Genomic DNA, 54,787 nt, shown 5'->3' with positions numbered 1-54,787 from the left:
CCCAGCAGATCACACAGTTCGGCCGTGGTGCTCAGCTGCGCACGCATCACCAGGACTCCTCTCCGGCAAGCAAACTGTGGGGACCTGAACTGCGCGCCGGGAGGCCGGCGGTGGACGAGGTATAGGTGGCCTCACCGCCTGCTGGGTGGAGGTAGGCGGTGGGCGAAACGAGGTGGTGAGGCGAGGTCCCGAGAGGTGGGCGGCGGGCGGCGGTGGGTGCGCGCATCAGACGATTTCTCGGCCTTCGGGTTGGATGGGGCAGAGGGCGCGGGCTTCGCAGCGGGTGCAGCCGTCGTTGCGTTGGGCGGTGAATTCTTCGGTGCGGACCATGGACTCGGCGTTGTCGACCGCTTCGTCCAGCCAGGTCTTGCCGTCCTCGTCGGTCTCGAGTGGGCCCTGGTGCTGGACCTTGGGGAAGCCGCCGTTGTCGTCGTGACGGAGCTGGACGAGCTCGGCGCCGCCGGCGACCGGCTCGTCGCCGAGGACCTTCAGCTGACGGGACGCGATCGCGCGCTGGTAGATCGCGAGCTGTACGTGCCGCGCGACCGCCGGCTTGGTCGGCAGCGACCGGCCTGTCTTCAGGTCGACCACGCGGATCGTCCCCTCGGTGTCCTGCTCGACGCGGTCCATCCGGCCCTTGACCCGGACCGCCGGCTTGTCGGTGTCCGGGAGCAGTACGTCGAACTCGACCTCCGTCCCGACCAACGTCCGATCCGGCCGGCCCTGGTGCCACGCGACGAACCGCCGCAACGCAGCCTCCGCCTCGACGCGCTCCCGGTCCGAGATCCACGCGGACTCGAACTCCAGCTGCGTCCACACCTTGTCGAGCCAGCCGTTCAGCTCGTCCACCGACGGCGGCAACGTCCCGGTCGCGACCGCGTCCGCCAACGTGTGCAACACCATGCCGAACCCGATCGCCGACGTACTAGGCGTTTCCCCGCCGGCCCGCCGGGTCAGGAACCACCGCAGCGGACAGTCCACGATCGTCGTCAGCGCGCTCCCCGACAACTGCACCGGTAGATCGGGATCCGCGATCGGCCGCTCCGAGCGGGTGCGCTCCCGCACACCCCACCACCGCGACGGATCGGCCGTAGGCACCAGAGGATGCTCCCGGTCGTCCACGGCGTCGGCCAACTGGGCCAGCCGATCAGCGGCAACCCGCTTCAGCGCGGGCGACGACGCAGGATCCGCGAGCACGCACCGCAGATCAGCAACCAGACCGTGCAACGACAACGGCCGCCGCGGCCGACCCGCAACCAGCTTCAAAGGAATGTCGAGCTCGGCAAGGAATCTGGACGGTTGATCCCCGTCCGCCTCCGGCGCCTGCACCGCCGTCACGATCAACCGCTCCCGAGCCCGCGTGATCGCGACGTAGAACAACCGTCTCTCCTCGGCCAGCAAGGCACCGGCCGACAACGGATCGACAAGCCCGTCAGGCCCCAGCCGGTCGGGCTCGAGCAGCGAACCCCGCCGCCGCAGATCCGGCCATTGCCCTTCCTGCACACCGGCAACGACGACCAGTCGCCACTGCAACCCCTTCGACCGGTGCGCCGTCATCAGCTGGACGCCGGCCTCGCGATACGTCCCGTCGAACCGGTTGTCCGCCGCGATGTCGAGCGATTCGAGCTCCGAAAGGAACGCCGAGACCCCCTTGAACCCGACCTGCTCCTCGGCCCGGCTCGCCGCGTCGAACAACGCGCACAAGGAATCCAGATCCCGGTTCGCCGCCCGCGCCGTCTCCCCACCGGAGTGCGCCTGACCGCGCAACCGCCGCAACCATGGCGAGTCCGACCACAGCGACCACATCACCTCGTCCGGCGCGGCCCCCGCGGGCACGATGTTCCTTGCCTTGAGCAACCTCTCGCCCAGGGCCGCGAACCGCGCCTCGGCCGGCGACGCCTCCTCGTCGAGCAGCAGCGGATTCACCAATGCCTCACGCAGCAGCTCGTCCGACGACCGCGGCAACCGCTGCCCACCGGCCGCCTCGCGATCACGCCGCCGTAACACCCGCGCCAGCCGCCGCAACTGTCCCGCGTCCATCGCCCCCAACGGCGACAACGCCAGCGACCGTACGACGTCAACCGTCAGCGTCGACGGATCCGCGACAGCCCGCAAAGCCAACAGCATCGGACGTACGGCGGGCTCCCGGGACAACGGCAGTTCGTCACCGGCGACATCGACCGGGATCCCGGCGGCCGCGAGCGCACGACGTAATGGCGGGATCGAACGACTGCCGGACCGGACCAGCACCGCCATCTCGTTCCAGCCGACCCCGTCCTGCACATGCGCGCGACGCAGCAGATCCGCGATGTGTTCGAGCTCGGCACCGCTGGTCGAGTACAGGTTCGCTTCGACCTTGCCGGCGCCGTAGACGCATCCGCTGGCGTCTGGATTCCGGAAGCGCTCGAACGTGTCCCGGTCCAGCGTCCCCGGCACGCCCAACCTACTGACGACATTGCGAGACACCCGCTGCAGCGTCGTACCGAAGCGTCGGGTCGTGCCCAAAGCGATCTGCGCCGCCTCCGCACCACTAGACGTACGGAACTCGTCGGTGAAGCGCAGCAGACCACGGACGTCGGCGCCGCGGAACGTGTAGATCGACTGGTCCGGATCGCCCACGACGACCAGGTCGCGGCCGTCGCCGGCGATCGCCTGCAGCAGCTTGATCTGACCGGGATCGGTGTCCTGATACTCGTCGACGAAGACGGCCTTGAACTCGGTCCGCAGCTTGGCCTGCACGAGCGGCTGCTGGGCCAGGATCACGGCGCGGTGGATCAGCTCGGAGTAGTCCAGCACCCGCTCGTGGTCGAGGATCTGCAGGTACTCCTCGAAGAAGTCGCCGACCGCGACCCACTCGGCCCGGTCCGCCGAGCGCCCGATCGCGGACAGGTCCTCCGGGTCGAGCCCGAGCTGCCGTGCCTTGCCGATCACCGCCTGCACCTCGTCGGTGAACCCGCGCGTCTTCAACGCCGGATGCAGACTCCCCGGCCAGGACACCGCACCGACCTCACGACTGCCGGACAGCGCCTCACTCAACCGCAGGGACTGCTCCGGTCCGGACGGCAGCCGCAGCGGCACGTCGAACGCGTCGGCCGGTGTGAAACGTCGCAGCAACGCATAACAGAAGGAATGGAAAGTCATCGACGGCATCACCCGGGTCGTCCGCCCGAGCCGTCCGGTGATCCGGTCGCGCAGCTCGGTCGCCGCCTTGCGCCCGAACGTCAGCACCAGCACCTGGTCGGGATTCAGCCCGCGATTCCGCACCCGGTCGACGACCGCCTCGACCAACGTGGTCGTCTTCCCCGTCCCCGGCCCAGCCAGCACCAGCAGAGGTCCGCCGGCATGATCAACGACCGCTTGCTGATCCGCATCCAGGACCGGCGCCTCCGCGCTGCGCCCCTCGGCTCGGACCAGCCGATACCGGGACCCCTGTCTGCTGACCATCGCCCCATCCCAGCAGACCCCGCCGACAATCCCGATCGCCCACTCCGAGCACGGACTTCACTAGCCGGAAAGCGGACAGATCAGTGGTCGTCGACGTCCGGATCCCAGCGGACTTCGCGGAGGTTGACCCGGCCGTTGGTGACGCGGACGCCGTCGGAGCGGAGGTTGTGCAGTTGCTCGTCGCCGACCTCGTCCGCGGGTACGCCGGAAGCCCGGATCACCCGCCACCACGGCACGCCACCGCCGTACTCGCGCATGATCGCGCCGACCTGACGCGGCCCACCCTGACCGACGTACTCCGCGATGTCGCCGTACGTCGCGACGCTGCCCGGCGGGATCGACTCGACGGCACGCAACACCGCCTCGACGTACTCCTCCCTGTCCACGAACCCAAACCTAGCGGGGACCGCGGACAGTTCAGGCGAGCGGGGCGAGCGCCTTCGCGAGCGGCTCGAGCACGGACGGCGGGGCGTCGAGCGGGAGGTTCATCACGGCCAGATCGACGCCCGCTTCGGCGTACGCCGCTGCCATCGCGACCGCGGTGTCGAGCGGCGCGTCCGGGTCGATGCGGACGTTGACCGAGCAGGTGATCTCGTTGACGTCGCGACCGGCCTCCTCGCAGCGCTGGATCAGCACGTCCTTGAGCGACTTCCACTCCTCCGGGCTCTGGACGATGACGTTCCACTGCTGGGCCCACCGGGCGACCGCTCGCAACGTGCGCTTCGGCCCCTTGCCGCCGATGGTGATCGGCGGGTGCGGGGTCTGCACGGCCTTCGGCTCGCAGTACGCGTCGGTGAGCTTGATGTACTTGCCGTCGAAGTTCGCGACCTTCTCGGTGAGCAGCGCGATGATCGCCTGCGTGCCCTCGTCGAACCGGTCGAAGCGTTCCTTCAGCGGATAGAGGTCGATGCCGTAGGCGGTGGTCTCCATCTCGTTCCAGCCGGCGCCGATGCCGAGCTCGAGCCGGCCGTTCGAGATGATGTCGGTGGTCGCGGCCATGTTCGCCAGTACGGCGGGATGCCGGTAGATCATCCCGGTCACCTGGCAGCCGAGCCGGATCCGCTCGGTCGCCTGCGCCAGCGCAGCCAGCGTGGTCCACGCCTCGAGGTTCGGACCGGCCATGTCACCGCTGAGCGGGTAGAAGTGATCCCAGTGCCAGGCGGACTCGAAGATCTCGAACTGATCCGCCGCGACCCACACGTCCCGCAGTTGCTGCCAGGTGGTGTGCTCCGGCCTGGTCTTGATCGCGAACCGCATACCCGCGCCTCCCTAGGCACTCGGTAACCGTTTCCTCGAGTGACCTTACCCCCGGGCGCTAACCGAAGCAGAGGGACTGGATCGGGCTGCCGTCCTGGAAGGCGGTGACCACGGCGAAGACCTCGAAGACGACGGCGGCGGCCGCGGTGGCGAAGAGGATCAGGGCGAGCGGCTGGCGGCTGCGGTGGAACCACAGCACCAAGAGGACGAGCGCGATCACACCGACGACCAGCCCGGCAAACCCGAGCACGTACGCGGCCGCCGGCAATGTCAACGTGCCGTCGCAGGTGTCCTGACGCCGGCGCACCAACTCGGTCTGCGCGTTGGAGTTCGTCAGCGCGAGCAGCACACCGACGACCATCAGCGCGAACACCACCCCCTGGCGCCGCCGGCCGGTGCGAGCCTCCTCCCCCATGGGAAGGCTTTAGTCGAGACCGAGCCGGGCGCGCACCTCGGGACGCCGCAGCGGCGGCACCGTCTGCGGCGGGACCCGGCGCTCCGGCATCTCCGCCAGCAACTGCTCGGTGATCTTCGCGACCTCGGTCGCGGCCCGCTCGATCGGGCCGCGGGTGGTCGCACTCAGCGAGCCGACGCCACTCACCTTGCGCACGTACTGCAGCGCGGCCGCGTAGATCTCCTCAGAGGTCGCGGCCGGCTCGAGTCCCCTCAGAACCGTGATGTTTCTGCACATGCCAAGACACTACGTGGCCGCGGGGACAAACCCACCCGAATCCTACGGGGTGTTGACTTCCCTAATGGTCTTAGGTTTTCCTTAGTGCATGAGCACTGCCGGGCTGGACCGTCGTACCCGCCGTCGCCAGGAGACCATCGCGGAGATCCTGGACGTCGCCATCGAACTGATGGAGACCGAGGGTGTCGCCGCGCTCAGCCTGTCCGCGGTCGCCCGCCGGCTCGGCATGCAACCGCCGTCGCTGTACCAGTACTTCCCGTCGAAGATGGCGATCTACGACGCGCTCTTCCAGCGCGGCGCCGAGAAGCTGCGGGACGCCTACCGTGCACCCCGGGACGCGGCGCGCACCACCGATCCTCTGGAGCGCAACCTGATCGCGGCCACCGCGTTCAGCCGTTGGTGTCTGGGCCACCAGGTCTACTGCCAGTTGCTGTTCTGGAGGACGATCCCCGGCTTCGAGCCGAGCCCGGCGGCGTACGCACCGGCGCAGGAGGCCCTGACTGATCTCCGGGACCATCTCCAGGCGACGGTGGACGCGGGTTACCTGCGCCCGGATGCGACAAGCGACGAGGCCCTCGCCCTCTACACCTCGATGACCGCCGGTCTGCTGTCCCAGCAGATGGCCAACGAGCCCGATGTGTCACACGAGGAAGGACGGTTCAGCCGGCTGCTGCCCGTCGTCCTCGAGATGTTCTACCAGCGCTACGCACCGACCAGGGGGAAATGATGACCGCTGTACTCGCTCAACAGATCGGCCGGGCCGACCGGCAACGCTGCAAGGTCCACCGCGAGGCAGAGCTTGACGCGTGGCACGACCTGCTCGCGTCACTCGAGGGAGCCGAGTGGCACCGCCGTACTGTCTGCGACGCGTGGGACGTCGCGGACGTCGCCGGGCACCTGATCGGCCAGGCAGAGGACGTGCTCCGGCCGTGGTTGTTCCCACTGCGCGACCTCAAGGCGAAGCGGAAGTACCCGCAGGCGGTACTGCTCGACGCCCACATGATGATCCAGGCCGACGAGCACCGGGGTACGCCGCCCGCCGAAGTGCGGGCCTTGTTCGACAAGGGGTGGGCGAAGGCCTCGCGCAGGATTGCCCGGAACCCGGCGCTCGTCCGGCGGATCCGGGTGAAGCTCGAAGGCGTGCCGGGCTTCGAATCGATCGATCTCGGCTACATCCAGGACATCCTGCTCGCCCGTGATCTGTGGATGCATCGCGACGACGTCTGCCAAGGACTCGGGCGGGAGTTCGACGCCGGTCCGTACGCCGAGGAACTGATCGCGCAGGTCATGTACGACGTCGACGCCGGTCCGTTCTGGGGTGACCGTCCGGCCGTTCTGCTGGAACTCACCGGACAGGGAGGTGGGACCTACCGGCTGGGGAGGGGCGAGCCGGTCGGCCGCGCCGCTCTGGATGCCGTCGGCTACATGCGGACGCTGTCCGGCCGGGACGACCATCCCGTCGTCACCGGCGATCCGGTGGCCGTCGAAGCGGTCAGCAGCTGCCGGATGGCCTTCTAGACGTCAGGGGCTGCTGGACATCAGGGGGCTGGAGTGATCCAGCCCCCTGAGCAGGTCTAGTACGACGGCTGACTCGGGTCGATCTGGTCGACCCAGGCGACCACGCCGCCGCCGACGTGGACCGCGTCGGAGAAGCCCGCGCCCTTCGCGATCGCCAGGACCTCGGCGGAGCGGACGCCGGACTTGCAGTGGAAGACCAGCTGCTTGTCCTGCGGCAGCTTCTCCAGCGCCACACCGGTCTGGAAGTCGGCCTTCGGGATCAGCACCGAGCCCGGGATCCGGTTGATCTCGTACTCGTTCGGCTCGCGGACGTCGATCAGTACGAAGTCCTTCTCGCCGTTGTCCTTCAGCTTGATCCACTCGCTCAGCTGCTTCACCGAGATGGTCGAGCCGACGGCCGCGTCGGCCGCCTCCTCGGTGATCGCGCCGCAGAAGTCCTCGTAGTCGATCAGCTCGGTGACGGTCGGGTTCTCACCGCAGATGGCGCAGTTCGGGTCCTTGCGGACCTTCAGCGAGCGCCAGTTCAGGTCGAGCGCCTCGTAGATGTTCAGCCGGCCGAGCGACGGGTCGCCGATGCCGGTGAGCAGCTTGATCGCCTCGGTCACCTGCGCCGCACCGACGGACGCGCAGAGCACGCCCAGTACGCCGCCTTCCGCGCAGGACGGGACCATGCCGGGTGGCGGCGGCTCCGGGTAAAGGCAGCGGTAGCACGGGCCGTGCTCGGCCCAGAACACGCTGATCTGGCCGTCGAAGCGGAAGATCGAGCCCCAGACGTACGGCTTGCCGAGCAGCACCGCGGCGTCGTTCACCAGGTACCGGGTGGCGAAGTTGTCGGTGCCGTCGACGATCAGGTCGTACTGCTCGAAGATCTCGAACACGTTGTCGTTGTCCAGCCGGGTCTCGTGCAGGACGACGTTGGTGTTCGGGTTGGTCTCGAGAATCGACTCCTTGGCCGACTGGGCCTTGGACTTGCCCACGTCGGACTGGCCGTGGATGATCTGGCGCTGCAGGTTGGACTCGTCGACGGTGTCGAACTCGACGATGCCGAGCGTGCCGACACCGGCCGCGGCCAGGTACAGCAGCGCCGGGCTGCCGAGACCACCGGCGCCGATCACCAGCACCTTGGAGTTCTTCAGCCGCTTCTGCCCGGCCATCCCGACCTCGGGGATGATCAGGTGCCGCGAGTACCGGCGCACCTCGTCGATGGTCAGCTCGTCGGCCGGTTCGACCAGCGGTGGCAGTGACACGTGTCGGCTCCTCAGGAAGACGTGGGACGGGATCTCCGGTTTTCAACCATCTGTCCCTCCCCCATGTTCCCGCACATCCCAAACCACCCCGCGCCCTGTCCACATCCCGGTCCCCTCATCTCACTCCCCCACCGCCTCTTTGAGCACCCACCAACCAGAATCCGCGGCGGAAAACGGTCGGTGGGTGCTCAAGGTCGGGTCAGTCGTTGTCGGTGATGGTGGCGGAGAGGGTGGGGTGGGGGTGGGGGCGTTGGAGTGGTGGAGGGTGGCGGTGAAGGTCTCGGTGGGTTCCTTGAGGTTGTCGTCGAGGATTCTGACCGAGAGGTCGCCGGAGCAGATCAGCCGTACGTCGCCCGCCCTCAAGACGGCTGGGTCGGTACTGATCAGGGTGAGCGTGCGCTGGTCGGGCGACTGCTTGGCGACACCCAGCGCGACCCCGTCGACCGCGAGCAGCGGCAGCGACGCGCGCATCGGCGCCGGCGCGTCGAGGCGGAGGGTCAGGCGGTAGCTACCGTCTACCGGTTCGACGTTCCAGTTGTTGCCTTTAGCAACGGATAGCGGCACGCGCGGGGCGGCCACAGCGGTCATTACACCCAGCAGTGCGACCGTCCCCAGTGACAGCGTCCTCGCGGCGTGGGCCATCACTCGCGCAGCGGTCCTCTCGTTGTCGACGAACAGGTTGTTCGTCGGACCTGTCAGGCGAGAGGAAAGTTGACCGGATCCGCCGCTCGGTCGTGTCTTAGTCCAGCGGCGGATTCGACTCGATCAGGAGATCAGCTGGCGGACGGCGCGCTCGACCAGCTCGGGGTGTTCCATCTGTGCGACGTGACCGGACTGCGGCAGGTAGAGCAGCCGCGCGTTCGGGAAGGTGCGCTGGGCCTTGGTGCGGATCCGGGCGTCGACGAGTCGGTCCTTGCCGCCGTACACCAGCAGCACCGGGCACTCCACCTTTGCCGCATCCGCCCACAACGACCGCCGCGGCGGAGCCAGCGACGACCTCAGAATGCTCCGGGCGCCGTCCAGTGTCGCCCGCGTCACCCACGGGTCGGTGTCGCGCCGCCGCAACTCTTCCTCGTACACCGCCAGCACCTCGGGCGCCAGCGACCGCGGATCGCCAAACACCATCGCCAGCGACGCCCGGAACCGCCGGTCGAACGGCAACCGCCGGCTCCGCTCGAGTACGACGGGACCCAGCCGGGGCGTCGCGAGCGCGGTGAACCACACCGCACTGGCGGACACCCGCGGATGCGGCAGGGCGGGAGAGATCAGGGTCAACGAGGCGATCAGGTCCGGGCGCTGCGCTGCGAGCCTCACCGCGACGGCGCCACCCATCGAGTTCCCGAACAGGTGCACCGGCTGATCGACCTCACGCTCCAGCAGCTCGATCAGTACGGCGGCCTGCTCGGTGATCCCCGCGGCTCCGGCGAGCGGCGTACGTCCGAAGCCGGGCAGATCGGGGGCCATACCGCGGATCGTGTCGTTGAGCAGCAGCCCGAGGGCCGTCCAGTTCAGCGAGGACCCGCCGAGGCCGTGCACGAACAGTGCGGGTGGTAGGTCCGCCGCCGCGCCCGGCACGTCTCTGACCAGCAGATCCACCCCAGCGACCGGCACCCGCCGTGCCGGCCATTCCTGTGCTCCCAACGGCACGCCAGTGCCGGTTACTGCCCCGTAACTCTCCACGAAACCCATGTTAAGACGCTCTCAAGCTGGACACTGGGACACATGGCAAGCGCGCCGCAGCAGCTGACGACCGAGGTCGACGGGCAGACGATGAAGCTCACCAACCTCGGCAAGGTGCTGTATCCACAGACCGGCTTCACCAAGGCCGAGGTGATCGACTACTACCACCAGGTCGCGCACCTGCTGCTGCCACATCTGTCTGACCGCCCACTGACCCGCAAGCGGTGGCCCGACGGCACAGAAGCGCCGTACTTCTTCGAGAAGAACGCCCCGCGCGGTACGCCGGCCTGGGTGCGGACCGTGACACTCCCGACGCCGGGCAGCTCCACCGGCCGGGACGAGGCGGACTTCGTGGTCGCCGACGACATCCAGACCGTGGTCTGGCTGGCCAACCTGGCCGCGCTCGAACTGCACGTGCCGCAGTGGCGGATCGGCCTGTCGGACCACGGCAAGAAGCCAGAGGCCGACCTGATCGTTTTCGACCTCGACCCGGGGCCGGGGGCGACCATCGTGGAGTGCTGCGATGTCGCACTGGCCCTGCGCGAGCTGTTGAGTCACTACGGGCTGGAGGGTTGGCCGAAGACATCCGGCAACAAAGGTATGCACTTGTACGTGCCGATCGAGCCGGCGTCGTCCAGGAAGACCAGTGCGTTCGCCAAACAACTGGCCGAGCAGTTGGCCGAGGCCCTGCCCGAGAACGTCACCGCGAACATGACCAAAGCACTGCGTCCAGGCAAGGTCTTCATCGACTGGAGCCAGAACGCCAGCGCCAAGACCACACTGGCGCCGTACTCCCTCCGCGGGTCCGACGAGCCGCGGGTGTCCACCCCGATCGACTGGGACGAGGTGGCGTCGGCGACCACGCCCGAGGAGCTCAGATTCCTCCCCCACGACGTCCTCGCCCGGATCGAGGAGTACGGCGATGTCCTGGAGGGGCTCTATGACGACCCGAAGCCGCTACCGTCGTAAGGGTCAGAACCGTCGAACACCGAGAGGAGAGGCAGTCGCATGACCAGTGAACCCGACTATGAGGGTCCTGCCGTCGGCAGTGTCCCGGATGACGCTCCCGAGGCCGACGTACTGGAGCAACGCCAGAGCTCCACCGTGGTGGACGACCGACCCGAGGACTCCGGCGTACTGCTGGAGGCCGACCCGGTCGATGTGGCGGAGCAGCGCCGCGCGGTGGGCGACACGGACGAGGACGACTACCGCTGAGCGGTACCACGATGGAACCCGGTTCGGCGGGGAAGCTACTGGCCGGGACAACCGCTGGGTAGGATTCGGGCAACGACCCGGCGGTCGAGCCCGAGCCGCCGGCGCCGCACCACCGAAGGAGCCGACGTGTCGACGACACCCGAGACCGCGCCCAAGCGCGGCAGCCGCCTGCCGCGGCTGGCCCGCCGCGCGCAACTGCTCGAGGCGGCCCAGGAGGTTTTTGTCGCGAACGGCTACCACGCCGCCGCGATGGACGACATCGCCGACCGGGCCGGCGTCTCCAAGCCGGTCCTGTACCAGCACTTCCCCGGCAAGCTGGAGCTGTACCTGGCGCTGCTGGACACCTCCTGCGACGCGATCATCGCCTCGGTCCGGGACGCGCTGAAGTCCACCGATGACAACAAGCTCCGGGTCGCGGCCACCATGCACGCGTTCTTCGAGTACGTGGCGAACGCGCAGGGCGCCTTCCGGCTGGTCTTCGAGTCGGACCTGACCAACGAGACGGCTGTCCGGGAGCGGGTGGACCGCGTCACCCACGCCTGCGCCGAGGCGGTCTCCGAGGTGATCAGCGCCGACGCCGGCCTGAGCCGCGAGCAGTCCATGGTGCTGGCCGTCAGCCTGGTCGGCATGGCGCAGGTCAGTGCCCGCTACTGGCTGGCCTCCGACGACCCGACGCTGGCCCAGCAGCAGGCCGCCGACCTGGTCGCCTCGCTGGCGTGGCGCGGCATCCGCGGCTTCCCTCGCACCGACGGCTGAGGGTTCTGCTCTCGGCGGACGGGTGAGGGCCGACGGCTCGCAGCGGATAGGCTCGAAGCGTCACCGGCGAGAGCCGCCGGTCGGAATGTGCCCGGAGGGTTTCGTGGAGGTCAAGATCGGCGTGCAGCACGCCAATCGTGAATTGGTGCTGGAGAGCGAGCAGACCCCGGAAGAGGTCCAGGAGGCGGTCGCCGCGGCGCTCAGCGGCAAGGCGAACCTGTTGCAGCTGACCGACGACAAGGGCCGCCGGGTGATCATCCCGGCCGACCGGCTCGCGTACGTGGAGATCGGCGAGGTCTCGATCCGCAAGGTGGGCTTCGGCGCGATCTGATCGCGGTCCGGACACGTTCGCGCGTGTCCCGGTTGCGGAGTGCCACGGAAGGGGCACGATGGCGTTGAGACCTGCGTTGCAGTGGTCTGGTAGCTACGGGGGCGCCGGCCCAGGCGCAGGTCAGCCATCCCTCAAAGGAGGAACCGTGTACTGGGTCTGGATGCTCATCGTCAGCCTCATCGCGGGCATCATCTTCGGGCCGCTGGCCCGGCTGGTGCTCCCCGGCAAGCAGAACATCAGCCTCGGCTGGACCATCCTCGGCGGCGGCATCGGCGCCTTCATCGGTGGTCTGATCGCCTACTTCCTCGGCGTCAAGGACACCAGCGGCCCGGACTGGATCCAGTACCTGATCCAGATCATCTGCGCCGCGATCGTCATCGCGTTCATCTCGTCGCGCAAAGCCAGAACCGCCTGACCACACCCGCCCGCGGGGCGAGTTCCCCGCGCATCCCGACGGCCGCCGCCCCTTCCGGGCAGGCGGCCGTTGTGTGTCTCAGGCCTGCAGGCCGAGGGCGGTCATCCGGGCGGTGTGGGCCTCGGTGAGCCGGGTGAACATGCGGCCGATCGCGGCCAGGTCGAGGCCAGGGCGGTCGACCGATCCGGCCAGCAGCGCCGCCAGTGAGTCCCGGTCCGCGGCGATCCGCTGCGCCTGGCTGAGCGCCTCGCCGACCAGGCGGCGTCCCCACAGCGCCAGCCGGCCACCCAGCTTCGGGTCCTCCTCGATCGCGGCCCGGACCCGGTCGACCACGAACTCGGCCTGCCCGGAGTCCGCGAACACCTCGAGCACGAGGCCCCGGGTCTCCGCGTCCACGAACGACGCGATCTCGCGGTAGAAGTCGTTGGCCAGGCCGTCTCCGACGTACGCCTTGACCAGGCCCTCCAGCCAGTCCGACGGCGCGGTGTGATCGTGGAACGCGTCCAGCGGGGTGACGAACGGCGTCATCGCCGCCATCGGGTCCACGCCGAGCGCGACCAGCCGGTCCCGCAGTTGCTGGAAGTGGCCGAACTCGGTCGTCGCCAGCGCCGCCAGCTCCGCCTTGTCGTTCAGCGTCGGCGCCAGTTTGGCGTCCTCCGCCATTCGCTCGAACGCCGTCAGCTCGCCGTACGCGAGCACTCCCAGCAGATCCACCGCCGCGGCCCGGTAGGCGGGATCATCAAAGGCCGTCTGCTCCATGCCCGGCACCCTATCTGGACCGAAGCGCGAGTGGCGCAAACCACACGAGGCGGGCTTGACGGCGGTTGCGGCTACACTGGTGGGCGATTCGCCGGTGACGCGCCCAGATGGGCAAGCTGGTGCGAGGTGCTTGCACAGTGTCCCCGCGCCTCACGATCGGGGCTGAGAAGCCCCAGGCGCCCGGCCACTGAGCACACCTGTCCGTACAAGCATGTGAGAGGCGATCAGCCTGACCACCTTCCGAGAGCTCGGCGTGCTGCCCGAGATCTGCGACGCGCTCGACCGCGTCAACATCGTGGAGCCGTTTCCGATCCAGGAAATGACACTCCCCGTCGCCCTGATGGGCACCGACCTGATCGGCCAGGCCCGCACGGGCACCGGCAAGACGCTCGGCTTCGGCATCCCGTTGCTGCAGCGCACCATCTCCCCCGGCGAGGCCGACTACGAGGAGCTCGCCGCTCCCGGCAAGCCGCAGGCGCTGGTCGTCACCCCGACCCGCGAGCTCACCATCCAGGTCGCCAAGGACCTGGAGACCGCGTCCACCGTCCGCACCGTGCGCGTCCTGACCATCTACGGCGGCGTCGCGTACGAGCCGCAGCTGGACGCACTGAAGAAGGGCGTCGACGTCGTCGTCGGTACGCCGGGACGCCTGCTGGACCTGGCGAACCGGGGTGTCCTCGACCTCGGCCACATCAAGGTGCTGGTGCTGGACGAGGCCGACGAGATGCTCGACCTCGGCTTCCTGCCCGACGTGGAACGCATTCTGCGCAAGACCCCCGAGCTGCGGCAGACAATGTTGTTCTCGGCAACGATGCCGTCCGCGGTGATCGCACTGGCCCGCACCCACATGCGGCACCCGCTGAACATCCGCGCGGAATCGCACGAGGACACCGAGATGGTGCCGACCACGGCACAGTTCGTCTACCGGGCGCACGATCTGGACAAGCCCGAGGTGGTCGCGCGGATCCTGCAGGCCGAGGACCGCGGCCGGGTGATGATCTTCTGCCGGACCAAGCGGGAGGCCTCGCGGCTGACCGACGACCTGCAGGACCGGGGCTTCAAGGCCGCCGCGATCCACGGCGACCTGAACCAGCAGGCCCGTGAACGCGCGCTGACCCGGTTCCGCGGCGACAAGATCGACGTACTGATCTGCACCGATGTCGCGGCGCGCGGCATCGACGTCGAGGGCGTGACGCACGTCATCAACAACACCTGCCCCGAGGACGAGAAGGCCTACATCCACCGGATCGGCCGGACCGGACGGGCCGGCGCGAGCGGGATCGCCGTCACCTTCGTCGACTGGCCGGACTTGACCCGGTGGAAGACGATCAACAAGGCGCTCGACCTGCCGTACGACGAGCCGCAGGAGATCTACTCGACGTCGCCGGAGCTGTACCACGACCTGGGTATCCCGACCGACGCGAAGGGCCGGATCAAGCCGGCCCGCGAGCCGCGCGAGACCGCCGAGGCTCGCGAGGAGCGGCCGGCGCGGAGCCGTCGCGGTGGCGAGCCACGCACCGAGGGTGACGGCGAGCGGACCGCGCGCAAGCGCAGCCGGACCCGCAAGCGCACTCGCTCCGGCCAGCTGGTCGACGAGAAGTCCGACGCCGACGTCACCAGCAAGACCCAGGTGCCGCCGACCGAGGAGTCCTCGACCGAGGCCGCCGAGGCCCCGCAGCAGGAGCGGAAGCCGCGCAAGCGCACCCGCAAGACTGCGGAGACCAAGCCTGAGGTCCAGGCCGAGGTCACGACTGTGGACGCGGCCGTCGAGGCACCTGCTGAGGCGCCGGTCAAGCGGACCCGTGCGCGCACCCGGAAGACCGCCGAGGCGAAGCCGGCCGAGACCGCTGAGTCGAAGCCGGCCGAGACCGCTGAGTCGGGGACGCCTCCGACGATGCCGCTGTTCACCGCCCCGGAGTGACCCGCACCGTTTCCGAATGGTGATCTGAGCCTGCAACACCCTGCCCCTCGGCGACCGTCCTAGGACGGAAACCACCAGAGAGGGGCATGGGTGATGAGGCCGATCAGCGGTGTGGTGATGGCGGCGTTGGGATTGGCGCTGCTGGCGGGGTGTGGGGCCAATGGCAACGACAGCGCCGGCACGAGCGAAGCGGCGCCGGTCCAGAAGCAGGCCTCCGGTACGGCGGCCGACAGCAAGTCATCGAACGCGGAGCCCCAGGTTCCCGGGCAGCCATCGGCCCGGACCCAGCCGACCATCACGCGCGCGATCATCAAGACCGGTTCGCTCACCGTCGAGTCGGACGACGTCGCCGCCACGCGGCAGAAGGCGATCACCGCGATCGCCGGCCTCGACGGGCAGGTCGCGTCCGAGGACACCGGCAGCGACGCCGACGGCAAGATCACCCAGGCCAACCTCGTGCTCAAGGTGCCAACGAAGTCGTACGACGCCGCGATCCAGCGACTGTCCGACCTGGGTAAGCGGCTGCAGATCCACCAGGAGTCGAGCGACGTCACCGAGCAGGTGGTCGACGTGGCCAGCCGGATCGAGTCGCAGCGCGCCAGCCTCGATCGGATGCGCGCCCTGATGGCGAAGGCGAACACCGTCGGCGAGATCGTCTCGGTCGAGAGCGAACTCACCCGGCGCGAGTCGGACCTCGAATCCCTGCTGGCGAAACAGAAGAACCTCGCCCTGCAGACCGATCTCGCCACCCTCACGTTGACCGTGACCGCGAAGGGTCAGCCGCCGGCACCGACAGAGGACTCGGACCGCGGCTTCCTGGCCGGTCTGAAGGGCGGCTGGAACGCGTTCACCGCTACGTTCTCCGCGCTGGCGACCGCGCTCGGGGCGGTCCTCCCGTTCCTGGTGCTGCTCGCGCTGATCGGCGTACCGCTGTGGCGGTTCCGGCACCGGATCCGCCGTCAGCCTGTCGCGCTCCCGCCGACTCCGGACAGTGCGCAGTAGTTCAGAGCAGCGCGCCGGCCAGAGCCCGGTAGGCCTTCGCACCGGGCGAGGCCGGCGCCGTCGTGAGGATCGTCTCCCCGACCGCTGGCGCCTCGGCGAACCGGATCGACTTCGGGATCGCCGGCTCCAGCACGGTCAGCGAGTACGTGTCCGCGATCGTGTCCAGCACCGCGCGGGCATGGATCGTGCGCCCGTCGTACAGCGTCGGTAGCACTCCGAGCACGTGCAGCGCCGGGTTGGTCACCACCTGGACGTCGTGAATCGTGTCAAGTAGTTGCCCTACGCCACGATGTGCCAACGTCTCGCACTGCAAGGGAATCAGGACGTCGGACGCCGCCGACAACCCGTTCACGGTCAGCAGCCCCAGGGTCGGCGGGCAGTCCACGATGATCCAGTCGTACGACGCTTGCAGCGGGCGCAACGCGGTCCGCAGTACCTGCTCCGGGCCACCCTCCTGAGCCAGCCGCACCTCCATGGTGGCCAGCTCGATCGTCGCCGGCAGCAGGTCGGGCGCGTCCTCGAACTCGATCAGCACCTCCTGCGCCGTCACACCGCCGAGCATGACGTGATGGATCGACTTCTCCAGGTCCTCGGGGTCGATGCCGACCGAGAACGTCAGGCAGGCCTGCGGGTCGAGATCGACCAGCAGCACCCGTTGACCGAGCTCGGCCAGGGCAGCGCCGAGCGTCGCGACGGTGGTCGTCTTGGCCACGCCGCCTTTCTGATTGGCAACCGCAAGGGTGCGAGGCACGCCGCCATTGTGCCGCACCGAGGCCCGCGCGCCCCGTACCCCGTGCGCAACGCCGGGCGGGCAGAGTGGATACTCTCTTTACTTGTGAGTACGCCGCGCACGTTGACGCTGCCCGACGGGGTGCACCCCGGGACCCTCGAGACCGACCGTGGCTCGTTCGCCACGCTGATGGCGGTGCCGCGGATCGGTACGCCGCTCGGCACGGTGCTGCTCGTGCCGGGGTGGACCGGCAGCAAGGAGGACTTCACTCCGCTGGTGGACCACCTGTGCCGCTACGGGTGGCGCACTGTGGCGGTGGACCTGCGCGGTCAGTACGAAACAGCCGGGCCGGCCGACCCCTCGGCGTACACGCTGACCGCGCTCGGTGCCGACGTGGTGGCGATGAGCAAGGCGCTGGGCGGCTACAGCCAGCTGGTCGGGCACTCGTTCGGCGGACTGGTCGCTCGGGAGGCGGTGCTGACCGATCCGTCGGTGTTCTCGACGATCACGTTGCTGTGCTCGGGGCCGGCCGCGTTCACGGACGAGGAGACGCTGCAGGGTCTGCAGATGCTCGCCTTCGGGCTGGATAACCTGCCGATCGAGCAGGTCTACGACCTGAAGCTCCAGCACGACGCCAAGAACCCTGGGTACTTCTCTCCGCCGGAAGACATCGCGGCGTTCCTCCGGAAGCGCTTCACCAGCAACGTCGCGGTCAGCCTCGCGGAGATCACCCGGCGCCTGACCGACGCCGAGGACAAGACCGACCGGCTGGCCAAGGCCGGCGTCCGCACCCAGGTCCTGTACGGCGCCTCCGACGACGGCTGGCCGATCACGACGCAACGCGCGATGGCGGAGGCTCTCGGCGTGGAGCCCCAGAGCGTGCCCGACGCCGGTCACTCCCCCGCCATCGACCAGCCCGCAGCCACCGCCCGCCTGCTGGTCGACTTCATCCACGCGCGGGACAACATCTCCACAGTCTGACTGCCGTGGCAGCGTCGTTCAGTGCACTGGCTTCACGGCGACCTCGAGCTGGAGGTCGCCCAGGCCGATCGGCGTCAGGGCGGTCTTCAGCGCCTCGTCGTACACCAGGGCCGAGACGCGCACCTTGTCTTCCTCGGATGAGCCGCCGGACAGGTACACCCCGAGTCCCTTCGGGATCAGGTTGCCGACCGCCGTCCCGCGCTGCATGAGCTCGGCCTCGCTGAACTTGACCTGATGCACGCACAGGTTGCCGGCGTACACCTTCTCGAAGGCGCTGCGGAACGCGGCGAGATCACCGTGCGCGACGCCGATGGTGTAGACCTCGGGCGCGCCGGGTCCGCGGCCGTTCGGGTATTGCAGGCGCGGATCGGTGGCCTGGTCCCGCCGAGTGTCGAGGAACCTGCTGACCGCGACCTTGTCGATTTCGTTCGGCGCGGTCTTCCAGCCGCCGGCGGGCGGCGGGCACGGCACGTTGTCCGGCGGGAACTCCAGCACCGCCGCGGTCGAGCGCGTCTGCGGCACCGTCTGATCCCGGACGTCGATCGTCCGCGCGGTCCAGGTGCCGGTCAGTACGGCGTACCCGGTCCGGACACCCTCGATCGTCTTGGCATCGGCGAGCCCGGCCGGGTCGAGGTTCTTCAGCGTCACCGCGTACTGCGCCTCGCAGGTCGGTGCGGGCTCCTTCCCGTTCGTGAAGCCGATGTCGGTCATCGGCAGCGCCGCACAGAAGACCGGCTCCTGGCCCGGCGTGACGATCACCCGGCCGGTCGCGGTCACCTGGTCGCCGTCGCGGACGAGCAGATCGTCGTACGCCGCTTTGTTGTCTTGAGCGAACGACTGGGACGTGCCGTTGGGGGGCGCCGGCTGCTTGCCACCGTCCGGGAGGACGGTCAGTCCGGCGGCGGCGATCGCCGCGACGGACGCGGCGGCGACGGCGGGAACCCAGCGGCGGGGGCGGCGGCCAGCGCCGAGGATGCGGTCCAGGTCGGGCTCGGGAGGTGACGGCTCGTCCGCGCGCCAGCGCGCACCGGCTCGCGTCAGCAGGTCGTCGACCTCGTCGGTCGGGTTCATTCGCTGACCTCCAGCAGGGTGCGCAGGCGGGCCCGCGCGTCGGACAGGGTGGACTTGACGGTGCCCTCGGAGCAGCCCATCACCGCGGCCGTGTCGGCGATCGACAGGTCGGCGAAGTAGTAGCAGTCCACGGCAAGGCGCTGTCGCGCCGACAAGGAGGTGAGCGCGTGGTCGACATCCATCCGGGCGTCCAGATCCGGCCGCGACACCGGGCCCTCGTGCTCGTCGAACTCGCCGGCCGGCCGCAGCCGCCGAGCCGCCTTCCGGGCCTGGTCCGCGGTGATCGCGAGCAACCAGGCCGACGCGGTCCCGCGGGTGGCGTCGTACTGCCCCCGCTTCGACCACGCCCGCGCGAGCGACTCCTGCACGATGTCGTCCCGGTCCGCCCCGACCGCGAGCCGCCCGGCCAACCGGGCCATCGCCGTCAGATGCGGCCGCACCCACTCGACGAACCCAGCCCCGTCCGCCGGCGGACCCACCGCCACCATCGCAGGCTCATCCGTCATCGTCGGCATACCCTGTCTACCCCCGAATCCCGGTTCCGGTTGGGTCCCTACCCGCATTTCAACGACCCCACCACCCCCAAGTCACACCCAGCCCCCATTCGTAACCCACCCGAGTTATCCACAGATCCCAGAATCCGCCCCACAGCCTCCCTCCACTTGTCTACGGTCAAAAAGACCGAACGACCTGGGGAGAGCAATGCCACCCGCTCCATACCGCCCACCCGAGCCGTCCACCCTCCATCAGGCCTTCGCGGCGAGCCGGCCTCTCGATTGGGGCGGGACCTCGCTCTCAGCGGCGGACCTAGCCCGTCGCCACGGCGCGAAGGCAAGCCGGAAGAGCCTCCGGCTGCTCAAGGACGCAGTGGCCGTCGAGCCACGGATAACCGCCGAGTTCCTCGCGTCGCTTCCCCCGGCTGCTTCGCCCTACCAGCTCGTCCGCAGGGTCAAGTCGCCGGAGTCGCTGGCTCGCAAGATCCGAGACTGGCAAGGTTCGAATGCGCGGCGCCCGATCGACGACCTGCTCCGATACACGGTGCTGACCGAGTCACCCGATGACCTCGTTGCGGCTGCTGTCCAGACCGCGGACGCACTCACCGAACGCGGATGGCAGGTGGCTTATGCGATGCATTCCTACACGGACGGCTCGCGCTACAAAGGCATTCACGCCTATCTCCGTACGCCGGACATCTCGCGGATCGAGGTTCAATGGCATTCCATCGCATCCGTGCGGATCAAGGAACTGACGACACAGTGGTACGAGATCGATCGCAGCGCGCACGCGACCGACGACGAGCGGACAGCCGCCCGGCAGAAGTGCGTGGAGGCCTCAGCGCAACTGCGCCCTCCGGACGGCATCGACGACCTGACGGAGCTAGGGGGCAAGCGTGTCGCCGTCAACAACTACAGTGACTCCAGGCGGACGGCGGCGACCGAACGAAGGCCCGACCCTGCTCGCCCCGGCACCGCGGCACAGCACACACGGCCCACGACAGCTCTCGACAGGACCGACGGGATCGCGCGATGAAGCTCTATCTGGTGAAAGAGGACGAGCGCCTGGTGTGGGTCGCGGCATTGGCGCACGAGCATATGTACGCGTACGTCGCCAACACCGGGAAGTTTCATGACAACAATGCCCTGCGCAACGACTACTACATGGAACGCTGGTTCAGCTACGAGGAGATCGGCAGCGCGGAAGCCCGCCGCCTGATCGACCAAGGCGTCGGCACACTCGATGAGGACGATCACTCGGACGCCCTCATTGGGTGGCGCGCAGACCCCAAGCCCTTGGACCCGGCTGACGTCCTGTCCATCGCCGCCGGCTACAACCGGTAGGGGGCTCGATGACGCGGTTGTACTTGGTGAAGGACTGGGAGCGGGAGCTGTGGGTGGCTGCGTTGATGGATGAGGATGTCTGGACGTACGTCGGGAACACCGGGAGGTTCCACCGGAACGAAGGGCCCGGCACGACTTCTTCTTCGTGAACGAGTTGGAGTACGTCGAGATCGGGATCGCGGAGGCCCAGCGGCTGATTCGCGCCGGGGTGGGGACTGTCGATCCAGAGGAGTTCCGGGGCTCGGCTCAGCGGTGGGGCGATGACACCGACGGCATGGACCCCGAGGTGGTCTTCGCCTCGATGGCGGCCGACCTCGCCTGAACCGCGGTTCTCGGTTGCCCGATGTCTTCGCGGGACAGAGCTGGTTCTACGACGAGAGCGTGCCGGCTGAGGCTCGCCGGATGATGCCTCGCACCTTGCGGGCCGCGATCCGGGTGCTCGACGAAGGGATCGGGCGGCTTGTCATCTCGAAGAGGCCGCGGACCTTGGCATCTGGAAGGCCGACACCTGCATCCCCGACCTGGCAGACGCCTCACCCGATCCGATCCCAGACACGTGATCCGGTCGAGTCACCCGATTGAGCGTCACGACCTTGACGACGTGCTCCATCGCGGCCGGCTGCAACCGCTGAGGTCGTGTTCGCATTGACTGTTGCGGACGACGGCACGCGACTCTGTTGTGGTTGAGCAGACCGACAGATCGTCGTGGGCGATGGGCTGCTCACAGACGGCGTTGGTCTCCTCGGGAGGCGCGCTGACCCGCACCATGGAGTGCCGAGCCCATGGTGGAGTGCCCGGGGCGGGGTAGTGCCGGGGCGGCGTATTGGTGCCGGGCAGTGGTGGTGTGGAGCGAGTGGCCGGGGGTACCGAGCGCGCGTGGTGGGGCGCCGGCACTGCGGGTGGCGGCGTCAGGTGGGTGGGCGTGGTTATGCGGCCCATGGCTGGGGTGGTGGGTGTTCGGGCGGTGGTGGTTGGGGTGGTTGTCGGCGTCGGGGTGGTGGGTTGGGGTTGGCCCAGGTGGAGCGGTGGCGTGGGGGTGGCCGTTGACTATCTGAATGGTCAGGTGGCCGTTGTGGACGGCGATGTGGTCGCGTTTGCAGAGGAGGGCGAAGTTGTCGAGGCAGGTGGTGCCGCCGTCGGCCCAGTGGATGATGTGGTGGGCCTCGCAGATGGCCGGGGGTGCGCCGCAGACGATGCAGCCGTGGTCGCGGGCGTTCAGGGCGTGGCGGATGGCGCGGGTGACGAAGCGGTGTTCGGTGCCGACGTCGAGTGGTTCGGAGTTCGAGCCGAGGACCAGGGGGATGATGCCGGCGTCGCAGGCGAGGCGGCGGACGGCGGCCGCTGACAGGGTGTCGCCGTGGATCAGGCGACCGGTGCCGGTGCCGCTCTTGAGGTCTTCCAGGTCGATGGTGACGGTGATGTGGGGCTTGATGTCGCCGTGGCCGGGCACGGCGGTGCCGGCACCTGCCGCGGTCGCCAGGATCGCGGTCAGGGCGTCAGCCTGCCGTTTGCCGCGGGGGCGCGGGTCGCGGTGGCCGTCGGGGGTCTTGTGCGGTTTCGCGCCGGCGAAGATCAGGGTCTGGAGGAGTTCGGCGTTCTCGGCGGCGAGGTAGCCGCCGAACCGGACGCCGTGGTCGGCTTGTTTGAGCCACAGTGCCTCCTGCGACGAGGTGTCACCGTCGCCGGTAGGTTCGGGGCCGTCGGTGTCGAGGCGATTGCGGACTTCGACGCCGAGTTTGCGCAGTTCGCCGGGGGCCAGGAACTCGGCGGCTTTCACCATCTGATCCTCGGCGACTCGCAGGTCCTCGACCGGCACCTGCGCGGATGCGGGCACTTTTTCTAGCGCGGCCACGATCGCCTGCGCCTGGGCGGTGTTCAGCGCCATCGCCTGGTCGGCGTGCGTAGGGTCTTGCGTGTCGTCCTCGAGCCGTGGGTCGCCGGGTCGTGTGCCGTCGGTGAGGGCTGCGGTGACGGTTGGGTATTTCGGGAGCGCGGTGGCTAGGCGGAGGTCGCGGCGGACGTCGGTGGGGTCAAGGTTGTGGCGGATGGACAGCAGGTGGATGGTGTTGCCGGCGCCGAGGTCGTGGGCGTGGCCGTTGGCGTCGAGGGCGGCCAGGAGTTCGAGGCGGCGTACCTGGCGGCGGGTGAGATCGGCCTGGAGTTGGTCGAGAGCGGCGAGCATCTCGGCGCCGCTCATCGACCAGACCGGTCGCTCGTCCAGGAGTTCCATGCCGTCGACTCTAGCCGGGCCCGTGGACAGTTTTCGTGCCGGAATGGCCTTATCTGTAAGGGATCCCGAGATCGACACCTTCCCGCCAACTTATCCACAATCTTCAGCTCGCGCCTGGAGGAGGCACCTGCGAGTTGTAGCCTCTGGGTCGCCTGCCTATCGGATGTTGACGGAGTTGGAGCGGATCGCTCTGGAGCGGTTTTGCGGGTGATCCCGGCCGCCACCGAGGCAGGTTGGCGTCGGATGCAGTCAGGGGCGAACGATCTACCGACCCGCGTACGAACACCACCCGCCGGTCCGGCGAGATCGCGCGCTGAGGGCTCGCCTTAGTGGGTCGGGGCGTAGAGCTGGGTTATTACTGATTCGATGGTGGGTTCGGCGACGGAGAGGTCGACCAGGGGGTAGTTGGCGGCTATTTGGGAGAGGAGGGGCGCGGCGCTGGTGGTGGTGGGGAAGGTGAGGTGCTGGCGGGGGCCGTCGACCTTGGTGACGGTGGCGCCGTGGATTTCGATGGGTGGCAGGGAGGTGGCCAGGTCGACGACGAGGGTGCGTGGGGCGGACTGGCTGGCTCGCAGGCCGGCCAAGGTGCCGTCGTAGATCTGCTGGCCGTGGTCGATGACCATGACGCGGGCACACAGGGCCTCGATGTCGTCGAGGTCGTGGGTGGTGAGGATGACGGTGGTACGGCGCTCAGCGTTGACCTCGGCCAGGAACTCGCGGAGCCGGGCCTTGCTGATCACGTCGAGGCCGATGGTGGGCTCGTCGAGGTAGACGATCTCGGGGTCGTGGAGCAGGGCGGCCGCGATGTCGCCGCGCATGCGTTGGCCCAACGACAACTGCCGGACGGGGACGTCGAGGAGGTCGCCGAGGTCGAGCAGTTCCACGAAGGTCGCGAGGTTCTCCCGGTGCCGGGCCATCGGGACGTCGTACATCTTCTGCAGTACGGCGAACGAGTCCTTCAACGGCAGGTCCCACCACAGCGTCGTCCGTTGACCGAAGACGACCCCGATGCGCTTGGCGAGCTTCAGCCGATGGCGGGACGGATCGACGCCGGCCACCCGGATCGAGCCACTCGACGGGACCAGGATCCCGGTCAGCATCTTGATCGTCGTCGATTTCCCGGCCCCGTTCGGACCGATGTACCCCATCACCTCCCCCGGCTCGACGGCGAACGACAGACCGTCCACCGCCCGGACCTCTCGACGGGTACGGCGCCACCCGTTCCGCGTCGTCACGGTGAACGCGCGGGACACGTCCGACAACTCGATGACTGCCACTGCTCAGCTCCCTGTACTGCGGTAACGACGGAGACCGCCCCGCCACGCCAGTGACGCCAGCGCGACCATCGCGACGGCGACCAGCGGCGAAAGCAGGCCGATCCAGGACGGCAGGCCCAGTGGGGCCGGCTTACCCAGCACGTACAGCACCGGGTAGTAGTTGACGAAGGCAAGCGGTACGACGAACGTGACCGCCCGGACGATCTCCTTGCCGAAGACCGACAGCGGGTACTGCGTCAGTGTCTGACCGCCGTACGTGAACGAGTTGGCCAGCTCGGCGGAGTCGACCGAGACGAACTGGAAGGCCGCACCGAGCACGAAGATCGCACCGAAGATGATCGACCCGGCGATCACCGCCACGATCAATACGATGCCTTTGGCAACGGTCCAGTCGACGTCGATGTGGCCGAAGGCGAACCCCAGGACCACGCCGGCCTGCAGCGGCCGCCCGAGCCGGCGCAGCGCGAACCCGTCCGCGGCCGTCTGCAGGAACGCCGGCACCGGCCGGATCAGGTACACGTCGAGCGTTCCGGTGCGGATCCGTTCGCCGACCCGCTCGACCGAGCCGGTGAACAGGTCGGCGATCCCGAGCGTCATCGAGGCCGTTGCGTACAGCAACGCCATCTCCCCCAGCGTGAAGCCGCCGAACGTGGTGATGTGGCTGAACATCAGCACGACCGCGACGAAGTCCGTGACCGTGATCAGCATCGAGCTGACCAGCATCAGCACGAACGACGCCGGGTAGGCCAGTGCCGACCGGATCCACATCACGATCAGCATCCAGTACTGCGCGGGCGCCCGGTGGATCCGCTCAACCACCCTGGATCACCACCTTCCGGGTCGCCAGCGACGTGGCGAGCTGCCCGGCCAGCAACAGCACGAGGATCCAGCCCACCTGGAACATCAGCGCCGCACCGGTACCACCCGGGTTCCGGCCGAGCCAGATGTCGATCGGCACCTGCAGCGTCGCCGCCCACGGCGTCGCCCGGGCGAACTCGCCGATCCAGCCCGGGAACACGACCAGCGGCAGGATCGTCCCGGAGAAGAACAGCGACAGCACCAGCGCGAGGTGCTCCATCCCGCGTGAGTCGGTGATCCAGAAACCGGACAGCGCGACCAGGTACCGGAGGCCGAAGCTCACCACGATGCCGAAGACCACACCAACCGCGACCGCGAGCCAGGCGATCGGATCGGAAGGGAACTCGAGGTCGAACACCAGCGCACCGACCAGCAACGGCGCACCGCCGCGAACCAGCAGCTGAAACATCGCCCGACCGAGATCGACGGACAACCACCACAGCATCAACCGCGTCGGACGGTACAGATCCACCGCGATCTCACCGCTGCGGACCCGCTCCCCCAGCTCGACCGTGGTGGTCGCGCCGAAGATCCCGATCGGCACGAGCAGACCCTGCTGCAACCACACGAACGTCAGCGCGTCGGATACGTCGTACCCGCCGAGCCCGGGCCGCTCGTGCCACAGCGTCAGGTAGACACCGCACAGGATGAACCCGAACACGGTGTTGGTGAACGCGCCGGACACGGTGGCGATCCGGTACGTCGAGAAGCGCCGGAACGACCGTACGCCGATCGCCCAGTAGACGCCCACGGCATCCTCCTCTCCTACTCGAGAGCGGTGTCCGCCGGGTCAGTGGCACGCGGAACCGCCCCGAATCCGACAGGACCCGGGGGTTCGGACACCACTGTGAAGGCATGGATGATCCACGCCGGTTTGTCAAGGCAAGGATCGGACAGTACGCGGACGGCAAGCAGGCGTCAACACCATTAACCGATCCGGGCGCGGGACCCCTCAGACCCGCGCCCGGACCGGTGATCCGGGCGATGTCAGACCGCGTCGGTCTTCAGCAGAGCGGTGAGGTGCGTGGCGAACGGACCCGGGTGACTGGCGTAACCGCCGTGCCCGCCGGGGAACGTGACCACCGGCCAGCCGAGGTGATCGGCGATCAGCTGGATCGGCCGGCCGGGCAGGTGGTCGATCGACTCCAGGCCGGCGGCAGGGACGATCCGGTCCGCGACCGTCTTCAGCGCGTCGAGGTCGGGCTCCCACCGGGTGAACGGCAGGAGCTTGTGCTCGTAGAAGTTGACCGCGTTGGCCTGCATCCGCTCGGCCAGCTCGCGGTACTCCGGCAGCAGGTCCTCCATCGGCGGCATCGCGTCGGCGTCCATCCCGGTGCCGACCATGAACAGCACCTCGGCGGCCGCGAGCCCCTCGGACTTGTAGGTGTCGTAGACGTCCTGGAAGAACGCCCGCACGTCCGCGGCGTCCGGCAGCACCTCGGTGCACGGAGGCTCGTGCGCGACCAGCATCCGCACCCGCTCCGGGTGGCGGGTGATCAGCTCGAGCCCGGTGATCGCGCCGGAACTGCTGCCGAGCACGTACGCCGGTCCACCGCCGGCCACCTCGTCGATCAGCGCCAGCGCGTCCTCGGCAGACTGCTCGATCCGCTCGTCGGCGGGCTCACCGTCGTACCGGCTCCTGGAATTGCCGCGCGGGTCCTACGCCACCACGGTGTACTCGGCCGCGAGCTGCCCGACGATCCCGTCGTACACCGCCGCGTCGGTCCCGCCGCCCGCGATCAGCAGCAGCATCGGACCGGATCCGGTCACCTCGTAGTGCAGCGTCGCCCCCGGTACCGCCAGCTTGTTCACAGTCTTCGCGCCCATCAGGCAACCCCTCTCTGTCGCCTCCACTCTCCAGCCCCCCGCTGGCACCCCACGCACATGGCGCTGGTACGACGACTCAGCCGGCGTCCTCGGTCGGGATGGGGGCGGTGTCGTCGAGGCCGGCCCAGGAGTCGCGGGGCGGGGATTCGCGGCGGCCTTGCGGGCAGATGCGGGCGAAGTCGCACCAGCCGCACAGTGCGGAGGGCTCGGGTGGGAAGGCTTCGTCGGCCTCGGCCGGGGTCAGACCCTCGCGCCAGCGGGCCTCGGCCGCGGCAGCGTCGTCGGCCATCGACTCAGCCCGGCGCTGGTGGCGGGCGAGGGACGCGTCGTCGTGGTCGGCCGCCGCGATGGTGTTGGTCGGGAGGTGGTGCAGCTCGACCCGGGTGCACGGCTTGTGCAGGACTCGGCGAGCGCCCAGGACGTACAGCGCCATCGCGAGCGAGGACCGCGCATCCGTCGAGGTCAGTGGGCGGCGACCGGTCTTGTAGTCGACGATCGCCAGCTCGGTGCCGCCGCTCCCATCGCGGGCCGCACGCTCGTCGATCCGGTCCACCCGTCCCCGCAACGAGGCCCGCTCGGTGGTGAAGGCGACCGTACGCTCCACTCCGCGGGGCTCGTAGTACGGATCGGAATCGCGCAGGTAGCCCAGCACCATGTCGGTCGACCGGTCCCGCCAGTCCAGCGACTGCTGCTCGTCCCGGAAGCCCTCGCTGCGCCAGCTCGACCGCATCTTGGCCACGACTTCGTCCGGCGTACGGCGGGCCGCCGGCCAGCGACCGAAGAAGTCGGCGAGCACCTCGTGGACGATCGCGCCGACCGTGTTGTGCGCCCACGGCGGACCCTTCGGCGGCCGCGGCGTCTCCAGGTAGGTGTAGCGGTACTTGCGCTTGCAGTCCGCGAACGTGAGCAGCTTGGTCGGCGTCGCGACGAACAACCGTGTCGGCATCCCGGGCAGCATGTCGTCCACGTCAGCCCGCCTTGATGAAGGCCGTGACCGCGTTGGCGATCAACTGGACCGCGATCGCGCTCAGCAGCAGGCCGGCGATCCGGGTGACCAGGAGCACGCCGTTCTCCCCCAGGATCCGCATGATCACCCCGGAGAACCGCAGCGTCAGCCACATCACCAGGTGGATCGCGATGATGCCGAGCGAGATCGCGACCACATCCGGCAGCGAGCCGTTGGCGCGCTGGACGAACACCATCGTGGCGACGATTGCGCCGGGGCCGGCGAGCAGCGGCGTACCGAGGGGGACGAAGGCGATGTTCACGTCCTTGGTCTGGACCGGGTCCTCGGCGGTGTCGGTCAGCAACTGCAGCGCGATCAGCAGAAGCAGCAGGCCGCCCGCGCACTGCAGCGCCGGCAGCGTGATGCCGAGGTGGTTCAGGATCTGCTGACCGAACGCCGCGAACACGACGATCACCCCGAACGCGACCAGCACCGCCTGCCACGCGGCCTTCTTCCGCACCGCGCGGGTCTGACCCGCGGTGAGCGAGATGAACACCGGCACGGTACCCGGTGGGTCCATGATCACGAAGAGCGTCACCAGGACCTCGGTGAACAGCCCGATGTTGATGACACTGTTCACGGCAGGTAGGCCTCGGGGACCTGTGCGTCGGGGGCGGCGGTCGCGTTCTCCTTGCCGACCTCGAGCAGTCGCTCGAACTGCTCCGGGTCGGTGGTGTTCACGCCGAGGTCGTGGTCGATCTTGCCGGCGCCGTGGTGGTCGCTGGAGCCGGTGGCGATGATGCCGAGGTCGTCGGCGATCGCGTGCAGCGCCGTACGGGATGGTCCGGTGTGGTCCTGGTGGTCGATCTCGATGCCGGCCAGGCCGTGGTCCTGCACGAGGCGGGCGATGGTGTCCTGATTCATCACCTTGTAGCTGGAGCGTCCCCACGGGTGGGCGATGATCGGTACGCCGCCGGCCGCGCGGACCAGGTCGATCGCCCGGCCCGGCTCGATCGCGTAGTGCGGCACGTGGCCAGCGCGGCCGTCCGCAAGGAATCGGTCGAAGGCCTCGCTGCGGTTCGCGACGGTGCCGTTGGCGACCAGCGCGTCGGCCACGTGCGGCCGCCCGACCGACGGCGTGCCGGTCGCCTGGGCGAGCACCTCGTCGACGGTGAGCGGGACGCCGACGCTGTTCAGCCGGGCGACGATCGACGGGATCCGGTCGGTGCGGCCTTCGCGGACGATCCGCAGCTCCTCGGCGAGCGCCGGGTAGGAGGGGTCGAGCAGGTAGCTGAGCAGGTGGACGCTGACGCCGTTGAGCTTGCAGGAGATCTCGATGCCGGGGACGAACCCGATCCCGAGCTCTTCCGCCGCGATCCGGCCCTCGGTCCACCCGTCGGCGGTGTCGTGATCCGTGAGCGCGATCACGTCGAGACCGCTCTCCTGCGCGTGCGCGAGGAGGACGGCCACCGGGTCGGTGCCGTCCGAGCGGTTCGAGTGAGTGTGCAGATCGATGCGCACGAGCGGTCCGGATCCCTTCGAAGGCCTTCTGTCACCGCAGATGCTATCCGCGTTCACCCCTCACACCTTGCAGTTGTCCCCAGGGTGCCGTGCTTGGTCAAGGACCGTTGGTGCGATCAGCGGTGGTCCAGTCGTTCGCTGGCAAGGCGGAGGAGGAGTGCGATGCGGAGCATCTCGCGACGACGACAACGCCGCCAGCGGGCGGCTGGGGCGCCGCTGAGCGTGCCGAACGGTTCTTGACCAAGCACTATTCTGCGGTGGCATGGATGCGCGCCGTGTGGACTGTGTCGGTGCTCTCGTGTACGACGAGCAGCAGCGGCTGCTCGTGGTCCGCAGGGCGAACGAGCCCGGGCGGGGACTGTGGTCGATCCCGGGCGGGCGGGTCGAGCCCGGTGAGGACGATCCGGCGGCCGTGGCCCGGGAAGTCGCGGAGGAGACCGGGCTCGTCGTCGAGGTCGGCGAGCTGGTCGGCGAGGTCGAACGCGAGGCTCCGGAGGGCAAGGTCTACGTGATCCGCGACTACGAGGCGACCGCGGTCGGCGGCACCCTCACTCCGGGTGACGACGCGACCGACGCGAAGTTCGTCACGCGCTCGGAGTTCCTGTCCCTGGCCACCACCACATTGCTGGTGTCGACGTTGGAACAGTGGAGCGCCCTGCCCGGCTGACCGGTCAGACTGAGGCGGTGGAGGACGCTGAGCTGGTTCGCGCGATCGAGGACAACGCCGCCGAGTTGCTGATGGCGATGGGCGCGGCGGGTGGTGGCGAGCAGCGGGACGACGCCGGGGCGCGCTGGACGATCGGGGGTTCGCCGATCGACTATCACAACGCCGTGGTCGCCGCGTCCAGCGATGATGCCGTGGCGGAATCCCTTGCGCTGTTGAAGAAACACAACGTCCCGGGAAGCTGGCACGTCGGCCCGTCGATGCGGAACGACCTTGGAAACCGACTGATCGCAGCCGGGTTCGCAGCGGGTGGGAGTGAGCCGGGGATGGCTGTCCAGATCTCCGAGGTGGTCGCACCCAGCGCCGTACCCGGGCTGGAGATCACCCGCGTCGACCACGATGACGCTCTGGCGATCTGGGAGGCGACGCTCGGGCGAGGGTTCGGCGAGGGCGAGAAGGAAGCGCGGTGGGTCGCGTCGGTCTATCGGAAGCTCGGGTACAGCGATCCGTGGCGGCACTACCTGGGCCTGCTCGACGGCACGCCGGTGGCGACGACGACGGTGTTTCTTTCTGCCGGCGTGGCCGGGGTCTACTTCGTGATGACGGTTCCCGAGGCACGGCGGCGCGGGATCGGGGCCGCGATCACGTACGCCGCACTCCACGCGGCCGGGGCGGTCGCGGAGTACGGCGTACTGGGGTCGTCGCCTGCCGGTCGGTCGGTGTACGCCGGGCTCGGGTTCCGCGAGTACTGCACGATCGAGCTCTACGAGTGGACGCCCACCGGCTGAGCGATGTCCGCCGTACGGCGCTCGCGGAGGAGCAGCCAGGCGTCGAAGAGGACGATTACCGCGGTCAGGCCGTGGATGCCGAGCGCGGTCGCGACGGTGCCGCCGTGGGTGAGCACGATGATCATGTCGGCGATCGGGATCATTGCGGCGATCGCCATCAGTACGCCGGTCGCACGACGCTGGCCGAGTGCGAACAGGGCCAGCAGGTTGAGTCCGATGACGATGTCGCGGATCCCCTTCACCGCGAAGTAACCGGCCGCTGCGCCGGTCGGCCACGGGTCGATGCCGAACCCGGCGGCGGCGCCGTGTGGGTCGAGCAGGAAACGCAGGCCGAACGAGAGCGGGAACAGGCCGAGCAGGATGGTCAGGACAGTGGTGAAGCGGCGCATCTCAGGTCTCCAATGTTCTAGCAGTGCTAATTTTCCTAGCGACGCTAACATTGCCGTTGCTAGTTTGTCTAGCGGTGCTAACATCCGGTCTATGCCGACTCAGCCACGCCGGGAGCGCGCCCGCGAGGAACGCCGCGACCTGATCGTCCGCACCGCCCGCGACCTCGCCGAGACCGAAGGCTGGGAATCCGTCACCACCCGCCGCCTCGCCGAAGCCGTCGACTACAGCCAGCCCGTCCTCTACGGCCACTTCAAAAACATGGACGCCATCGCCGCCGCCGTAGCCCTGGAAGGCTTCACCGAACTAGCCGCCGCGCTCCGCGCGGCGCGGTTGAGCGGGGAGCGCGACCGCGAGGCGAGCCGCCCGGCCGCCGTGGAGAGCGGCCGCGAGGCGACCGAGCCGGCCGCAGGCCCGAGCGGATCGGATCGGGACGGCGCACCGACGGCGGACGCAGCTGGCTTGCGGGCGGCGGCGGACGCGGCTGGGTTGCGGGCGGTGGCGGAGGCTTATCTGGGGTATGCGGAGGAGCATCCGGCCGTGTACGAGGCGATGTTCGTGCGGCGTACGGATCTGGTGTTCGGGGGTGCCGAGAGCCCGGAGGCGCTCAAGGCCGCGTTCGGCGAGATCCTGGCCGGCGTGACCCCGTTCGCCGACGGGGATGCGGAGACGTTGACCGAGGTCTTCTGGAGCGCCCTCCACGGCCAAGCAACCCTCAACCAGGGCAACCGGCTCCGCCCCACCCACCACCACACCCGCGCCGACCTCCTCGTCGCCCTCGTCATCGACGCGGTTCGTGGTAACAAATAGTCGCTGAGCGCAAACGAAGTACCACAGACCCTGCGCTGGGCGGGGAGGACAGGGTTATCCACAGGGGTGGCGGCGGGGTGGGGTGGAATGCGTCAGGCTTGGGCGGATGGATTGGTGGTGGCGGCAGCAGCTCGCGGACGTCGGCATCCACGCGCTGATCCACGACCAGAGCCGGATCGTGTCGCGAGCGCAGCTCCAAGCCGCCGGCTGGTCCGAGCCACGGATCAGGCGCGGGCTGCGCAGTCGACGCTGGCAGATCGTTCACCCGGGCGTCTACGCCACTCACACCGGTCCGATCGGGTACGACGGGCAACTGCTGGCGGCTCTGCTCTATGCCGGGCCCGACGCCGCCTGGAGCCATTTCACCGCAGCGGAACAGCTCGGCCTGCTCAAGCCGAACAGCACACGTCCCATCTACCTGACCATTCCGAAGTGCCGTAAGGTCCGGCCGCGCCCCAACATCGTCATTCACCGCGATGACCGCTGGGCCGATCGTCTCGCCGCGGTCGTACCGCCACGCCGGACACCCGCGGACGCCGTGCTGGATATCGTCGGCATCAGTCGCTCGCTCGATCAGGCGGCCGCGGTGATCGCCGAGGCGTGCCAGAGTGGGCGGGTCACTCCATCCGACATCGTTAGTGCGCTCGCCCAGCGTCCGCGACTCCCTCACCGCCGGTTGTTGCGGCCGATCCTGACCGATGTCGCCGCTGGGTCGCACTCACTGCTCGAGCTTCGTTATCTGCGGGACGTGGAGCGTCGGCACGCGTTGCCGACCGGCCTCAGGCAGCGTTCTGTCGACAGTGAGTTCACCGACGTGTTCTACGCCGGATTCGACTTGGTGGTCGAGCTCGACGGACGCCTTCATCTCATCCCACACCGACGGTGGCGTGACCTCGATCGGGACAACCGGGCGACCCTGCGCAGCGAGGCGACACTGCGGTACGGGTGGATCGACGTGACGGGGCGCCCGTGCGAGGCCGCCGCACAGGTCCTCCAGGTCTTACGCCGCAAGCAGCCCGCACTGACGGCCAAGCCGTGCAGTCCGTCCTGCCCGGTGCACTGACAGTGTCAGGCGTTCCAGTGGTGGATGGCGGGGGAGCCTCGTTCCCAGCCGAGGACTGAGATGGTGGCGGTGTTGAGGACGAAGTGGCGGCCTTCGGTGACGTCCAGTTCCAGCCAGCGGGCGGTGAGGGCGCGGAGGGCGTGGGAGTGGCCGAAGACGAGGACGTCGCCGGGTACGGCGGCGATCCGGGCGTTGACGCGGTCCAGGCGGGCGGCGACCTGGGCGGGGGTTTCGCCGTTGGGTACTGGGTTGGCCCAGACCGTCCAGCCGGGCACGGTCTTGCGGATGTCCGCGGTGGTGATGCCCTCGTAGTCCCCGTAGTCCCACTCGACCAGGTCGTCGTCGACCTCCGCGTCCGGGTAGCCGGCGAGTTCCGCCGTACGCCGGGCTCGTTGCCGGGGTGACGTCAGCACCAGGTCGAACCTCTCCCCTGCCAGCCGCTGCTTCAAACCCGTCGCGACGCGCTCCCCTTCCGGGGTCAGTGGCAGGTCGGTGACGGACGTGTGCCGGCCCGACCTGCTCCACTCGGTCTCGCCGTGCCGGACGAGAAAAAGCTGGTCCTCGCGTTCGTGTGTGGTCACCCCTCCATCCTCGCAAAGAAAGCGCCGCATCGTCGCAGATCGGCGCCGAGGTCTTGACCGATGCACCTCGAACAGGGCAGGGTCGGAAACTGTAAGCGCTTCCACTCTGACCTCCAGGAGCGAGCACGTGGCATCCGGACCCACCGGCCGGCCGGCGACGATCTACGACGTCGCGGCCCGGGCGAAGCTGTCGATCGCGACGGTTTCGCGTGTCCTGCAAGGGACTGGACCGGTTTCGGAGAAGGCCAGGGCCCGGGTCGACCAGGCGGCGCAGGAGCTCAACTACGTACCGCTGCGCGCCGCCCGCAGCCTGGCGGTACAGCGGCATGAGGCGCATGGGCTCGTACTGCCCGACCTGGCCGGCCCGTTCTACGGCGACCTGCTGATGGGGTACGAACGCTGGGCCGGCGAGCACGGCCAGAGCGTCGTCATCACGGTCACGCACGGCAACCCCGATCCCCGTCGCAGCGTCCGCGATCTGGCCGGGCGGGTCGACGGAATAGTTGTCCATGGCAACGCTCTCGACCTGACCACGATCCAGGGGCTGCGCAAGGCCGGAGTACCGCTGGTGCTGATCGCGCATCCGCCGATCACCGGGTGCGACTCGGTCCGCAGCGAGAGCTCCGCGAGCGCCGAGCAACTCACCACGCGGCTGCTCGACCACGGCCGGACCAACCTGCTCTTCGTCGGCGACCCCGCCAGTTCGTACGACGTCTCCGAGCGGTACGCCGGTTTCGGCAAGGCGCTCGAGCGACGCGGCCTCGAGGTGCCGAAGCCCGAGCGGGTCCCGTTGACCGAGGACGCCGGTGTCGAGGTCGCCCAACAGATGCTCAAGGCAACCAAAGACCGGCCCGACGGGCTGGTGTGTGCGAACGACGAGCTGGCGTTGGCCGCGTTGACCACGTTGCGCGCGGCGGGGGTCGGCGTGCCGGAGGACATCGTGGTGACGGGGTGGGACGACGTGATGGCGGCGCGGTACGTGTCGCCGGGGCTGACCACTGTGCGCCAGCCGATGGCCGAGTTGGGCCGGATGGCGGCGCAGCGGTTGCACGAGCGCGTGTCCGGGGATCGGTCGCGGGCGCGGAACGACGTACTGGCGACACAACTCGTGCTGCGGGACAGCTGCGGCACGAAACCGGGGGATGCGGAAGTAACCGAGTGAGGAGACAACACATGTTCACCCACAGCATCCGCCGCCGACTGGTGATCGGCAGTGCTGTACTCACCGCCTCAGCGCTCGCGCTGGCCGGTTGTGGCCGATCGGCGGACACGCCGAGCGGCGGGGCCCAGGCGACGACCACGGTCAGCGAAGGACCCGCCACCGGCAACCTGACCGTCTGGGCGATGGGCACCGAAGGCGAGAACCTGCCCAAGCTGATGGAGCAGTTCCAGCAGGCCAACCCGGGCGTGAAGGTGACCGTCACCCCGATCCCGTGGGACGCCGCGCACAACAAGTTCACCACCGCGATCACCGCGCAGTCGCTGCCGGACGCCGCGATGGTCGGCACCACCTGGATGGGCGAGTTCGCCGACCTCGGCGCACTCGACCCGACCCCGCAGGGCTTCGACAACTCCGGCTTCTACCCGGGCGCGCTCGACACCACCAAGGTCGGCGGCACCCAGTACGGCGTTCCCTGGTACGTCGAGACGCGGTTGGTGTTCTACCGCAAGGACCTGGCCGCGAAGGCCGGGTTCAGCACGCCGCCGACCGACTGGGACGGGCTGAAGGCGATGGCCAAGGCGATGAAGGAGAAGGCCGGCGCCAAGTACGGGATCAACCTGCAGCCGGGCGGCGCGGGCTCCTGGCAGACCGTGATGCCGTTCGCCTGGTCGGCCGGCGCGAACATCACCGGTGACGACCAGAAGGAGTTCACCTTCGACACCCCGGAGATGCAGGAGGGGCTGAAGTACTACCAGAGCTTCTTCACCGACAAGCTGGCCGGCACCGACCTGCCGCCGAACCAGACCGAGGCGCAGTTCGTCAACGGGCAGGTGCCGATGTTCATCTCCGGGCCGTGGATGGCCGGGTCGGTGGCGAAGGCCGGCGGTGAGGCGATCAAGCCGAACATCGGCGTGTTCCAGATCCCGAAGAACAAGACCTCGACGTCGTTCGTCGGCGGCTCCGACTTCGTGGTGTTCAAGTCGTCGAAGAACAAGGACAGCGCCTGGAAGCTGATCAAGTTCCTGTCCGACCAGAAGACGCAGGCCTCCTGGTTCAAGCTGTCGTCCGACCTGCCGGCGGTGAAGAGCGCGTGGCAGGACCCGAGCATCGCGACGGACCCGCTGCTGCCGGTGTTCGGCAAGCAGCTCGAGGACGCCAAGGCGCCGCCGGCGATCGTGAACTGGGAGCAGGTCGCGACCGCGTTCGACGCCGAGGTCGAGAAGATGGCGAAGGCCGGCCAGTCCCCCGCCGACACGGCCAAGGCCATCCAGACCAAGGCAACAGCGATCGGCACCGGCGGTAGTTGAGCCGATGTCTACTCTGACTGAGTCGCGCCCCCGGGCGGCACGGCGTACGCCGTCGCCCGGGGGCCCGCGGCGAAGGATCACCCGCGAGGCTGCGGCCGCGTGGATTCTGGTGTTGCCCTTCATCGTGCTTTTTCTCGCGTTCACGGCCGGGCCGGTGCTCGGGTCGTTGGGGATGAGCTTCACCGACATGCGGCAGCGGGATCTGCGGACGCCGTTCGCGGTCAACGGGGTCGGTTTCGACAACTACGTGAAGGCGCTGTCCGACGAGACCTTCCGGAAGGCCGCGTTCAACACGGCGTACTTCGTGATCCTCGGCGTACCGCTGACACTGGTCGTCGCGCTGGCGGCGGCGGTGTTGCTGGACCGGGGTGTGAAGCGATTCCAAGCCCTGTTCAAGGTCGGGTACTACCTGCCGGTGGTGACGTCGATCGTCGCGATCGCGGTGATCTGGCGGTTCGTCCTGGCACCGGACTCCGGCCTGCTGAACACCGCGCTCGGCTGGGTCGGCATCGACGGGCCGAACTGGCTGGCGTCGAAGACCTGGGCGATGCCGTCGCTGATCGCGATGGCGGTCTGGCGGAACTTCGGCGCGGCGATGATCATCTTCCTGGCCGGGCTGCAGGGCATCCCGCAGTCCGTCGAGGAGGCCGGCCACATCGACGGTGCGGGCCCCTGGCAACGGTTCCGGTACCTGATCCTGCCGTTGCTGCGGCCGACGATCCTCTTCACCAGCGTGGTCACCGGCATCGGCTACCTGCAGTTCTTCGAGGAGCCGTTCGTGATGACCCAGGGCGGACCGCTGAACAGCACGATCTCGGTGTCGATGTACACCTACCAGCAGTTCGGCTTCGGCAACTACGGCCTGGCCACGTCGATGGCGTACATCCTGTTCCTCGTCATCGCGGTGATCACGTTCATCCAGTTCCGGCTGCTGAGGGAGAAGTGATGCGCCGCACCTGGTGGATCTACCTGATCGGGGTGCTCGGCCTGGTCGCCGTCGCGGCGCCGTTCCTCTGGATGGTGCTGGGCAGCTTCAAGACGCAGGGCGAACTGCTCCGCGTCCCGCCGACCTGGTGGCCGGAGAACGCCACGACCGAGAACTACGACGCCCTGTTCAGCAAGGCGAACTTCCCGCGCTACTTCCTCAACTCGGCGATCGTCGCGCTGGTCGTCACGGCCGGGAACCTGACCTTCTGCTCGATGATCGGCTACGCGCTGGCGAAGCTGCGGTTCAAGGGCCGCAACGCGCTCTTCCTGCTGGTACTGGCCACCCTGATGATCCCGGGCATGGTCACGTTCGTGCCGCTGTTCGTCCTCGTCACCAATGCCGGACTGGCGAACACGTACCCGGGCCTGATCCTGCCGTTCCTGGTCTCACCGTTCGGCGTGTTCCTGATGCGGCAGTTCTTCCTCGGGCTGCCGGACGACCTGATGGACGCCGGCCGGGTGGACGGCACCAGCGAGCTGGGCATCTTCGCCCGGATCATGCTGCCGCTGACCCGGCCCGCGCTCGCGACGCTCGGTATCCTCACCTTCCTCGGTTCCTGGAACAACTTCCTCTGGCCGCTGGTGATCGCCCAGACCGAGGACAAGTACACCCTTCCCGTCGCCCTGGCGCTGTACTCGACCGGACAGAACGCGCAGAACTTCGGCCTGCTGATGGCCGGCGCGGTCGTGGTCGTCCTGCCGGTGCTGGTGATGTTCCTGGTCTTCCAGCGCCACGTCACCAAGGGCATCGCCATCACTGGACTCAAGTAGACCTTCTGGAGACAAGATGACCGCCAACATCAGTCGCCGCACGCTGTTAGCCGCCACCGGCGCCACCGCCCTGATCGGAACCGCCTCACCGGCATTCGGTGGAACGCGCTCACCCGCAGAGATCCTGAAGGTTGGCTGGAAGCCGAGCCGTGAGGACAAGGCTCTGGTCGGACGCTGGGCCAGAGACACCTGGCGCAGCCTGGTCGCGATGACCGACGAGACGACCGGCCTGCCCGCCGACAACATCGGCGACTCGGTGACGAGCCCGGTCCGCAGCCGCTACACCTCCCCCACCAACATCGGCGGCTACCTGTGGAGCACGGTCGTCGCCAGGCACCTCGGCATCATCTCGCCGCAGGAGTCGCTGCGCCGGGTCACCCAGACGCTCACCACCCTGAAGAACGCCGACCACCACGAGCCGAGCGGCATGTACTTCAACTGGTACGACGAGGCGACCGGCGAGGTCCGGTACGTCGACCCGGACGGGACGAAGCCGATCACGCCGTTCGTGTCGAGTGTCGACAACGGCTGGCTCGCCTGCGCCCTGATGGTGGTCCGCAACGCCGAGCCGCGGGCCCGGGCGCTCGCGGATTCCCTGCTGAACAAGATGAACTTCGCCTACTACTACAACCCCGCGGCCCGGCCAGGCGGACTGATGCGCGGCGGGTTCTTCGAGACCCCGCCGCCGGACGAGGAGACCGACAAGGGGAACCACGCCGGCACCGGTCCGGACGTGTACTACCGCAAGTTCCACTACGACACCTGCAACACCGAGGCCCGGATCGCCGGATACATCGGCTTCGCGCTCGGACAGGTGCCGCACACGCAGTACTTCGCCACCTACCGGACCTTCCCGGACAGCTGCGACTGGTCGTGGGTGGAGCAGAAGCCCAAGGGCGTGCACCGGACTTACCTCGGCCTGGACGTCTTCGAGGGCACGTACTCGTACCGCGGCATGCGGCTCGTACCGTCCTGGGGCGGTGACATGTTCGAGTCGCTGATGCCCGACCTGTTCATCCCCGAGGCGACCTGGGCGCCACGCAGTTGGGGCCTCAACCACCCGCTGACCGTACGGGCGCATATCGAGCACGGGCTGGACGACGCCAAGTACGGCTACTGGGGCTTCTCCCCCGCCTCGAACCCGAAGGGCGGGTACTCCGTCTACGGAGTCGAGGCGATCGGGATGGACCCCGGCGGCTACCCGTCCGACCTGGAGGCGACGAACTACGACGCCGGCTTCGAGGGGTGTCGTGAAGGCACCAATCCCAACCCGGCGTACGGCGATGGCGTGGTCACCCCGCATGCGGCGTTCCTCGCGATGCAGTACGCACCCCGGCAGGCGATCGACAACCTGAGCCGGATCGAGACGAATCTGCACGCCTACAGCCGCGGTGGCTTCTACGACTCCGTCGCGGTCCGGTCCGGTCTGATCGCGAAGCGGTACCTGGCCCTCGATCAGGCGATGGTGATGGGTGCCATCGGCAACGTCTTTGCCAATGACCTGGTCCGGCGGAGCTTCAGCAGCCGCCAGGTCGAGCAGAGGATCCGGCCGCTGATCGCGATGGAGCAGTTCGAATCCGGCCTCGAATAACACAGGAGACTTTCTATGCAGCAGGACGCCAAGACCGACTGGGACGAGCGGATCGCGCTCCGCAGTGACGAGGAGCGCGCGTTCGACTTCCCGGACCTCGATCCGCCGAAGGAGGTCTCAGCGGTCGGTGGCGTCGGCCAGGTGACGATCGACTGGTCACCGGTCGACGGCGCGGCCGGCTACCTGATCCTGCGCGCGGCCGGCCACCACGGGAAGCTCGAACCGGTCGATCACCACAGCGGAGACGTCCTCTCCGTCCCCGCGCCCCCGTACGTCGACACGACCTGCACCCCGGGCACGCCGTACCGCTATGCCGTCGCGAGCGTGCCCGAGGTGACGGTCAGCGGACGGCCGAGCCACACCGTCGGCGCCGTCCCCCTGGTTGCCGCTGACACTGTTCCCCAGGTCGACTTGACCGTCGATGCCGTTGCCAAGGGCATCGAGTTGGCCAAGCCGTGGGTCCCGATGGTCGGCAGTGAGCGACTGAGTCAGCTGCTCTGCACCGACCGCACCGGCGGGCACGAGATCGGCGCCGAGCTCGAGCAGGCGCTCCGGCGGATGCACGACGAGATCGGCGTACGCACGGTCCGGGCGCACGCGATCTTCCACGACGACACCCGGGTGTACACCGAGGTCGACGGCGAGCCGTCGTACGACTTCGAGGTCGTGGACGCGATCTACGACAAGTTGCTCGCGATCGGGCTCCGGCCGGTGGTCGAGCTCGGCTTCATGCCCCGCGACCTGGCGAGCGATCCCGCCAAGACGGTGTTCGCGTACGGCGCGATCATCTCGCCACCGAAATCGTACGAGCGATGGCACGACCTGGTCCGCGCACTGGTCCAGCACCTCCTCGACCGGTACGGCCCCGACCAGGTGCTGACCTGGGACTTCGAGGTCTGGAACGAGGCCAACCTCGAGGTGTTCTGGTCCGGCACGAAGGCCGAGTGGCTGCACCTGTACGACGTGACCGCGGCGGCCGTGAAGTCCGTCGACGAACGGCTCGCGGTCGGTGGGCCGTCATCGGCCGCGGCCGGCTGGGTGGACGATCTGCTCGCCCACGCCGCCGCCGAAGGGACGGCGGTGGACTTCGTGTCGACCCACACCTACGGTTCGCCGCCGCTCGACGTCCGGGCGTCGCTGGAGCGGCACGGGTTCGGTGACGCGCGGATCCTGTGGACCGAGTGGGGTGTGACGCCGACGCACTTCAACCCGATCAACGACTCGGTGTTCTCCGGGGTGTTCCTGCTGCGCGGGATGCGGTCGGCGGCCGGACGCGTCGACGCGCTCGCGTACTGGGTCGCGTCGGACCACTTCGAGGAGCTGGGTCGCCCGCCGCGTCTGCTGCACGGCGGGTTCGGGCTGCAAACCGTTGGCGGACTGGCGAAACCGCGCTATCACGCGATGACGATGCTCAGCCGGCTGGGGCCGGTCGAGCTGCCGGTGTCGGTGACCGGCGACGGCGGCGGCAGTCTGGTCGAGGCCTGGGCATCACGGGACCGCGACCGGATCGCCGTGCTGCTGTGGAATCTCACCCTCGACCAGACCAAGGCCGCGGGCGCCCCGGAACTGTCCAGGACGGTCCACATAGAGCTGCCCGGCGTGGATCCGTCCTGGCAGGCCACCGCCACGACGCTGGCCGTCGGTGTCGGCGACATCGCTTCGGCCGCGACGGAGCTCGGCGACTGGCCGACCGATGAGCAACTCGCCGAGCTGGCCGAGCGGAGCAAGCTGGTCAGTACTCCACTGGAGTGGACCGGCTCAGGTCTCGACCTGACCTTGCCGATGCCCTCGGCAATCCTGGTGGAACTGTCTCCTCGTCGAGATTGACCGCCTCCTGGATCCAGCGCTCCACGCCGGCGATGTGCACCGTCGCCCAGGACCTGGCCACCTCGGGCTCGTGGCCCTCGATCGCGTCGAGGATGGCCCGATGCTCGGCCAGCGTCCGGGCGACGGCATCGTCCTGGGTCAGGCCGCGCCAGATCCGGGCCCGGTAGGTGGGCTGGCGCAGGCTGTCGATGATCGAGGCGAGCGCCCGGTTGCCGCTGCCGACCGCGACCAGCCGGTGGAACTCCACGTCGCTCGAGAGCAGGTCCTCCACCGACGGCTCCGGGCCCAGCTCGTCGAGCAGCTTGCGCAGCGCCGCGATGTCCTCGTCCGCCATCCGCAGCGCGGCCCGGGCAGCCGCGGCCGGCTCGAGGATCCGTCGTACCTCGAAGAACTCCAGCACCGAGGCGTCCTGATGCAGGTCCAGGACGAAGCCCATCGTCTCCATCAGCAGCGACGGGTCGAGACTGGTCACGTACGTCCCGTCGCCCTGCCGGACCTCCAGGACCCGGATCAGCGCGAGCGCCTTGACCGCCTCGCGCAGTGAACTCCGGGACAGGCCGAGGCGCGCGGCCAGGTCCGGCTCGCGGGGCAAGCGGTCGCCAGGTTGCAGTTCGCCGGTCACGATCATCTGCTTGATCCGGTCGATCGCTTCGTCGGTGACCCGCACACACACCCCCTCGTTCGATGGGAAACATCCGATGTTCGACGTAGAGACATCGGATGTCTGGGCGATTTTTTAGGCTCAAGCGTGACTTTCGACCCTGAATTAAGGACACGAACTGTTGACTCATGTCAAGAGTTCGTCATATAGATCGGATGAATAGCACATCCCCTGGAGGTCAGCGATGAAAGCAACACCAGCCCGGGCACGCCGCTGGGCCACCGCCGCCTTGTCGGCGCTGGCTCTCACGGCCGTGGCCGCTTGTGGGGGCGGAAACGACGGCAGCAGCGGCGGATCCGGTTCGGCCGATCAGGCCGACCTGACCTGGCAGTTCTGGATCGGAGGCACCGAGGACCAGGCCGCCTGGCAGAAGGTCGCCGACCAGGCCCACACCGACCACTCCGGCATCACCGTCAAGCTCCAGGGCACGGACTGGAACAGCTACTGGTCCAAGATCGGCACCCTGCTGGCCAGCGGGAAGGCACCGTGCATCATCGGCATGCAGAGCCTGCGGACCGCGTCGTACGCGAGTGCGATGCTGCCGCTGGACGACCTGATGAAGAAGTACAACCTGAAGGCCGAGGACTTCGACAAGCCGATCATGGACGGCCTCAAGGTGGACGGGAAGCAGATCGCGATCCCGTACGACTCGGGCCCGATGGTGATCTTCTACAACAAGGACATGTTCAAGGCCGCCGGCGTCGCCGACCCGAAGCCGGGCTGGACGATGGACGACTTCAACGCGGCGGCGAAGAAGCTCACCGCCGCCGGGCGGACCGGCCTGGTGACGGCCCCTGGCGATCTGGGTGTGACGTCCTGGGTGCGAACCTTCACCGGTGCCGAGCCGCTCGCCGACGGCAAGCTCGCCCTCACCGACCCGAAGTTCGAGCAGGGTTTCCAGAGCTACACCGACTTCGTCCGCACGGACAAGATCGCCCCGCAGGTGCCGTCCGGCAACACCGACTTCGAGACCACGCAGTTCACCTCCGGCAAGGCCGCGATGCAGCTGAACGGTCCGTGGTCGCTGATCGACACCAAGGGCAAGGTCAAGTTCCAGCTCGGCGTCGCGCCCATCCCGGCCGGTCCGGACGGCTCCAAGACCTACACCGCCGGCTCGGGCTTCGGCATCTCCCGGTCCTGCAAGACGCCGGACGCCGCCTTCCAGGCGATCATGTCGATGACGAGTGAGAAGCCGCTGACCACGCTGGCCTCGGCCGGCCGCGCGTACCCGGCCCGCACCGCCGCGCACCCGGCCTGGTTCACGGCCGCGGGGATCGACGGCGCGAAGGAGACGCTGGACTACGCCTCCGAGAACTCGGTCCCGCTGGTCACGTCGAAGAACTGGGTCCAGGTGGCCGACCTGCTCGGCCGGTTCGGCACCCAGGCGCTGAACGGCGAGATCCCGCCGGACCAGGCACTGAAGACCATCCAGGACCAGGCGGGCGCTGGGTCCTGATGGTGACGACGACCACTACCGCCGCCCCGCCCGGGGCACCGCCCGGTACTACCCGGGCGGGGCGGCGGCCCGCGCTGCGACGGGACGCCCGGCACGCCGGGGTCTTCCTGGCCCCGAGCCTGGCCGGGCTGGCCCTGTTCACGCTGTTCCCCACCGCGATGGCGCTGGGGATCAGCCTGTTCGACTGGCCGGTGTTCGGCCAGCGCACGTTCCTCGGCATCGACAACTACACCCACCTGCTGCACGACCCGGTGTTCCGGCGGGTCGTGCTGAACACGGTGCTGTTCGTGGTGCTGTACGTGCCGCTGAACCTGGTCGTCTCGCTCGGGCTCGCGCTCTGGATCGGCCCGCATATCAAGGGCCGGCAGGCGTTCCGGGTGCTGTTCTTCATCCCGGTGATGACGCCGATGGTGGCCAACGCGATGGTCTGGCGGCTGCTGTTCCAGCCGGGCGGCCTGATCGACAGCGTGCTGCACAGCTGGTTCGGCATCAGCGCACCGAACTTCCTCGGCTCGTCGACCTGGGCGATGCCCGCGATCGTGGCGATGTCGGTCTGGCAGGGTTTCGGCTACAACTTCCTGGTCTTCTCCGCCGCCATCGACCAGGTGCCGCAGTCGCAACTGGAGTCGGCACAGATCGACGGCGCCGGCGTGCTGCAGCGGTTCCGGTACGTCACCTGGCCGATGATCACGCCGTCGATCTTCTTCGCCACCACGCTGACGCTGATCACCTCGTTCCAGGTGTTCGCGCAGCCGTTCATCCTGACCCAGGGCGGTCCGGGTGTGTCCACCCAGACGATCGTGATGTTCGTCTACAACCAGGGCTGGCAGTTCCTGACCATGGGCCTGGCGTCGGCGGCCGGCTGGGTGCTGTTCGTGATCATCATGGGCATCACCGCGATCCAGTTCGTCGGGCAGCGCAAGTGGGTGAACTATGACGTCTGAACTCGCTACCGCAGACACCGGCCGGCGCATCCGCAGCAGTGTGTCCCACATCCTGCTGGTGCTCGTCGCGCTCGCGTTCCTCGCGCCGTTGGTGTACGCCGTGTCCACCTCACTGAAGCCCGCGGACGAGGTGTTCACCCCGACCCCGCATCTGTTCGGCACCGAGATCCGTTGGCAGAACTACGCCGACGCGTTCACGTTCGCGCCGTTCGGTCGCTACTTCGCGAACAGCCTGTTCGTCGCGCTCGCCGGGACGCTGGTCGTGGTGGTCGCCTCGAGCATGTCGGCGTACGCGTTCGCCCGGCTGAAATTCAGGGGCCGTGAGCAACTGTTCGTGCTGTTCCTGGGCACCCTGATGGTGCCGCAGGAAGTGCTGATCGTGCCGATGTACTGGCTGATGCAGTCGCTCGGCTGGGTGGACAGCTACTGGGCGCTGATCCTGCCGTGGGCGTTCACCGCGTTCGGCACCTTCCTGCTGCGGCAGTTCTTCCTGACCGTCCCGGCCGAGCTGGAGGAAGCGGCCCGGGTGGACGGGTGCGGGCCGTTCCGCATCTTCCTGCGGATCATGCTGCCGCTGGCCCGTCCGGCCATCGCCGTCCTGACCGTCTTCACCTTCATCAGCTTCTGGGGCAGCTTCCTGTGGCCGCTGATCATCATCAACAGCGTCGAGACCAAGGGCACCGTGCCGCTCGGCCTGGCGCAGTTCAGCGGGCAGCAGGGCACTCAGTGGAACCTGATGATGGCGGCCTCGATCATGGCGATGATCCCGACCGTGCTGCTCGTCATCCTGCTGCAGAAGCACCTCGTCCGCGGCCTGCTCGTCACCGGCCTCGGCGGCCGCTAACCCCAACACCTTGAGGAGATCACCCATGACCGACGCGCCTCCCGCGCACTCTGTCGAGAAGTTCCGCGACTGGCGGTTCGGCCTCTTCGTCCACTGGGGCCTGTACTCGCTGCCGGCCCGGCACGAGTGGGTGAAGAACCGCGAGCGGCTGACCGACGAGGACTACCAGCCGTACTTCGAGCACTTCGAGCCCGACCTGTACGACCCGGCCAAGTGGGCCAAGGCGGCTCGCGAGGCCGGCATGAAGTACGCCGTACTCACGACCAAGCACCATGAGGGCTTCTGTCTGTGGGACTCCGAGGTGTCGGACTACACCGTCGCGAAGACCGCGTGGGGCAAGGACCTGGTCGGCCCGTTCGTCGAGGCGTGCCGGGCCGAAGGACTCGGTGTCGGGTTCTACCACTCGCTGATCGACTGGCACCACCCGGAGTTCCCGATCGACCTCGTGCACCCGCAGCGCGACGACGAGGAGGCGATCGCGAAGGCGGCCGGCAGGGACATGGAGGTGTACGCCGACTACCTGCACGCGCAGACGCGTGAGCTGCTGACGAACTACGGTCCGATCGACATCATGTGGTTCGACTTCTCCTACCCGGGCCGCACGTACGACGACGGCCGGGACGGCCACGGGAAGGGTCGCGACGACTGGCGGTCCGAGGAACTGATGGCGATGGTCCGGGAGCTGCAGCCGGACATCCTGATCAACGACCGGCTGGACATCCCGGGCGACTTCGTGACGCCCGAGCAGTACCAGCCGGACGGTCCGATGCAGCGCGACGGGCAGCCGGTGCTGTGGGAGGCCTGCCAGACGCTGAACGGCAGCTGGGGTTACGACCGTGACAACCTTGACTGGAAGTCACCGGAGCTGCTGGTGAAGATGCTGGTCGACTCCGTCTCCAAGGACGGCAACCTGTTGCTGAACGTCGGCCCGACCGGGCGGGGCGAGTTCGACCCGCGGGCGCTGGCCACGCTGGCGTCGATCGGCGAGTGGATGCGGCTGCACGAGCGCTCTGTCCGCGGCGCCCGGCCGGCCCAGTACACCGCTCCCCCGGACTGCCGGTTCACGCAGAAGGGCGACCGGCTCTACCTGCACCTGTTCTCCTGGCCGATGGGCCACATCCACCTGCCCGGCATGGCCGGCACGGTGAAGTACGCCCAACTGCTGAACGACGCGTCCGAGATCAAGCGCATCGTCAACGACCCGCACCAGACCGCTCAGAACACCACGATGGGTGGCGTCTCGGCCGACGTACTCACCCTCAAACTCCCGATCCAGAAGCCGAACGTGCTCGTTCCGGTGATCGAACTCTTCCTCAGCTGAGGATCTAGGAGGCAGGGGTGGGGCGCCCGGGTTGCTCCCCGCCCCGGGCTTCCAGGTAGCTGTTCTTCGGGACCATCACCTTGCGGCGGAACAGGCAGACGACGGTGCCGTCCTGCTTGTAGCCCTTGGTCTCGACGTAGACCACGCCGCGGTCGTCCTTGGACTTCGACTCCCATTTGTCCAGCACCACGGTCTCGCCGTAGATCGTGTCGCCGTGGAAGGTCGGCGCGACGTGGCGGAGCGACTCGATCTCCAGGTTCGCGATCGCCTTGCCGCTCACGTCCGGCACCGACATGCCGAGCAGGATCGAGTAGATGTAGTTGCCCACCACAACGTTCTTGCCGAACTGGGTGGACCCTTCCGCGTAGTGCGTGTCCAGGTGCAGCGGATGGTGGTTCATCGTGAGCAGGCAGAACAGGTGGTCGTCGTACTCCGTCACCGTCTTGCCCGGCCAGTGCTTGTAGACGGCACCGACCTCGAACTCCTCGTAGCTACGCCCGAACTGCATCTCGGCTCCTCCTCCGCGGTGGATACCCATGCTGCCGAATCCGGGCGCATCCGGACCGTGGTGTGGCTCTCACCGGCAGGAGAGATAGGTCACCTCCCGCCACCGGGCGGGGTCAGTCGGTCGGGCGCTGCATCTGCTGCTGGACCGGCTGCTGGACCGGCTGCTCCGGCACGCGCGGGGTCACCTCACCCTTGAGCGCCAGCTTGGCCAGGTGGTTGCGCGCCTCTTCGGCGAACTTGAAGTCGCACAGTACGTCGTACGTCGTCGCCACCACCGCGGTCCGGGAGGTGAAGTCGCGGCGACCGGCCGACTGGGCGTAGCTGAGGCCACCGAACACCAGTCCGAAGAAGGCGCCCAGCACCACACCGGTGAGCAGGGCCGCGAGCCAGTTACCGGTCGTGAACAGGCCCAGCAGCAGGCCCACGAACAGGCCGAACCAGGCACCGCTGGCCAGGCCCGCGGTGAGTGCGCGGCCCCAGGTGAGCCGGCCGGTGATCTTCTCCACCTGACGAAGGTTGTTGCCGACGATGGTCGTGTGCTCGACCGGGAACTTCTGGTCCGAGAGGTAGTCGACAGCTCGCTGCGCCTCCCGGTAGGTGTCGTACGTCCCGATCGTCAGCCCGCTTGGCCGGGGGTCCATCGAGGGCATGCCCTGCGTGGTCATCGTCGTTCCTCTCCACGTGCGTCCACCCCCATCATTGCCGACGCCTGGTTACCGCGTCTTGATAGCCTCGCCGGTGATGGCCGGGCGACGGTGGGACACGGGCGCGACACGCCGGATGGGACGAGTCTTCGCCCGGCGTGCGGCCGGTGACGGCCCGGCCCGGGGAGACCTGGTCGCCAGCGGCAAGCTGGACGGCGCCCTGGTCGACTGGGGCTTCTACCGCGACGGACACCGCGACGACCGGATCAACTCCTACACCGAGGCGCTGGCCCGGGCCCGGCGGGGCCAGGGGTTCGTGTGGATCGGCCTCTTCCAGCCGAACGATCGCCAGCTGGCCATCATCGGCAAGGAGTTCGGTCTGCACCCACTGGCCCTGGAGGACGCGTCCGAGGCGCACCAGCGCCCCAAGCTCGAGCGGTACGACGACACGCTGTTCGCCGTACTGAAGACGGTCCGGTACGTCCCGCACGAGGATCTGACCGCCACCAGCGAAGTGGTCGAGACGGGCGAGGTGATGGTGTTCTGCGGGCCGAGCTTCGTCGTCACGGTCCGCCATGGTGAGCACAGTGAGCTGGCCGGCCTGCGGCAGGAGCTGGAGAAGCAGCCGGGACGCCTGTCCCTCGGACCCGGCGCCGTACTGCATGCCATTGCGGACCATGTGGTGGACCGGTACCTGGAGGTCGCGGACGCCGTACAGGCCGATATCGACACGATCGAGACAGCCATGTTCACCCCACGTGGCTGGCGGAGCATCGACCGGGTCTACCAGCTCAAGCGCGAGGTGCTGGAGCTGAAGCGCGCGGTGGCGCCGCTGACCGGGCCGATGCGGACGCTGTCGACGCTGAGGCACCCCTTGATCGCGGACGAGACCAGGAACTACTTCCGCGACGTCGACGACCACCTGCTGCGGGTCAAGGATCAGGTGATCTCGTTCGACGAGCTGCTCAGCTCGATCCTGCAGGCGGGGCTCGCCCAGGTGCAGGTGGCCGAGAACGAGGACATGCGGCGGATCTCGGCCTGGGTAGCGATCCTGGCGGTGCCGACGGTGATCGCCGGGATCTACGGGATGAACTTCGACTACATGCCGGAGCTGCGCATCAAGTACGCGTACTTCGTGATCCTCGGCGTGATGCTGACCGCGTGCACCGTGCTTTACCGGCTGTTCAAGCGAAACCACTGGCTCTGAGTCCGGACGTCCATTACCGCCTGATGGGTCGGTTGGCAACCTTATGCCATGGCCGCGAGTCCCGCTCATTTGGAATGTTCAAACGGTTGTGGATCGAACAGCGGCCTTGATTGAATGCGGCCATCGCGTTCGGTCAGCAGTCCGCCACATTCTGCGACCGACGGCACTGGGGATGTCGTGGGCGGTTCGTAGATGAGGGAGGGCCGGATCGTGCTCCGTATTCATTTCACTCCCCGTGATCTGGCCCGGGTCACGGTCGCCACCCATCCCGCCCCGCTGTGGGAGGTGCTGCTCAGTCTGCACATGCACGCGCACCGCGGGGAGGCACTGGCCCGGCACGGCGTGGACCGGCTGCTCTCCGCACTGCACCCGCGGGTCCGGTGGGTGGCCCCGGTGCTGCAGGTGCTCGACATGAACGACCGAGACCTGTACCTCGATGGCAGGGGGATCGAGTTACAGCCGTCGGCGTTCTGCTGGCAGGTGCCGACGAAGCTGAGGGACCCAGAGCTCAAACCGGTTCTGGTGTACCCGATCCAGCATGCGCCCGGCATCCTGCGGCAGGCGTCGATGGAGTCCGCGCCGATGAGTGACCCCCTGGGCTCACTCCTCGGCTCGACCCGGGCCGCGGCGCTGGAGGCCGCGGTGTCCGGGTGTACGACGACGGAGCTGCCCGGGTGACGGCCTAGACCCTGCCCCGCCGCACGCTGGACGCCGACTGGCACCGCCCCGCCCGTCGGCCCAGCGTGCCGGCCGGTCTCAGAGCTTGTAGTCCTCGAGCAGCCGGCGGCCGATGATCATCCGCTGGATGTCCGCCGTACCTTCGCCGATCAGCAGCATCGGCGCCTCCCGGTACAGCCGCTCGATCTCGTACTCCTTGGAGAACCCGTAGCCCCCGTGGATCCGGAACGAGTCCTCCACCACCTGCGAGCAGTACTCGCTGGCCAGGTACTTCGCCACGCCGGCCTCGAAGTCGTTGCGCGAGCCGCTGTCCTTCTTCCGCGCCGCCTTCACCATCAGCTCGTGCGCCGCCTCGACCTTGACCGCCATGTCGGCCAGCCGGAACAGCACCGCCTGGTGCTCGGCGATCTTCTTGCCGAAGGTCTCCCGCTGTTGCGCGTACGAGATCCCCAGCTCGAACGCCCGCCGCGCCACCCCACACCCGCGGGCGGCGACGTTCACCCGGCCGACCTCGACGCCGTCCATCATCTGGTAGAAGCCCTTGCCCGGTACGCCGCCGAGGATCTGGCCGGCGTCGATCCGGTAGCCGTCGAAGACCAGCTCGGTGGTGTCGACGCCCTTGTAACCCATCTTCTCGATCTTGCCGGGGATCGTGAGGCCCTTGTCCACCTCACCGAACCCGGGCTCCTTCTCGACCAGGAACGTGGTCATGTTCTTGTAGACCGAGTCCTGCCCCTCGTCGGTCTTCACGAGTACGGCGACCAGGTTCGACGAGCCGCCGTTCGTCAGCCACATCTTCTGGCCGTTGACGACGTACGCGTCACCGTCCTTGACCGCCTTGGTCTTGATCGCGGCCACGTCCGAGCCGCAGCCGGGCTCGGACATCGAGAACGCGCCGCGGACCTCACCGGTCGCCATCCGGGGCAGGTACTTCTGCTTCTGCTCGTCGGTGCCGTGCTGGAGCAGCATGTACGCGACGATGAAGTGAGTGTTGATGATGCCGGACACGCTCATCCAGCCGCGGGCGATCTCCTCGACACACAGTGCGTAGGTGAGCAGCGATTCGCCGAGTCCGCCGTACTCCTCCGGGATCATCAGGCCGAACAGGCCGAGTTCCTTGAGGCCCTCGACGATCTCGGTCGGGTACTCGTCGCGGTGCTCGAGCTCGGTGGCGACCGGGAGGATCTCCGCCTCGACGAACGCGCGGACCGTCTTCAGGATCTCCTCCTGGATGTCGGTCAGCCCGTCGGTCTGCTGCAACCTGCTCATCCCCGGCTCCTTCGGTCAGCCTGCATCGATTGGGGTTGGCCTTACCCGCGAGTATCGCGGTTCTCAGCATCCCGGCACGAGGGTGACACCCGCTGTGACACCGGCCACCTACCGAAGGTCGCGTGGCTCACTCGTTGTTGTTGCCGTCCGGCCGGGGCAACGTGCTGCTGACGACGGAGAACAAGGCGGCGATCTGCGGGGTGGCCTGCCACCGGTGGTGCTGTTGCGCCTCGATCAGCCGCTGCCGGGCGGAGTAGAAGTGCTTGGCCGCGGAGTCGGTGTCACCGTGGTCCAGCGCCTCCGCGGCCTGGTCGAGCTCGCGTGCGGCGTCCCGCGGAGCCCTGCTCCGGCTTCCCTGCTGGGTCGCCCGCACCTGCGCGGCCAGCGTTCGCAACGACTGCACCAGCGCCGCCTGCGGGTTCTGGTGCTGCGTTTCCGTCGGAGTCGGCTTGGGCGTCGGCTTCTTGGACGGAGTCTTCGACGGCGTCGGTGTGGGCTTCGGAGTCGTCTTGGGCGCGGCCACCTTCTGCACCGGTGCGGACGGTGTCCCACCAGCCTGCGCCGGCGGGTCGTTCGTCACGCCCTCACGCAGCAGCAGTCCCCCGGAGATCGCAGCGAGCACGACCGCCGCGGCCACACCCACCTTGACCAACGGGAACTGTCGCCGCGGCGCCCGGTGCGTGCCGGTCTCGGCCGGCTCGTCTTCCCAGGTGCCCACGCCGATCACGTCTTCCGGCGCTGCAGCGGGTGTGAAGGCCAGCACCTGCGTTTGGGCGGACGGCGTGAGCAGCCGGGCCACATCGGCCGCAGACGACGGGCGGTCCGCCGGCTCCTTGGCCAGCAGGTGAGTGATGAGGTTGGCCAGCTCCGGCGGTACGTCGGTACGCGTCACAGGCGGCGGGGGTGCGTCGAGGTGCTGGCGCATCACCGCGTCGGCGGTCGGGCCCGTGAAGGGCGGCGTACCGGCGAGGAGCTCGTGGAGCACGCAGCCGAAGGAGTACCAGTCGCTGGCGGGGGTAGCGGGCCCGCCACGGACCTGCTCCGGCGACACGTACGACGCCGTACCGAGCAGGACGCCCAGTGCGGTCGTCTCGTTGCCCGCGCGCTTGGCGATGCCGAAGTCGGTGATCTTGAGCGTGCCGTCCGGGGCCAGCAGCAGGTTCGCCGGCTTCACGTCGCGGTGGATGATCCCGGCAGCGTGAGCGGCGTCCAGAGCCCGTGCACCCTGGGTGGCGATGTCGGTGACCAGCTCTGCCGTCGGCAGGCCCGCAGTACGCATCAGCTGGGCCAGATCCGGACCGGAAACGAGTTCCATCACCAGGAAGACGTGTTCGCCCTCGTTGCCGACGTCGTACGTCGCAACGACGTTCGGGTGCGTCAGCCGTGCGGCCGACTGGGCCTCTGCCCGGAACCGCTCGACCGCGTCCATCGGGTCGCCTTCGAGCCGGCGCAGCAGCTTGACCGCCACCTGGCGGGCGAGAACCGTGTCCTCGGCCTGCCAGACCTCACCGGCACCACCCCTGCCCAGCAGGGTCAGCAATCGGTAGCGCCCTGCCAGTATCTCGCCGTTCACACACCACACCTTCCGCAGCGGACCGCAACACCTTAGGCAACGCATGCGCTTGAGAGCGAGTTCTGGACCGAAAGCTTGCAGAACCTCTGCACAGAGCAACCGAAGTACTACCGTGAGCAGATGAAGCGATCACTCACCGCCCTGATCGCGGCCACCCTGGTCGCCGCGACGCTGACCACGACCACAGCCTCCGCCGCGCCCACAGGTCATCCGCGGCCGGTGACGAAGTGCGAGTTCACGCCGACGCCGGAGAACCCGGCGGCCAAGCCGGTGCGGATCCCGTCCGCGACGGCTCGCGCCAAGGGCACGGTCGACGTGTACTTCCTGACCAACTACGGACCGTTCGTGGTCCGGATGGACCGCGCCAACGCGCCCTGCGGCGTACACAACTTCGTCCACCTGGTGAAGAGCCGGTTCTACGACCGCACGCAGTGCTTCCGGCTGACGAACTCGTCCCGGCTGGGCGTCCTGCAGTGCGGTGACATCTACCGTCAGGAGGAAGGCGGACCGGGGTACAAGTTCCCCGACGAGGTCACCGGCCAGGAGACGTACCCGCGCGGAACTGTTGCCTACGGCAACCAGGGACCGGGGACCAACGGGTCCGAGTTCTTCGTGGTGCACTCGTTCGCCAACATCGCCCCGAACTACACCGTTCTCGGCCACGTGATCGCCGGTATGTCCACCTTCGACCGGATGGTCGCGGCCGGCATCGCCGACCCCGACCAGGACGGGCCCCCGGTCAAGCCGATCCGGATCTACAAGGTCTGGACCTTCTGAGGGGGAGGGTAATTCGGTGTCGTCGGCGCTAGCTTGAGGTCGTGGGTACACGTGGACGGCCGCGGCATCCCGACGTACTGACGCCCGCCGAGTGGCAGGTGGTGGACGCGGTGCGGCACGGGATGCCGAACCGGGAGATTGCGCGGCGGCGGGGAGTCAGCGTCGACGCGGTGAAGTTCCACGTCGCCAACGCGCTGATGAAGCTCGGCCTGGAGCGCCGGGCCGAGCTCCGGACCTGGCGCGGCGTACCCGCCGACAGCGCCCTGCGACGACAAGGAGTGCCGGACATGGCTGTGCAGCTAGGTGCGATCGGGCAGATCGCGCGCCCGGTGAGCGACATTCAGACCGCAGTCGACTTCTACGGGAAGGTCCTGGGGCTGCGGCATCTCTACACGTTCGGGGATCTGGCGTTCTTCGACTGCGGTGGGACGCGGTTGTTCCTCAGCGCGAACGACGGCCCGGCCGGCGACCCGTCGATCCTCTACTTCCAGGTGGACGACATCCAGACGGCGTACGACGAACTGCGCGGACGCGGCGTGGAATTCGAGAACGCGCCGCACCTGATCCACAAGCACGACAACGGGGTCGAGGAATGGATGGCGTTCTTCCCCGACCCCGACGGTCACCTGCTGGCGATCATGGCTCAGGTCGGTTAGTCGGCCGGTGGTTGCCAGACGTCGGTGCGGGTCATGCCGGCGGCGCGGCCCTTGGCGGAGATGACGAGGGCCATCTTGCGGGACGCCTCGTCGATCATCTCGTCGCCGAGCATCACCGCGCCGCGGGCGCCGCCGGCCGCGGAGGTGTAGTGGTCGTAGGCGTCGAGGATGTTCTCGGAGTGGTCGTAGTCCTGCTGGCGCGGGGAGTAGACCTCGTTGGCGGCGGCGATCTGGTCGGGGTGCAGGACCCACTTGCCGTCGAAGCCGAGCGCGGCCGAGCGGCCCGCGACGCGGCGGAAACCGTCCACGTCCTTGATCTGCAGGTACGGACCGTCGATCGCTTGCTTCCCATGTGCGCGGGCGGCCATCAGGATCTGCATCAGGATGTAGTGGTACGCGTCGCCGACGTCGTACCCGGGCGGCTGCTCGCCGACCACCAGCGACTTCATGTTGATCGACGCCATGAAGTCGGCCGGCCCGAAGATGATCGTCTCCACCCGCGGCGAGGCGGTGGCGATCGCGTTCACATTGATCAGGCCGAGCGCGTTCTCGATCTGCGCCTCGATGCCGATCCGGCCCGGCTCGTACCCGTGCACCTTCTCCAACTGGGTCAGCAGCAGGTCGAGCGCGACCACCTGCTCGGCGGTCTGCACCTTCGGCAGCATGATGCAGTCCAGGTTCGCGCCGGCGCCGGAGACGACCTCGATCACGTCCGCGTAGGTCCACTCCGTGGTCCAGTCGTTCACCCGGACGACGCGGACCTTGCTCCCCCAGCCGCCCTCGTTCAGCGCGGCGAC

The 54,787-nt window shown here is 68.4% G+C and carries 61 protein-coding genes and 1 pseudogene (2 of these 62 cut by a window edge); 32 read left to right on the top strand and 30 right to left on the bottom strand.

Features of this window, described 5'->3' with window-relative positions; translation table 11 throughout:
* The 6 genes from ACXC9Q_RS34280 to ACXC9Q_RS34255 all read right to left on the bottom strand — a co-directional run.
* On the bottom strand, positions 1-47 hold the 5' portion of the coding sequence (locus tag ACXC9Q_RS34280; protein ID WP_457060800.1) for a UvrD-helicase domain-containing protein. 3,184 nt of this gene lie to the left of the window's left edge; the window shows 47 of its 3,231 coding nt (coding positions 1-47); the start codon lies at positions 45-47; its stop codon lies beyond the left edge, outside the window.
* A gap of 178 nt (positions 48-225) precedes the next feature.
* The gene (locus ACXC9Q_RS34275; RefSeq protein ID WP_457060799.1) at positions 226-3,444 is read right to left on the bottom strand and encodes an ATP-dependent helicase; all 3,219 of its coding nucleotides are present in this window, start codon (positions 3,442-3,444) and stop codon (positions 226-228) included.
* 80 nt (positions 3,445-3,524) lie between these two features.
* Positions 3,525-3,830, bottom strand: a complete 306-nt coding sequence (locus ACXC9Q_RS34270) for an MGMT family protein (protein WP_328518632.1) — start codon at positions 3,828-3,830, stop codon at positions 3,525-3,527.
* Positions 3,831-3,861: 31 nt separating this feature from the next.
* Positions 3,862-4,701, bottom strand: coding sequence for a TIGR03560 family F420-dependent LLM class oxidoreductase (locus ACXC9Q_RS34265; RefSeq protein ID WP_457060798.1), 840 nt, complete (start codon positions 4,699-4,701; stop codon positions 3,862-3,864).
* 58 nt (positions 4,702-4,759) lie between these two features.
* Positions 4,760-5,116: a hypothetical protein gene (locus tag ACXC9Q_RS34260; RefSeq protein WP_457060797.1), complete on the bottom strand. Its 357-nt coding sequence runs from the start codon at positions 5,114-5,116 to the stop codon at positions 4,760-4,762.
* Positions 5,117-5,125: 9 nt separating this feature from the next.
* Positions 5,126-5,392 (bottom strand): DUF2277 domain-containing protein, encoded by a 267-nt coding sequence (locus tag ACXC9Q_RS34255; protein ID WP_328518629.1) that lies wholly within the window; start codon positions 5,390-5,392, stop codon positions 5,126-5,128.
* An 88-nt stretch (positions 5,393-5,480) separates the two neighbouring features.
* On the opposite strand from ACXC9Q_RS34255, the gene ACXC9Q_RS34250 reads away from it, so the two are divergent.
* A complete protein-coding gene (locus tag ACXC9Q_RS34250) occupies positions 5,481-6,119 on the top strand; it encodes a TetR/AcrR family transcriptional regulator (RefSeq protein WP_457060796.1) in 639 nt (212 codons plus the stop codon).
* On the top strand, positions 6,119-6,910 hold the full coding sequence (locus ACXC9Q_RS34245) for a maleylpyruvate isomerase family mycothiol-dependent enzyme (RefSeq protein WP_457060795.1): 792 nt from the start codon (positions 6,119-6,121) through the stop codon (positions 6,908-6,910). Before ACXC9Q_RS34250 ends, ACXC9Q_RS34245 begins: the two co-directional genes overlap by 1 nt.
* A gap of 56 nt (positions 6,911-6,966) precedes the next feature.
* Here ACXC9Q_RS34245 and moeZ read toward each other — a convergent pair whose 3' ends face one another.
* From moeZ to ACXC9Q_RS34230, 3 genes are all read right to left on the bottom strand, one after another.
* The gene (gene moeZ, locus ACXC9Q_RS34240) at positions 6,967-8,157 is read right to left on the bottom strand and encodes an adenylyltransferase/sulfurtransferase MoeZ (RefSeq protein WP_457060794.1); all 1,191 of its coding nucleotides are present in this window, start codon (positions 8,155-8,157) and stop codon (positions 6,967-6,969) included.
* Between the two features lie 120 nt (positions 8,158-8,277).
* Positions 8,278-8,736 (bottom strand): hypothetical protein, encoded by a 459-nt coding sequence (locus ACXC9Q_RS34235; protein WP_457060793.1) that lies wholly within the window; start codon positions 8,734-8,736, stop codon positions 8,278-8,280.
* A 186-nt stretch (positions 8,737-8,922) separates the two neighbouring features.
* Positions 8,923-9,837: an alpha/beta fold hydrolase gene (locus ACXC9Q_RS34230; protein WP_457060792.1), complete on the bottom strand. Its 915-nt coding sequence runs from the start codon at positions 9,835-9,837 to the stop codon at positions 8,923-8,925.
* Between the two features lie 42 nt (positions 9,838-9,879).
* On the opposite strand from ACXC9Q_RS34230, the gene ligD reads away from it, so the two are divergent.
* From ligD to ACXC9Q_RS34205, 5 genes are all read left to right on the top strand, one after another.
* Positions 9,880-10,806 (top strand): non-homologous end-joining DNA ligase, encoded by a 927-nt coding sequence (gene ligD / locus ACXC9Q_RS34225; RefSeq protein WP_328518621.1) that lies wholly within the window; start codon positions 9,880-9,882, stop codon positions 10,804-10,806.
* Positions 10,807-10,845: 39 nt separating this feature from the next.
* Positions 10,846-11,052, top strand: coding sequence for a hypothetical protein (locus tag ACXC9Q_RS34220; RefSeq protein WP_457060791.1), 207 nt, complete (start codon positions 10,846-10,848; stop codon positions 11,050-11,052).
* Between the two features lie 126 nt (positions 11,053-11,178).
* The gene (locus ACXC9Q_RS34215) at positions 11,179-11,808 is read left to right on the top strand and encodes a TetR/AcrR family transcriptional regulator (protein ID WP_329481032.1); all 630 of its coding nucleotides are present in this window, start codon (positions 11,179-11,181) and stop codon (positions 11,806-11,808) included.
* A 103-nt stretch (positions 11,809-11,911) separates the two neighbouring features.
* Entirely contained in the window at positions 11,912-12,139 is a 228-nt protein-coding gene (locus ACXC9Q_RS34210; protein WP_328518618.1) for a DUF3107 domain-containing protein, read from the top strand.
* A gap of 145 nt (positions 12,140-12,284) precedes the next feature.
* The gene (locus ACXC9Q_RS34205; RefSeq protein ID WP_457060790.1) at positions 12,285-12,554 is read left to right on the top strand and encodes a GlsB/YeaQ/YmgE family stress response membrane protein; all 270 of its coding nucleotides are present in this window, start codon (positions 12,285-12,287) and stop codon (positions 12,552-12,554) included.
* Positions 12,555-12,632: 78 nt separating this feature from the next.
* On the opposite strand, the gene ACXC9Q_RS34200 is transcribed toward ACXC9Q_RS34205, so the two are convergent.
* The gene (locus ACXC9Q_RS34200) at positions 12,633-13,313 is read right to left on the bottom strand and encodes a ferritin-like fold-containing protein (RefSeq protein ID WP_329481036.1); all 681 of its coding nucleotides are present in this window, start codon (positions 13,311-13,313) and stop codon (positions 12,633-12,635) included.
* Between the two features lie 253 nt (positions 13,314-13,566).
* Here ACXC9Q_RS34200 and ACXC9Q_RS34195 point away from each other — a divergent pair, with 253 nt between their 5' ends.
* Both ACXC9Q_RS34195 and ACXC9Q_RS34190 read left to right on the top strand, forming a co-directional pair.
* On the top strand, positions 13,567-15,234 hold the full coding sequence (locus ACXC9Q_RS34195) for a DEAD/DEAH box helicase (protein WP_457060789.1): 1,668 nt from the start codon (positions 13,567-13,569) through the stop codon (positions 15,232-15,234).
* Positions 15,235-15,327: 93 nt separating this feature from the next.
* A complete protein-coding gene (locus ACXC9Q_RS34190) occupies positions 15,328-16,236 on the top strand; it encodes a DUF4349 domain-containing protein (RefSeq protein ID WP_457060788.1) in 909 nt (302 codons plus the stop codon).
* Position 16,237: 1 nt separating this feature from the next.
* On the opposite strand, the gene ACXC9Q_RS34185 is transcribed toward ACXC9Q_RS34190, so the two are convergent.
* Positions 16,238-16,987 (bottom strand): ParA family protein, encoded by a 750-nt coding sequence (locus ACXC9Q_RS34185; protein WP_457060787.1) that lies wholly within the window; start codon positions 16,985-16,987, stop codon positions 16,238-16,240.
* Positions 16,988-17,071: 84 nt separating this feature from the next.
* Here ACXC9Q_RS34185 and ACXC9Q_RS34180 point away from each other — a divergent pair, with 84 nt between their 5' ends.
* Positions 17,072-17,947, top strand: coding sequence for an alpha/beta fold hydrolase (locus ACXC9Q_RS34180; protein ID WP_457060786.1), 876 nt, complete (start codon positions 17,072-17,074; stop codon positions 17,945-17,947).
* A gap of 18 nt (positions 17,948-17,965) precedes the next feature.
* On the opposite strand, the gene ACXC9Q_RS34175 is transcribed toward ACXC9Q_RS34180, so the two are convergent.
* Positions 17,966-19,018 (bottom strand): hypothetical protein, encoded by a 1,053-nt coding sequence (locus ACXC9Q_RS34175; protein WP_457060785.1) that lies wholly within the window; start codon positions 19,016-19,018, stop codon positions 17,966-17,968.
* Positions 19,015-19,524: an RNA polymerase sigma factor gene (locus tag ACXC9Q_RS34170; RefSeq protein ID WP_457060784.1), complete on the bottom strand. Its 510-nt coding sequence runs from the start codon at positions 19,522-19,524 to the stop codon at positions 19,015-19,017. Before ACXC9Q_RS34170 ends, ACXC9Q_RS34175 begins: the two co-directional genes overlap by 4 nt.
* A 196-nt stretch (positions 19,525-19,720) precedes the next feature.
* Here ACXC9Q_RS34170 and ACXC9Q_RS34165 point away from each other — a divergent pair, with 196 nt between their 5' ends.
* Genes ACXC9Q_RS34165 through ACXC9Q_RS34150 form a run of 4 tightly spaced genes read left to right on the top strand, consistent with a single transcriptional unit; the run spans position 19,721 to position 21,178 of the window.
* Positions 19,721-20,548 carry a hypothetical protein gene (locus ACXC9Q_RS34165; RefSeq protein ID WP_457060783.1) on the top strand — a complete coding sequence of 276 codons (828 nt, stop codon included), beginning with the start codon at positions 19,721-19,723 and terminating at the stop codon, positions 20,546-20,548.
* Positions 20,545-20,856, top strand: coding sequence for a hypothetical protein (locus ACXC9Q_RS34160; protein WP_457060782.1), 312 nt, complete (start codon positions 20,545-20,547; stop codon positions 20,854-20,856). Before ACXC9Q_RS34165 ends, ACXC9Q_RS34160 begins: the two co-directional genes overlap by 4 nt.
* Before the next feature lie 8 nt (positions 20,857-20,864).
* On the top strand, positions 20,865-21,005 hold the full coding sequence (locus tag ACXC9Q_RS34155) for a hypothetical protein (RefSeq protein WP_457060781.1): 141 nt from the start codon (positions 20,865-20,867) through the stop codon (positions 21,003-21,005).
* On the top strand, positions 21,002-21,178 hold the full coding sequence (locus tag ACXC9Q_RS34150; RefSeq protein ID WP_457060780.1) for a hypothetical protein: 177 nt from the start codon (positions 21,002-21,004) through the stop codon (positions 21,176-21,178). Before ACXC9Q_RS34155 ends, ACXC9Q_RS34150 begins: the two co-directional genes overlap by 4 nt.
* Positions 21,179-21,577: 399 nt before the next feature.
* On the opposite strand, the gene ACXC9Q_RS34145 is transcribed toward ACXC9Q_RS34150, so the two are convergent.
* From ACXC9Q_RS34145 to ACXC9Q_RS34105, 9 genes and pseudogenes are all read right to left on the bottom strand, one after another.
* Positions 21,578-23,086: a DUF222 domain-containing protein gene (locus ACXC9Q_RS34145; RefSeq protein WP_457060779.1), complete on the bottom strand. Its 1,509-nt coding sequence runs from the start codon at positions 23,084-23,086 to the stop codon at positions 21,578-21,580.
* 326 nt (positions 23,087-23,412) lie between these two features.
* Positions 23,413-24,363, bottom strand: coding sequence for an ABC transporter ATP-binding protein (locus tag ACXC9Q_RS34140; protein ID WP_457060778.1), 951 nt, complete (start codon positions 24,361-24,363; stop codon positions 23,413-23,415).
* A 3-nt stretch (positions 24,364-24,366) separates the two neighbouring features.
* Complete coding sequence (locus ACXC9Q_RS34135) at positions 24,367-25,182, bottom strand: ABC transporter permease (RefSeq protein WP_457060777.1); 816 nt, start codon at positions 25,180-25,182, stop codon at positions 24,367-24,369.
* Positions 25,175-25,972, bottom strand: coding sequence for an ABC transporter permease (locus tag ACXC9Q_RS34130; protein WP_457060776.1), 798 nt, complete (start codon positions 25,970-25,972; stop codon positions 25,175-25,177). The genes ACXC9Q_RS34135 and ACXC9Q_RS34130 overlap by 8 nt, the downstream gene beginning before the upstream one ends.
* Before the next feature lie 236 nt (positions 25,973-26,208).
* Positions 26,209-26,868, bottom strand: a pseudogene (locus ACXC9Q_RS34125) (alpha/beta fold hydrolase); the annotation flags it as partial.
* 12 nt (positions 26,869-26,880) lie between these two features.
* Positions 26,881-27,048 carry an alpha/beta fold hydrolase gene (locus ACXC9Q_RS34120; RefSeq protein ID WP_457060775.1) on the bottom strand — a complete coding sequence of 56 codons (168 nt, stop codon included), beginning with the start codon at positions 27,046-27,048 and terminating at the stop codon, positions 26,881-26,883.
* Between the two features lie 76 nt (positions 27,049-27,124).
* On the bottom strand, positions 27,125-28,006 hold the full coding sequence (locus ACXC9Q_RS34115; protein WP_457060803.1) for a RecB family exonuclease: 882 nt from the start codon (positions 28,004-28,006) through the stop codon (positions 27,125-27,127).
* A 10-nt stretch (positions 28,007-28,016) separates the two neighbouring features.
* Positions 28,017-28,634 carry a MarC family protein gene (locus ACXC9Q_RS34110; protein WP_457060774.1) on the bottom strand — a complete coding sequence of 206 codons (618 nt, stop codon included), beginning with the start codon at positions 28,632-28,634 and terminating at the stop codon, positions 28,017-28,019.
* Positions 28,631-29,515 (bottom strand): PHP domain-containing protein, encoded by an 885-nt coding sequence (locus ACXC9Q_RS34105; RefSeq protein WP_457060773.1) that lies wholly within the window; start codon positions 29,513-29,515, stop codon positions 28,631-28,633. The genes ACXC9Q_RS34110 and ACXC9Q_RS34105 overlap by 4 nt, the downstream gene beginning before the upstream one ends.
* Positions 29,516-29,777: 262 nt before the next feature.
* Between ACXC9Q_RS34105 and ACXC9Q_RS34100 the strand changes: the two genes are divergently transcribed.
* On the top strand, positions 29,778-30,182 hold the full coding sequence (locus tag ACXC9Q_RS34100; RefSeq protein ID WP_457060772.1) for an NUDIX hydrolase: 405 nt from the start codon (positions 29,778-29,780) through the stop codon (positions 30,180-30,182).
* Positions 30,183-30,199: 17 nt separating this feature from the next.
* Positions 30,200-30,967: a GNAT family N-acetyltransferase gene (locus tag ACXC9Q_RS34095; protein WP_457060771.1), complete on the top strand. Its 768-nt coding sequence runs from the start codon at positions 30,200-30,202 to the stop codon at positions 30,965-30,967.
* On the opposite strand, the gene ACXC9Q_RS34090 is transcribed toward ACXC9Q_RS34095, so the two are convergent.
* Positions 30,943-31,356, bottom strand: a complete 414-nt coding sequence (locus tag ACXC9Q_RS34090) for a DUF4267 domain-containing protein (protein ID WP_457060770.1) — start codon at positions 31,354-31,356, stop codon at positions 30,943-30,945. The genes ACXC9Q_RS34095 and ACXC9Q_RS34090 overlap by 25 nt on opposite strands.
* Before the next feature lie 91 nt (positions 31,357-31,447).
* Here ACXC9Q_RS34090 and ACXC9Q_RS34085 point away from each other — a divergent pair, with 91 nt between their 5' ends.
* Positions 31,448-32,164, top strand: a complete 717-nt coding sequence (locus ACXC9Q_RS34085; protein ID WP_457060769.1) for a TetR/AcrR family transcriptional regulator — start codon at positions 31,448-31,450, stop codon at positions 32,162-32,164.
* A 106-nt stretch (positions 32,165-32,270) separates the two neighbouring features.
* Positions 32,271-33,227 (top strand): hypothetical protein, encoded by a 957-nt coding sequence (locus tag ACXC9Q_RS34080; protein ID WP_457060768.1) that lies wholly within the window; start codon positions 32,271-32,273, stop codon positions 33,225-33,227.
* 5 nt (positions 33,228-33,232) lie between these two features.
* Here the strand turns inward: ACXC9Q_RS34080 and ACXC9Q_RS34075 are convergent, their stop codons facing one another.
* Positions 33,233-33,808 (bottom strand): histidine phosphatase family protein, encoded by a 576-nt coding sequence (locus tag ACXC9Q_RS34075; RefSeq protein WP_457060767.1) that lies wholly within the window; start codon positions 33,806-33,808, stop codon positions 33,233-33,235.
* Between the two features lie 127 nt (positions 33,809-33,935).
* Between ACXC9Q_RS34075 and ACXC9Q_RS34070 the strand changes: the two genes are divergently transcribed.
* Genes ACXC9Q_RS34070 through ACXC9Q_RS34045 form a run of 6 tightly spaced genes read left to right on the top strand, consistent with a single transcriptional unit; the run spans position 33,936 to position 41,453 of the window.
* The gene (locus tag ACXC9Q_RS34070) at positions 33,936-34,970 is read left to right on the top strand and encodes a LacI family DNA-binding transcriptional regulator (protein WP_457060766.1); all 1,035 of its coding nucleotides are present in this window, start codon (positions 33,936-33,938) and stop codon (positions 34,968-34,970) included.
* A gap of 11 nt (positions 34,971-34,981) precedes the next feature.
* Positions 34,982-36,277: a sugar ABC transporter substrate-binding protein gene (locus ACXC9Q_RS34065; protein WP_457060765.1), complete on the top strand. Its 1,296-nt coding sequence runs from the start codon at positions 34,982-34,984 to the stop codon at positions 36,275-36,277.
* 4 nt (positions 36,278-36,281) lie between these two features.
* Positions 36,282-37,223, top strand: coding sequence for a carbohydrate ABC transporter permease (locus tag ACXC9Q_RS34060; protein ID WP_457060764.1), 942 nt, complete (start codon positions 36,282-36,284; stop codon positions 37,221-37,223).
* The gene (locus ACXC9Q_RS34055; RefSeq protein ID WP_457060763.1) at positions 37,223-38,035 is read left to right on the top strand and encodes a carbohydrate ABC transporter permease; all 813 of its coding nucleotides are present in this window, start codon (positions 37,223-37,225) and stop codon (positions 38,033-38,035) included. The genes ACXC9Q_RS34060 and ACXC9Q_RS34055 overlap by 1 nt, the downstream gene beginning before the upstream one ends.
* A gap of 16 nt (positions 38,036-38,051) precedes the next feature.
* A complete protein-coding gene (locus ACXC9Q_RS34050; RefSeq protein WP_457060762.1) occupies positions 38,052-39,626 on the top strand; it encodes a glucoamylase family protein in 1,575 nt (524 codons plus the stop codon).
* A gap of 15 nt (positions 39,627-39,641) precedes the next feature.
* Positions 39,642-41,453 (top strand): GH39 family glycosyl hydrolase, encoded by a 1,812-nt coding sequence (locus ACXC9Q_RS34045; protein WP_457060761.1) that lies wholly within the window; start codon positions 39,642-39,644, stop codon positions 41,451-41,453.
* Here ACXC9Q_RS34045 and ACXC9Q_RS34040 read toward each other — a convergent pair.
* The gene (locus ACXC9Q_RS34040; RefSeq protein WP_457060760.1) at positions 41,359-42,120 is read right to left on the bottom strand and encodes a FadR/GntR family transcriptional regulator; all 762 of its coding nucleotides are present in this window, start codon (positions 42,118-42,120) and stop codon (positions 41,359-41,361) included. The genes ACXC9Q_RS34045 and ACXC9Q_RS34040 overlap by 95 nt on opposite strands.
* A 178-nt stretch (positions 42,121-42,298) precedes the next feature.
* Between ACXC9Q_RS34040 and ACXC9Q_RS34035 the strand changes: the two genes are divergently transcribed.
* From ACXC9Q_RS34035 to ACXC9Q_RS34020, 4 genes are read left to right on the top strand one after another with little or no spacing between them, the layout of a single operon-like run.
* Positions 42,299-43,570 carry an ABC transporter substrate-binding protein gene (locus ACXC9Q_RS34035; protein WP_457060759.1) on the top strand — a complete coding sequence of 424 codons (1,272 nt, stop codon included), beginning with the start codon at positions 42,299-42,301 and terminating at the stop codon, positions 43,568-43,570.
* A 2-nt stretch (positions 43,571-43,572) separates the two neighbouring features.
* Positions 43,573-44,514: a carbohydrate ABC transporter permease gene (locus tag ACXC9Q_RS34030; RefSeq protein ID WP_457060758.1), complete on the top strand. Its 942-nt coding sequence runs from the start codon at positions 43,573-43,575 to the stop codon at positions 44,512-44,514.
* Positions 44,504-45,358, top strand: a complete 855-nt coding sequence (locus ACXC9Q_RS34025; RefSeq protein ID WP_457060757.1) for a carbohydrate ABC transporter permease — start codon at positions 44,504-44,506, stop codon at positions 45,356-45,358. Before ACXC9Q_RS34030 ends, ACXC9Q_RS34025 begins: the two co-directional genes overlap by 11 nt.
* Positions 45,359-45,383: 25 nt before the next feature.
* Positions 45,384-46,679: an alpha-L-fucosidase gene (locus tag ACXC9Q_RS34020; RefSeq protein ID WP_457060756.1), complete on the top strand. Its 1,296-nt coding sequence runs from the start codon at positions 45,384-45,386 to the stop codon at positions 46,677-46,679.
* A 4-nt stretch (positions 46,680-46,683) separates the two neighbouring features.
* On the opposite strand, the gene ACXC9Q_RS34015 is transcribed toward ACXC9Q_RS34020, so the two are convergent.
* Positions 46,684-47,187, bottom strand: coding sequence for a MaoC family dehydratase (locus ACXC9Q_RS34015; protein WP_457060755.1), 504 nt, complete (start codon positions 47,185-47,187; stop codon positions 46,684-46,686).
* Between the two features lie 112 nt (positions 47,188-47,299).
* Positions 47,300-47,851, bottom strand: coding sequence for a general stress protein (locus tag ACXC9Q_RS34010; protein ID WP_457060754.1), 552 nt, complete (start codon positions 47,849-47,851; stop codon positions 47,300-47,302).
* 76 nt (positions 47,852-47,927) lie between these two features.
* Here ACXC9Q_RS34010 and ACXC9Q_RS34005 point away from each other — a divergent pair, with 76 nt between their 5' ends.
* The gene (locus ACXC9Q_RS34005; protein ID WP_457060753.1) at positions 47,928-49,037 is read left to right on the top strand and encodes a magnesium and cobalt transport protein CorA; all 1,110 of its coding nucleotides are present in this window, start codon (positions 47,928-47,930) and stop codon (positions 49,035-49,037) included.
* 192 nt (positions 49,038-49,229) lie between these two features.
* Positions 49,230-49,715: a hypothetical protein gene (locus ACXC9Q_RS34000; RefSeq protein WP_457060752.1), complete on the top strand. Its 486-nt coding sequence runs from the start codon at positions 49,230-49,232 to the stop codon at positions 49,713-49,715.
* A 78-nt stretch (positions 49,716-49,793) separates the two neighbouring features.
* On the opposite strand, the gene ACXC9Q_RS33995 is transcribed toward ACXC9Q_RS34000, so the two are convergent.
* Both ACXC9Q_RS33995 and ACXC9Q_RS33990 read right to left on the bottom strand, forming a co-directional pair.
* Positions 49,794-50,984 carry an acyl-CoA dehydrogenase family protein gene (locus ACXC9Q_RS33995; RefSeq protein ID WP_457060751.1) on the bottom strand — a complete coding sequence of 397 codons (1,191 nt, stop codon included), beginning with the start codon at positions 50,982-50,984 and terminating at the stop codon, positions 49,794-49,796.
* Between the two features lie 127 nt (positions 50,985-51,111).
* The gene (locus ACXC9Q_RS33990) at positions 51,112-52,557 is read right to left on the bottom strand and encodes a serine/threonine-protein kinase (protein ID WP_457060750.1); all 1,446 of its coding nucleotides are present in this window, start codon (positions 52,555-52,557) and stop codon (positions 51,112-51,114) included.
* 120 nt (positions 52,558-52,677) lie between these two features.
* Here ACXC9Q_RS33990 and ACXC9Q_RS33985 point away from each other — a divergent pair, with 120 nt between their 5' ends.
* Together ACXC9Q_RS33985 and ACXC9Q_RS33980 are read left to right on the top strand one after the other, a co-directional pair.
* A complete protein-coding gene (locus tag ACXC9Q_RS33985) occupies positions 52,678-53,334 on the top strand; it encodes a peptidylprolyl isomerase (RefSeq protein ID WP_329481122.1) in 657 nt (218 codons plus the stop codon).
* A 41-nt stretch (positions 53,335-53,375) separates the two neighbouring features.
* Positions 53,376-53,990 (top strand): VOC family protein, encoded by a 615-nt coding sequence (locus ACXC9Q_RS33980; protein WP_457060749.1) that lies wholly within the window; start codon positions 53,376-53,378, stop codon positions 53,988-53,990.
* Here the strand turns inward: ACXC9Q_RS33980 and ACXC9Q_RS33975 are convergent.
* Positions 53,987-54,787, bottom strand: partial view of an HpcH/HpaI aldolase/citrate lyase family protein gene (locus ACXC9Q_RS33975; protein WP_457060748.1) — the 3' portion only. It continues 162 nt past the right edge of the window; only the last 801 of its 963 coding nucleotides appear in the window; the start codon falls outside the window, past its right edge; it ends in the stop codon at positions 53,987-53,989. The two genes, ACXC9Q_RS33980 and ACXC9Q_RS33975, sit on opposite strands and share 4 nt — an antisense overlap.

Source organism: Kribbella sp. CWNU-51 (assembly GCF_054073265.1).
This window is presented reverse-complemented; position numbering and strand designations above follow the sequence as displayed.

Bases quoted from the DNA above. Each gene is read 5' to 3' on its own strand.
- ACXC9Q_RS34145 (WP_457060779.1), bottom strand. From the start codon at position 23,086: ATGGAACTCCTGGACGAGCGACCGGTCTGGTCGATGAGCGGCGCCGAG.
- ACXC9Q_RS34000 (WP_457060752.1), top strand. From the start codon at position 49,230: ATGAGGGAGGGCCGGATCGTGCTCCGTATTCATTTCACTCCCCGTGAT.
- ACXC9Q_RS34090 (WP_457060770.1), bottom strand. From the start codon at position 31,356: ATGCGCCGCTTCACCACTGTCCTGACCATCCTGCTCGGCCTGTTCCCG.
- ACXC9Q_RS34115 (WP_457060803.1), bottom strand. From the start codon at position 28,006: ATGCTGCCCGGGATGCCGACACGGTTGTTCGTCGCGACGCCGACCAAG.
- ACXC9Q_RS34015 (WP_457060755.1), bottom strand. From the start codon at position 47,187: ATGCAGTTCGGGCGTAGCTACGAGGAGTTCGAGGTCGGTGCCGTCTAC.
- ACXC9Q_RS34035 (WP_457060759.1), top strand. From the start codon at position 42,299: ATGAAAGCAACACCAGCCCGGGCACGCCGCTGGGCCACCGCCGCCTTG.
- ACXC9Q_RS34155 (WP_457060781.1), top strand. From the start codon at position 20,865: ATGACGCGGTTGTACTTGGTGAAGGACTGGGAGCGGGAGCTGTGGGTG.
- ACXC9Q_RS34025 (WP_457060757.1), top strand. From the start codon at position 44,504: ATGACGTCTGAACTCGCTACCGCAGACACCGGCCGGCGCATCCGCAGC.
- ACXC9Q_RS34250 (WP_457060796.1), top strand. From the start codon at position 5,481: ATGAGCACTGCCGGGCTGGACCGTCGTACCCGCCGTCGCCAGGAGACC.
- ACXC9Q_RS34005 (WP_457060753.1), top strand. From the start codon at position 47,928: ATGGCCGGGCGACGGTGGGACACGGGCGCGACACGCCGGATGGGACGA.
- ACXC9Q_RS34200 (WP_329481036.1), bottom strand. From the start codon at position 13,313: ATGGAGCAGACGGCCTTTGATGATCCCGCCTACCGGGCCGCGGCGGTG.
- ACXC9Q_RS34170 (WP_457060784.1), bottom strand. From the start codon at position 19,524: ATGACGGATGAGCCTGCGATGGTGGCGGTGGGTCCGCCGGCGGACGGG.
- ACXC9Q_RS34165 (WP_457060783.1), top strand. From the start codon at position 19,721: ATGCCACCCGCTCCATACCGCCCACCCGAGCCGTCCACCCTCCATCAG.
- ACXC9Q_RS34100 (WP_457060772.1), top strand. From the start codon at position 29,778: ATGGATGCGCGCCGTGTGGACTGTGTCGGTGCTCTCGTGTACGACGAG.
- ACXC9Q_RS34265 (WP_457060798.1), bottom strand. From the start codon at position 4,701: ATGCGGTTCGCGATCAAGACCAGGCCGGAGCACACCACCTGGCAGCAA.
- ACXC9Q_RS34220 (WP_457060791.1), top strand. From the start codon at position 10,846: ATGACCAGTGAACCCGACTATGAGGGTCCTGCCGTCGGCAGTGTCCCG.
- ACXC9Q_RS33985 (WP_329481122.1), top strand. From the start codon at position 52,678: ATGAAGCGATCACTCACCGCCCTGATCGCGGCCACCCTGGTCGCCGCG.
- ACXC9Q_RS34045 (WP_457060761.1), top strand. From the start codon at position 39,642: ATGCAGCAGGACGCCAAGACCGACTGGGACGAGCGGATCGCGCTCCGC.
- ACXC9Q_RS34160 (WP_457060782.1), top strand. From the start codon at position 20,545: ATGAAGCTCTATCTGGTGAAAGAGGACGAGCGCCTGGTGTGGGTCGCG.
- ACXC9Q_RS34050 (WP_457060762.1), top strand. From the start codon at position 38,052: ATGACCGCCAACATCAGTCGCCGCACGCTGTTAGCCGCCACCGGCGCC.
- ACXC9Q_RS34190 (WP_457060788.1), top strand. From the start codon at position 15,328: ATGAGGCCGATCAGCGGTGTGGTGATGGCGGCGTTGGGATTGGCGCTG.
- ACXC9Q_RS34275 (WP_457060799.1), bottom strand. From the start codon at position 3,444: ATGGTCAGCAGACAGGGGTCCCGGTATCGGCTGGTCCGAGCCGAGGGG.
- ACXC9Q_RS34260 (WP_457060797.1), bottom strand. From the start codon at position 5,116: ATGGGGGAGGAGGCTCGCACCGGCCGGCGGCGCCAGGGGGTGGTGTTC.
- ACXC9Q_RS34245 (WP_457060795.1), top strand. From the start codon at position 6,119: ATGACCGCTGTACTCGCTCAACAGATCGGCCGGGCCGACCGGCAACGC.
- ACXC9Q_RS34060 (WP_457060764.1), top strand. From the start codon at position 36,282: ATGTCTACTCTGACTGAGTCGCGCCCCCGGGCGGCACGGCGTACGCCG.
- ACXC9Q_RS34055 (WP_457060763.1), top strand. From the start codon at position 37,223: ATGCGCCGCACCTGGTGGATCTACCTGATCGGGGTGCTCGGCCTGGTC.
- ligD (WP_328518621.1), top strand. From the start codon at position 9,880: ATGGCAAGCGCGCCGCAGCAGCTGACGACCGAGGTCGACGGGCAGACG.
- ACXC9Q_RS34020 (WP_457060756.1), top strand. From the start codon at position 45,384: ATGACCGACGCGCCTCCCGCGCACTCTGTCGAGAAGTTCCGCGACTGG.
- ACXC9Q_RS34255 (WP_328518629.1), bottom strand. From the start codon at position 5,392: ATGTGCAGAAACATCACGGTTCTGAGGGGACTCGAGCCGGCCGCGACC.
- ACXC9Q_RS34080 (WP_457060768.1), top strand. From the start codon at position 32,271: ATGGATTGGTGGTGGCGGCAGCAGCTCGCGGACGTCGGCATCCACGCG.
- ACXC9Q_RS34120 (WP_457060775.1), bottom strand. From the start codon at position 27,048: ATGGGCGCGAAGACTGTGAACAAGCTGGCGGTACCGGGGGCGACGCTG.
- ACXC9Q_RS34085 (WP_457060769.1), top strand. From the start codon at position 31,448: ATGCCGACTCAGCCACGCCGGGAGCGCGCCCGCGAGGAACGCCGCGAC.
- ACXC9Q_RS34010 (WP_457060754.1), bottom strand. From the start codon at position 47,851: ATGACCACGCAGGGCATGCCCTCGATGGACCCCCGGCCAAGCGGGCTG.
- ACXC9Q_RS34175 (WP_457060785.1), bottom strand. From the start codon at position 19,018: ATGAACCCGACCGACGAGGTCGACGACCTGCTGACGCGAGCCGGTGCG.
- ACXC9Q_RS33995 (WP_457060751.1), bottom strand. From the start codon at position 50,984: ATGAGCAGGTTGCAGCAGACCGACGGGCTGACCGACATCCAGGAGGAG.
- ACXC9Q_RS34065 (WP_457060765.1), top strand. From the start codon at position 34,982: ATGTTCACCCACAGCATCCGCCGCCGACTGGTGATCGGCAGTGCTGTA.